Consider the following 57,671-nt stretch of genomic DNA (forward strand, 5'->3'; position numbering starts at 1 on the left):
TGGAGGAAAAGCTAATTGAACTCTATGCTTTAGATCAAGAGGTAGCAGAAATTTTGAGAAGAGAATCGGATGCTTGTCGCAAAAGTTTCACTATAAAGCCTTCTGATACTTTCAGATGTGAAGCTGTTGGTATGTTTTCTAGACTGATAAACATTATTTCAGAAGAAGATTTAGGACTATTAAAAAAATTATTAGAGAAAGCTGGAAAAAAGAATGCGCTTTGTAAAGGAAAGTGTGAAAATCCTATTCCCGAACCTAATTATACGGTCCCTAACCTTGAAAAAATATAAATAAAATCAATAGTTTATTGCAATTAAATTTAAGATTCGAATTCAGGTACCCCAGCCAATTCTGGTGAAATTAGTTATCAAATTTCAGCTTGAGAGAGTGGATTAAATCTCTTAAGCATTTGTTGCTATTCATAGCAAGTCTGGTAAGCTGAAAAAACCCATTTGTAGCGGGTTAGCTCTAAATATGGTAAGGTTTTCTTTTACTATAACTATCGCTTAAAGAGCTCTTTTAAAAGATTCTTTATCTATAAGACGAGGGGTAAATGATTTATGCGCACTTGCTTTAGAAAAACTATTTAGCTGGATTTTGTGCTCTGTAGCAACACCAGCGCGCAATTTTTCGTATTCCACCATCTTCATTACGTCGAACAGCGTAGCAATAATGCTGATCAGGAAATATATTTCGTTGCATATCGCGTACAATATGAGCAGTATGGCCATAAGGTGCTGCACAATCAATAAACCATACGTATTTTCCATTCTGCCAATTGGCATCGGGTAAAAATTCTCCCTTTTCAAGCATAGATTGATGATTTTTTTCATCTAAAAAAGCCCAAGTGATAAAGGCGCAAAATTCTCCACGTTCATTTTTATAGAGTTTATATTGCCCAGTCTGTAAAGCTGGTCCTAAATTTCGTTCGATATCCCAGATTCGCCAGCGGCGGTATAAGGGAGATGTAAGCATTAAAACAACCATAGCTCCTAACGCTGTAAGAGGATCTATGAGTGAAGGTGATGAATTTTCATTTACAGACATTATCTTTCCTTTAGAGATTGTTCTAAAATTTTGGTGATAGGTTCAAAGAAATAAGAAATGAGCCGCCGTTTTGAGGTAATGACATCCGTTGTCACAGTCATGCCAGGGATAAATTTAAGATGTTTGTTATTCAAAGTGATGTGATCTTGGTCAATTTTGATTAAAACAGCATAGACACCATTAATTTCTTTATCATAGCGTGCTGTAGCGCCTACATTAACGACTGTACCGTGGATAACACCGAAACGTTCAGGCGGAAAGGCAGAAAACTTGATGTAAGCACGTTGGCCCTTTTCTAAAAAACCAATATCTCGATTATCAAAAAATGCTTCAATAATGAGACCACCCGCACCAGGGACAATACGCATGAGCGTTTTTCCAGCCTCTACAAAGCCGCCCAAAGTATGGATACTTAAATCATCGATACGTCCATCAACAGGTGCATAAAGTGATAAGTGGTCAAGACGGTATTGAGTGCTATCAAGCTTTGCTTTTAATCCTTGAAGATTCAGTTCTGTTTCACGCGAAAGTTGGCGATAGCGGGCGATTTCATCGGAAATGAGACTTTGCCGTTGTTGGCGGAGGGTGTTTATTTCGGCGGCATTTTCTTCCAAACGTCTTTGATTGGTTAAAATTTCATGCTCAACATTTTTAAAGTCATGTAAACGCTCTAAATAAACCGCTTGGCTAATGACTTTTGTTTCCATTAGGCTTTTTGCAGCTTTTAATTTTCCTTGGCTTAATTGACGATCATCTTCCAACCTATCTAATTGCGCATGTTGTGTTGCACCGCTGCGCTCGACGCGGTCCGCCTGTGCTTTTAGCGCTCTTAATTTATCTTGGAGAGATTGAAGGGTAGCGCTAATGAGTTTTTCCCCTTCTATTCTTGCAGTCGTGTTGCCAGAAGGAGGAGCTGGAAGATAGGCAAGCCCTTTGGTTACAAAATCTTTATCCAAAGGATCACTTTCATGCAAAGCTGTTAAAATAGCTGTTGCAATTTGTGCTTGAAGGGTTTGTTGCGCGATATCTGCTTGAACACGTGCGCACTCATTGAGGGCTTCACGGGGGATCTAATTGAATAAGGAGATCGCCTTGATGAACAAATTGCCCTTCTTTTACAAGGATTTTCTCAATGCGTCCTGTATTTTGCGCTTGGACCAGCTGAACGTAAGCGGTGGGAATAACACTTCCTTGCCCCCGTGCAACAATCTCTGTTTTTGCGATAAAGCTGCCGATCACAATAAAGAGAAATAAAGCAATTAAAACAGCAACCACCATATGAAGCGTTGGTGACAAAGGGCGCAAATAGGGAGCTTTATCTGCCATTTTTTGCCTCCAAATCAGTAAAGTTTAAGACGGTTGCATGCTGAGGAAAGAGGTCGCTTTTGTGGGTAATAACAAGAACAATACGTTCTTGCGAAAGTTTATATAAATGCTCAACAATTTGCGCACTGACAGTGTCATCCAATGCGGAAGTAGGTTCATCCAAAATAAGAAGGCTTGGGTTTATCAGAAAGAAACAAGCTAAAGCCAAGCGTTGACGCTGACCACCTGATAAAAAACCACCTTGCTCTCCTACTTGAGTATTAAGTCCTAGAGGCAACTGAGCAATCAAATCATGGCAAGCACTAACATATAGTGCAGCGTCGATTTCATCTTTAGTGGCATCTGGTTTGGCAAGAAGCATATTCTCAAGAATGGTTCCGGAAAAAAGGCAAGGATTTTGAGGAAAATACGCAATTGTTTCACGCACGCTACGGACATCAAAATTCTGTAAAGGTTGTGCGTTAATCAATATCTTTCCGCTTGTTGGGGGGTAGAGTCCACAAAGAAGCTTCGCCAAGGTTGTTTTTCCGCACCCTGAAGGACCAAGTAACATAATCGGTTGCCCAGGTTGTAAACAGACATCAAGATGATTGATAATGGACTTATCTCCATAAGAAAAACAGAGGTCGTGGGCTTCAAGATGAGGAGGAGCGCTGAGTTGAAGAGGCGGTTTTTCCTTTTCCCATTCTGAAGGGGAGTTAAGAATATCGCCCAAACGAAGACGAGAGATTTTCAAATGCTGCCATTCTTCCCATAGGGATGCAAGGCTTAAGATAGGACCAGAAACATTTCCAGCGAGGAGATGAAAAGCAATAAGTTGCCCTAGTGTAATCTGGTTTTGAAGAACTGCCTGAGCACCAAAAAAGATAATAAAAATAGTGAAAAGATCACCAAAAATATGGCTCATGGCTCCATTGAGAAGATGCAATTTACTGGTTGTAAGGCTTTGATCTAAACTACGTGCTAGAGTTTCTTGCATGCGTATTGTATGAGCAGATTCTTTTACGTGTGCTTTAATGGCTTCAAGATTGGTAAAACTTTCAATAAGGCGCGATTTATGGACAGCTTGCAGAGTGAAAGCACGGCGTAATTGGCGGCGCAAGAAGGGACCGACCAACGCTAAAGAACCCATTTGTAAAGGTAAAATGATAAGGACAATAAAGGTCAGTTTTGGACTAATGGAAAAGAGTGCAGCAATATAAATAATGGCAAAGAGAACATTTAGCACAGTTGTGGCGATGGTTCCTGTTAAAAAACCGCGAATTGTATCAACCTCTCCAATACGTGAAAACAATTCTCCCACTTGCCAACGGCGTAAAGTGGGCAAAGAGAGACTTAAAAGATGGGTGTAAATGCGCCGTCCAAATTCTAGCGTAAGCCGATTGGCTAAATAAGCACCTAAGTAGCCTGATAGAGTGCTAAGAGCTGTGCTAAACAGCATGATAGCAACCATCAAGACAACGATAGCATAGAGACTTTCAATACGCTGAAAAGGGAGAATACGGTCGATAATCGCTTGAAAAATAAAAGGATTCACCAAGCCCAGCAAACGCAAAACAACAGCAACGCAACTGAGTTCGATGACATAATAGATATATTTCTTTGTTGTTCTTGTAAACCAAGAGAATGATACTGGTTTTCTTGTGAATGACTCATTTGAATTTATGATTTTATTTAAGAAAAAGAGCGATTGATGTCGCATATTTAAACAGTATTGTAAATAGTATTATATTTATAAAAAATATACATTTTGTGTGAATATAATATAAAAATAATGTATTTATTATTTATACAGTATTTTTATTGTTATTTATACAAATTATATTTGACTTCTTATAAAATGAATAATAATGAAATTCCATCTGCATCATTATGATACAGTTATTTTTAATAATAAAAGGAGGATTTAAATGGGTAGTTCAAGCTCATCAAATGATTCAAGTAGTAACTCACATCCAAAAAGTTGGCTTTTTCCAGAAGATGATTATAATACAGACGCTTATGCCCAAGCAGCAGGTACAGGTGGCATCATAGGAGACGTAATAGGAGGTATTGCTGGTGCAGTTGGAGGTCTTTTTTTTGGACCGGGAGGTGTCGGTTCTGGTTTTGTCAATGGAGCAATAGGAGGTGGACTAGCAGGAGCTGGTGATTCAATTAGTAACTCACATCCAAAAAGTTGGCTTTTTCCAGAAGATGATCATAATACAGACGCTTATGCTCAAGAAGCAGGTAAAGGCGGCATTGTAGGATTAGTATTAGGAGGTGGTGCTGGTGCAGCGGGAGGTTCTATTGCTGGACCAGGAGGTGTGCAGGTACTGGCTTTCTCGGTGGAGCAGTAAGCGGCGGAATAGGAGGAGCTGGTGATGCCTTGGTAGATAAGTACAATCAATTTCATCCGAATCCGAGCTGTGAAGTAGGCGATTACGTTGAAGCATCGGCCATAAAGGGAGGGATAGGAGCACTAGGAGGAGCATTAGGTGGTTCAGTGGCAGAGGTCCCTGTTGGTGCGTTCACTGGAGCAGTAGGCGGCGGACTAACAGGAGCAGCTAACGGTTTTGTAGATAAGTATAATCAATGTCATCCAAATCCAAGTTGTCAAGTAGGCGATTACGTTGAATCATCGGCCATAAAGGGAGGGATAGGAGCAATAGGAGGTGGATAGCAGGAGCTTCTGGAGGTCCTGTTGGTGCGCTCGGTGGAGCAGTAGGCGGCGGACTAACAGGAGCAGCTAACGGTTTTATAGATAAATACAATCAATGCCATCCGTAAAGTGGAGGGATACTGTTTTTAATTTATTTAGAAAATAGCTATAAAGATATTTCTGAGATCAGTTAATATTGTAAACATACTTTAAAGCTATGGCTAAACTGATTTCAGGGATATTTTTGTTTATGATAATAGATATTTTATTTTGGATTCTTTGTTATGTATACTTTTATTAGTTCCTTAGTGACAGCAATTGCATTTGGATTTTTCATGTTTTTTTTCAATAGCTTTAAAGGTGAGAACTGGAGTATAAAAAGAACAATATTATCAACAATTATATTTTTTATAATATATTATTCTGGAAGTTTATTAGTTAAATATATGGGAATTTTATAAAAATTATTTATATATAAAATTATACTTATTTGAGTTAAGTTTATTATTTGAATTATACTCTATTGCTCTCTCTCTCTATTAAATCATTCATAAAGTAGATGAAATTTCAGTCTGGATTTTTTGTTATGCATACTTTTACTGGTTCCTTATTGGCAACGTTTATATATGGATTTTTAATGTTTTCTTACAATAGATTTAAAGGTAAGAACTGGAGTATAAAAATGACAACGTTATCAACAATTAGGTTTTTTATATTATATTATGCTGTAAATTTATTAATTGAATATATGGGAATTTTAAAATAACATAAAATAAAGTTATTATCAGTATTTTATTATTTATTATAATTTATATATTTTTACAGATTATAGTTATTTTTTGCTAAATAGCATGCTCATCACATGATTCAATTATTAACTCACATCTAAAAATTTTGCTTTTTTCAGAAGAAGATAATTGTAGCGCAGGCGCTCATTCCCAAGCAGAAGGTGCAGGCGGACTCATAGGAGAAGTAATAGGAGGTGCACTAGCAGGAGCTGGTGACGCCTTGGCAGATAAGTACAATGAATGCCATCCGAATCCAAGTTGTGAAGTAAGCGATTATGTTGAATCAGCAGCCATAAAGGGAGGCGCAGGAGCATTAATTGGTTTATTAGGTGGTCCGGAAGCAGTAGTAGCAGGCGGATTAGGAGGAGTTATTAGCGGTTTTAAAGATAAGTACAAGCAATGTCATCCGTAAAGTGGAGAGATGCTGTTTCTAATTTATTTAGAAAATAGCTATAAAGATATTTCTGAGATCAGTAATACTGTAAACATACTTTAAAGCTATGGCTAAACTGATTTCAGGGATATTTTTGTGTATGATAATAGATATTTTAATTTGGATTTTTTATGAGTGATATTATTCGTATTATTGCAGAATTATTATCTTCTACATGTGCTTTCTTTATATTTTTCTATGCCATGTTTTTACAGTATAAATTTAAAGGTTATAGTAACAAAGAAATTGTGAAAAAAATTTTTTTAAGAACATTTTTTTCATTATATTTGTTATATTACTTTCTATAACAGTTTTTATTTGTATACGTTATTTATATGAAAAACGATTATTTATTATATTTATATAATAATGTTTTTGATATTTTATTTTCAATATTTGTTTTTATATTTTCATTTTTATTAATTTATAGATACAGTGGTGACAGTTGGAAAAATAGTATAAAGGAAGCGATTAAGACATTTGGGTGGTTCTTTTTGTTATTTTTGACGTTTTGTTTTATTTATGTTGCGTTTAAATATATTAGATATTAGCATTTATATTTAAATTATGTTTTATAAAAAATTATTTTCATTTAAATAAGTTTCTATTATTTGTAATTATAAATTTTTATGAAATTGCAATAATAATTTATTTTAAAATATAGATGAATTTATGTGTATTTTATTGTTTATTTTTTTCTGTAACTATATTACATATGCATCATATTTTATGATAAATGTATTTCATCTTTCTTGATGAAGATATATTTTTCTATTTTCATTTGAAAAATAAGCCTGTAAGAAATGATTAATTTCCTTATTAGAGAAGTCTTCTTGAATACTCTTATGATGAGATTTCTGAGTATAAAAAATATATGTAAAATCAATTATAGTATTTAAGTTTAGAATTTGAATTCAAATATTTTATCTATATGTCACGCGCTAAAAAGAGGCTATCAGTTGTCTTGGGGTGGTCAAAGAACTTGTCAGTAATGCTTATAGCCGTCGAGAGTCGATAACTGATTTGTTCGTTTCCGCACGTCTCAAAATTTATTTTTGAAATAAGCTAATTTAGTAAATGTAACTTACTATACTTCTAGCCTCTACTCATCATCTTGAGAAAGAGGGAGAGAAGCGATTTCTGTATCAAGTGCATCCATAAAATCGATAATAAAAGCAGCATTCGTTCCCAAATCTCTTGGTAAATAGCGAGAAGCAGAGCGCATATCAACAAAAGTAGTATCCCCTTCATCAGTTAAACGAATGATAATGTCTGAAATAAAACCAAGGTAAAAAGTTTTAGCTCTCGTTTCAATATACAATTCATTCTCTTCACCTTTAAACTTTCTTTGAGCCACAACAGGCCAATCATAGGCTGCTAAAACATTGAGAACAGATTCGCGAATACGATCAGGTGAACCATCATAACGGCGCCCCGACATTTCTGGCCATTGTGACATCTGTAATGTTGCTTGTTCAGTCAAAACACTTTTGAGGGGTAAAGCATCGCTGGGACGTATTGTGCGAAAAAAAACCGGTGGTCTTTGTGTATCGGTAGAAATATCGTAAAGAGCAGGTAAGGTAAACCAAAGTCCAAAAAATAACATCAATGGTGTAGCAGTTATGAGTGAATAAATGATCCCTTTTAAAGCTTTCATTCCCCCTAGGGCTCCATAGACCCATAAGCTATGAAGTGCTTTTAAAGCAAGAAAAAGAGAAATAATCACACAGCCAGTAGATATTCCGATCAAAATTATGAAGTCGGTTACGTTAATGACAGAAAAACGTTGTAAAATGACTGAAAATAATAAAATAAAGAATGCTAATCCACCAAATCGAGGGGACCATACTGCTGCTCTTGAAACGAACCGAATATATCTCTTCTTCATGAAGTTTTTTCCCCTCAATTGTAAATTATAAGACAAGTTTTTTTAGAGTGCCTATCTTACAAAAAGCTTCTGCTTATAAGAGAAAAATAAAGCACTTATTTTTGAGGTCAAGGATGCGTAATGTCTTATAAGTTTCCAGCGATTATTTTCGTACTTTATTGAAGGTAATCAGTATTTCTTCTATAGTTTATCATGTCATTGATGCGAATTTTATGGGAATGTTTGTAAATAAAAAGAAATAAACTCAAATAACAAGTTTTACGGTTGTTAGTAGCATATTTATTTAGAATTTTGATTTTTCTCTTCTGATTGCGGGGAGTATTTTCTGTCAGATGATGCGTATCAAATAGGATATGATGATGTGCAATAGAGATTTCATACTACTTCAATAAAAAATTTAGGGATCTACAATCAGACAAACCTGAATTCGAATATTCGATTAATAGAAGAAAAAGGTAATCATTTTTATAGGTTTTGTTTATTTTGTATAGAAAGTAAGGTGTTGTACAAATGAGAGGTTAGTCCGTTTTTATTCATAAAATATGCGGCAGGTTGCAGATGAAAGGAAAGATTCACTTTCCTTTTTTGCAAGTGAAGAAGGGGCAAAAATACGTAAAATGACAAAACCTTCATTCAAATTTTTAGCAACCAAAACTGAATTAGCATTTATTTTAGGTTTTGATTTTTTGAGTTCTATTATTTGTATTGGTTTTCCAATAATAAGATCGAGTGTATTATCAGGGGCTGTTTGGTCATTAAGGCTGTAAAAAATAATTCCGTTGTGCGTGTAGGCTGCCAGTGACCAAAATTGTCGTGTTTTCAAAGCTTTTAAATGAACAGGTCCATTTTCAAGATTAAATCTGCAGACTTTAAGAAGAAAGAGTGGATCAGCAGATTGTTGAATAGGATTATCGGGAGTAAAAGCAACAAATTGATAAGGGGCGCCGGATTTTTTAAGTGCTGTCCATATATTATTTTGTGCCCAAGTGGGGATGAGAAAGAGAACGCAAATATGAACGATAATAGCGCCAATGATTGCAAGAAGTGCGATATAAATGAATCTAGTCACAATTTATTTGTCCTGATGGAATTTGTTCTATTGATGGCATTGTAAGCTTTTGTAATGCCGTTGCAGAGATGATTGAGGTATCGTATAAGGTAAGAATAAGCCCGAATTCTTTTTGACTAACTGTTGCAAGCCAATTGCCGGCTTGCGGTGTAGGTGAAATATTGATGCGCAATGAGCCATCATGCTTGTAAGTAATAGCGTTCGTGTGGAGTTCAAAAGGTATTTCTTTGGATGAAGTATAGGGTTTTAGGGATTTGTCAGCTGTATAAAGGGTAAAAAGACGAGTTTCAGGGATGGTTCCTTTGAGCAAATAATGACAGTGAGGGTGGAGTGGGCGCCCTTGGTTATCTTGCCAAATCTGGAATTGAATACCTTCAGTGCGTCCGAGTGAAACAATGCCTTGTTTAGCGGTGAGAGCGCGGGTATAGGGATCCATATTGGCGGTTCCCATTTGTGGATAAGCACTCCATTTTCCAATTCTAAAGAGTCCAAAATGATGAAAGGAATTGAGCACATAATCGACACTCAATTTTCCACATAAAATGGAAAAAGAGAAGATAAAAAAGAAAATGGTGATATTAAAAAACATCAGTGAATATCTTGAATTCAAAATGTAGAATCTCCAGTTGTTTTTATCTTCAAAGAAATTGCAGATGGTTTTTTCAGATCTTTGTTAATCAATCGCACAATATTCAATGTTTCAGGAGAAAGCGTAGAGGGTGTTGGGGGAAAAAATTCAGAATCTACATGGGAGGAAAGTATTGGGGGATGATAAGGAAGAAGAGAATCTTTAACACCATAGAGTTGTTTGAGCATAATATTTTGGTGTGCAGCAAGCATGATGCGTTGCCATATCATGGCAGGGACTCCACCCCCAAAAGCACGATTCATCGGTGAAAAGTTATCATTTCCCATCCATACCGCTCCAGTATAATTGCCTGTAAAGCCAACAAACCAAGCATCACGATAGGATTGTGATGTTCCAGTTTTCCCAGCGACAAGAGTCATGGGCAGAGCAGCACGCTTACCAGACCCTCGTGTTGTGACACCCACCATCATTTGGTTCATATAGGCAGCTGATTGTCTGCTGAGAACTCGGTGTAACTTATTTCCGTTATGCTCGAAATCCCATACCACATGCCCATCGATTGTTCTGATTTGCATGAACCCATGCCGATTACCGGCTATCCCGCCATTCGCAAAGACATTAAAGCCAGTTGCTTGATCCATGGGGGTCATGTTAGAAGTGCCAAGAACCATCGTTTTGTGTGATAAAATATGCGCGTTAATCCCCATATTCTTGATGAGATCTATAATGGGTTGGGTATCGCGGTGAAGATATTGATAGGTGAGATACACAGGGACTGTATTAATGGAAAAAGCTAAAGCTGTTGCTAAATCAATTTTCCCCAAATAACGACCAGAATTATTTTTTGGTGTCCAACCTCCCCAATTAATAGGAGCATCTAAAACGATTGTTGAGGGAGAAAGTCCGTGTTCCAGTGCGGTTGCGTAAACATAAGGTTTGAATGAAGAACCAGTTTGCCGTCCGCCTTGTGTCGCTCTGTTAAATTGGCTCTTTTTATAATCTAGTCCTCCAACAATTGCGCATACGGCACCGTTATTATCGAGTATAACAGTGGCAGCTTGTGTTACGCGATATTGTTGACCATATTGATGTAAATGATATGCAATTGATTCTTCTGCTGCTTTTTGAATATTCGGATCAAGAGTCGTTTGAATAATTAAACTATGGCTTGGAAGTTGATTACGCATTTTTTTGACTTCCTCGAATGCCCAATCAAGAAAATAATCAGCCTGATTATTTTCTATTTGGGGAAGTGCCCTAGCAGGGTGGCGATGCGCATTGATAATCTGGCTCTTCGTCATAAAGCCACTATTAACAAGATTAGAAAGGACTACATTGGCACGTGTTTGAGCTGCAAAGAGATGACTATGAGGAGCATATTTTGTTGGAGCTTTAAAGAGTCCTGCTAACATAGCAGATTCACTTAAAGATACATGACGTATGTTTTTTCCGAAATAAAATTTTGCAGCTGCTGCAATACCAAAATTGTTTCCTCCCATATAGGCACGGTCAAGATAAAGTTGCAAAATCTGTTTTTTGCTAAAATTTGCTTCTAGCCAAAGAGCAAGATAAGCTTCTTTGATTTTACGTGTTATGGTTCTCTCGTTTGTTAAGAATAAATTTTTAGCCAATTGTTGTGTGAGAGTTGAGCCACCTTGCACCACACCGTTAGCTTGCATGTTTTGTGAAATTGCCCGTGTAAGTCCTTGAAAATCAATACCCCAATGATCAAAAAAACGACGGTCTTCTGTAGCAAGAACCGCTTTAATGACAGTGTCAGGCATTTCTTCAACGGGGACAGAGATTGCCGGCAGTGCACCACGGTGCCCAATGGAATTTCCATAGCGATCTAGAAAAAGAATGGAAAAGTTTTTAGGAGAAGACCAATCTGTTTTGGTCAGTTCAAAAACAGAAATGCCCAAAATAGTGAAAAGAGTAAATCCCATCAACCCTAATGTCAGTATTTCATCGAGAACTTCAACGATAAAACGTTTCCATCCTTGAAGATGAAAATTTTGTGAGATGATTTTTGCCTTTTTCCAGAAAAAACTGTTAGCAGAACGAATGTGATAAAGCGCTGTATCTAATCGTGCGTCTAATTCAATGAGAGCAGGACTGTGAAATGGCTTACGGTGTTGCCTTTTCTTTTTTTTAAAAAAATCAAACATTTAAAGAGAGCCTATGGCAAAGAAATACAACCAAACAAATCTACAATAATTATATGGTGTAGAAGTATTTTTTTGCTATAGTGTTAACAGAGAAAGAGTTTATTTTAGAATTATTCATTTTTCGTAAGATAGTGTATTAAGATTTTATTATTTTATCTAATAAACTTTATTATCATTATTAAAAATATTTTATTTTGAGTTTTTTTAAATTTAAAGTAATGTTAATGCATTCTTCTGTAAGATAGAGGATAAATTATTTCCATTTGTGATTTTTAAATCGACCCAAAAAAGCCATTATTTCTTTTATCCTTTATCAAGGAAGAGAAGAGGTGGGTTAGTGAAATATTTATGATGAAAAAAAATTTCTTATTCGTAATAATAGCAGCTTTTTTAGGAGCAGATTCTGTTCTAGCTTCTGGGTGTGCTGAAGTAGGTAAGAAGGTTGCTGCGCAAGAGAGCGGGGTTCTCGTCCGTTCAAACCCAGTTGTTCAGGATGGAAAGGGCATGTGTGCAATTGTGATTGTTGTACCAGCCCGTAATGGGGAAAAGTTACGTCGTGTTGAGTTTTTTGTTCCTGCTGATTAGTCTTTGGCAGATGGTGTTGTGATGCGTATCTTAATCGTTGAAGATGATCGGAATCTTCATCATCAATTAGCAGAAGCTGTAAGACGTGCAGGATATGTTTCCGATAGTGCTTTCGATGGTGAAGAGGCTTATTTTTTAGGGAGCACAGAGTCTTACGACGCGGTGATACTTGATATAGGTTTACCGTATATTGATGGTATTCGTGTTGTTGAAAAATGGCGTCAAGAAGGGCACTCCATGCCTGTTTTAATGCTAACGGCGCGAGACCGTTGGTCTGATAAGGTGCACGGTATTGATGCTGGGGCTGACGATTATGTTGTGAAGCCATTTCATTTGGAGGAAGTGATGGCGCGTTTACGAGCATTAATTCGTCGCGCTACGGGACATGCGACAAGTGCATTATGTTGCGGAAATGTTTTGTTGGATACGAAGACGTCCCGTGTTTTTGTGGATGGTCAGTTGATTAAACTAACATCTTATGAATTCAGACTGCTTTCGTATCTCATGCATCATTGTGACAGGGTCATTTCAAGAACAGAACTTACTGAACATCTTTATGATCAGGATTTTGATAAGGACTCGAATACGGTGGAAGTCTTTGTAGGTCGGTTACGGAAAAAGCTTGGAGTGGATTTGATTGAAACTATTCGAGGAATGGGGTATCGCGTGAGAACGCTAGGTGATTAATGAATACTTTCGAAAAGAATAATTGGTGTAGGAGGTTCTTTTTTGTAATTACTCGATCTCTCAGTTTACGTGTTATGGTCTTATCAACATTATGGGTTGTTATTTCTCTTTTATCGATTTCTGCAGTAAGTATTTTATTTTATAAACGTTCAACTGAACAAAGCCTAGAGCGTATTCTTTCTGCTCAACTCTACAGTCTTATTGCAACAGTGACGGTGTCATCGGAAGGTACTTTGAGAGGAGGGGCTGGGATTGATGATATTCGTTATTCTGATCCAACAACAGGATGGTATTGGGAAGTTGTTGCGATATCCCATAATTTAAAAGGAAGATTGACATCCCCCTCATTGGGAACAGGCGAGATATTTACACCAAGTGATGTTGATATACCTTTTGACAATAAGTTCTTTCGCTCTTATCGGATAAAGGGGAACAATGGTCAAAAGCTACAAGTGATTGAGAGTGATGTTGTTCTTGATAATGAAAATCATATTGCACGTTTTCGGCTTGTTGGGAATATCGATGAAGCTCATGCCCAGGTAAAGGAATTTAAGCGAACTTTGCAAATTTTTCTTTGGAGTTTTGGTATCGGGAGTGTCCTTATTAATATTGCTATTATTTTCTTTAGTTTTCAACCGTTGAAGCTTATTCGACGCGCATTGAATGATATTCGCGAAGGAAAAGTTCACTATGTGAATACGGATTTAGTAAGCGAAGTAATGCCGCTTGTACAAGAGATGAATGCTCTCATTAATAATAATCAGCGTATTATTGAGCGATTTCGCACACAGGTTGGTAATCTTGCGCATTCATTGAAAACGCCTCTATCCGTGATTATGAATGAGACAGATAAGATGCGCGGAGAAAAGGCTTGTTTGTTGAGAGAGCAAACGCAAATAATGCAAGCTCAAATCAATCATTATCTTCAGCGTGCGCGGATTGCAGCACAATGCGATAGTATTGTCTATCATACGTCTGTTCGCAGTGTGCTTGAACGTTTAGTGCGGGTTATGAAAAAGCTTAATCCTGAAAAACAAATTCAATTTATTATGGATGTTGATGATATTGTTTTTTCTGGAGAGAAGGAAGATTTAGAAGAAATTATAGGGAATTTGATTGAAAATGCTACTCAGTGGTCTCGAGCAAAGGTTTTGATCTCTTGTTGTTTAGAAGAAAATGTTGAAGAAACAGAATATTTTAGTATCTTTGTAGAAGATGATGGACCTGGTTTAACAGAAGACAAAATGGAGGAAGCATTAAAAAGAGGGCGGCGGTTTAATGAAAGTAAACTAGGGGCAGGCTTAGGGCTAGCAATTGTTTCAGATATGGTCAGTGAATATGGTGGCAAGCTCTTTTTATCACGTTCTGATTTGGGTGGGTTGTATGCAAAAGTTTTATTACCTAAGATGGGAGAATAACATATTTTCTCCTTAAGCAAGAAATGTCTATAAAGTTTGTAAAGCAGTATTTTCAATAATACATAAAGAGTAGGGAAACATTGTTTTTAGTTTCTTTGTTTAGTTGATATATATAAGAAAAATGGACAATAGATTTTATAATATTTTCCATGAAAAAATGAATTTTTATCAATTCACATCACTCTCCTCATGAAGATGGTAAAATGTAAGCGAGTCATTCTCTGTGCGTATTGGAAAAAAATGATATGCTCTTATTAATTTTTGCAGCATTTTTTCTGACTTTTCTGGCAAGTATTCTTTTTCTTTCACTACGTTTTGACGATGAGATAAAGAAAGAATGGAAAGTTCAAACCGTTGATGGTTATAGAAGTCATAAGCATACGACTGAGTTTAACAAGCTTTATATGCATTATAAAAAAAGAAATATTCTTAAGGCTTTAAGTATTTTATTTGTTCTTCTTATGACATGGAATATTTATGGTCTGACAGGTAATCCAGAAGTGAAAAGTTATTTTTTTAGCGAATTAATGGATAAGGATCCTAAAACTCTTAGTAAGCAAGAAAAGCTTATTCGTTTACAAGTGCTTTTTTTCCGTGCACCTCATGATGGCAAGCTAGCAGATGCGTTAGCGGTAGGGTATCTCGAAGAAAGCCTTTTTCAAGAGGCTGTGAATACTTATTTAGACGCACTTCGTTTGAATGGAGAAACAGCTCCAAGGCTTGTAGGATATGGTTTAGCATTGGTTGGTTATGAAGGGGGAGTGATAACACAAGAAGCACAAAATGCTTTTCAAAAAGCAGCAGATTTAGCGCCAACAGATTTTTATCCACGTTTATTGTTGGCCGATGCACTGCATCAAGCAGGAAAAACTGCGCAGGCAGTGCAATTTTTACAAAGCTTTCTTGATACAATGCCTGAAAATTTTTCAGGACAATCACGTGTTAAAAAAATGATGATTCAGTTACGTGATTTATCGAGTGAGCATACAAAGAAAAGCAATCGTCGCCAATTGAGATGATGAAATATAAAGAGAAATGTTGTTTAGAAAGACAAGAGAAGTAATCTCTTAGAAGTAGGTGCTTGTGAAGAAGATTGAGGAATAGAAATGAAGAATGTAAAGAGCGCGATATAAGTGGTTATAGGTTAAATAAAAATTGGTGGAAAAACTAAAAAAAGAAAAAAGGTATTGATAAGCTTGTTATCAAAGGTGAGGTATTGGATAAAAAGTTGCACCTATGTAGAAGATGTGCAAAGCTCTTAAAAAATAAAATATCGATACTTATTATAACATATTTAATTTTTTTCGTAGAGTGTCTATGAAAAGCCAATCTTTAAAGAATTCTTCTTCGTTGAAGGTTATTTTAGAGCAGCGAAAAAAAAAGCGCTTGCTGATCATATTATTATGTTGTTTGGTTATGACAGTTGCAGTAAGTCTTATAGTGTATGCAATGCGTCATGCGGTCAGTTTTTTTAGAATGCCCTCTGAAATTACAAGAGAAGATATTTTAACGGGGCGCCCTTTGCGTTTGGGTGGCTTTGTTGAAAAGAAGACTGTTCAATATGTTGGAGAGAGAGGCGTTATTTTTTTTGTAACGGATAACAAAAAACATGAAAAAGTGGTTTTCAACGGTGCCTTACCGGATCTTTTTCGTGAAGGTCAGGGGGTGATTGTAGAAGGGCATTTCGATAAACAGGGTTTTTTTGTAGGGACGCGTATTTTAGCAAAACATGATGAAACTTATATGCCTAAAGAAACAGCTGATCGTTTAAAAAAACATTACATTATGGAGAAATAATTCGAGTGTGCTTGTCGAACTGGGTCATATTTTTTTAGCTGCAGCATTTTCAGTAAGCTTATTAGGGGCGTTCTTACCTGCTTTAGGTTTTTGGTGGAGAGAGCGTTTGTTAATGCAAACAGCTGTTCCTCTAACATATATCACTTTTACATTACTGCTTTTATCTTTTTTAGTGATAATTTATGCTTATGTTGTATCTGATTTTTCTGTTTTGAACGTTGTTGAGAATTCTCATTCAGAAAAACCGATGCTCTATAAAATTACCGGTGTTTGGGGCAACCACGAAGGCTCTATGTTGTTATGGGTTTTAAGTCTTGCTTTTTTTAGTGCATTGATGGCCTTTTTTAGCCAACATTTGCCAGAAGATTTTAAGACGCTTGTTTTAATTTGCCAAAGTTGGATTACAAGTGCTTTTCTTTTATTTATTCTTTTTGTATCCAATCCATTTTTACGTGTGAATCCACCAGCATTGCAGGGAAATGGTCTCAATCCTCTTTTACAAGATATCGCATTAGCAATTCATCCACCGCTACTTTATTTAGGTTATGTTGGTTTTTCACTCTGTTTTTCTTTTGCCGTTGCGGCATTGATTATGGGACATGTTGATAGAATTTGGGCGCGTGGGATTCGTCCGTGGCTTTTACTTTCTTGGTGTTTTTTAACATTGGGTATTATGGTTGGCTCCTATTGGGCTTATTATGAGCTAGGATGGGGGGGCTATTGGTTTTGGGATCCTGTTGAAAATGTTTCGTTTATGCCTTGGCTTTCAGGAACGGCTCTTTTACATTCTGCTCTTGTTCTCGAAAAACGAGAAATATTGAAAAGTTGGACTTTGTTTTTAGCGCTGCTTACTTTTTCCCTTTCTCTGATGGGAACTTTTCTTGTGCGTTCGGGGCTTTTAGTTTCTGTTCATAGTTTTGCTGTTGATCCAGCACGGGGGCAAGCAATTCTTGCGCTTTTATTTTTTTTTACGGGAGCGGCTTTTCTTCTTTTTGCTTTGCGCACCCCTATTTTAAAAACAGAAAGATTTTTTCAACCAATTTCACGTGAAGGGTTTATTGTTTTAAATAACTTGTTACTTACAACAATAACAGCAACAGTATTGATTGGTACGCTTTATCCTTATTTTATTGAGATATTAACAGGACAAAAAATTTCTGTAGGGGCTGCTTTTTTTAACCTTACCTGTGGACCGCTAATGGTTTTTCTGTTGTTGTTTGTTCCGTTTGGGACAATGATGGCATGGAAACGCGGTGATTTGCTGGCAGTTTTTGAACGGTTGTGGTTGGTTTTTGTATTGGTTGGTATCGTCTGTTTTATAATATTTTATGAGACATCTTTGCGTGATATTTTCGCAGTTTTAGGGATTGGGCTTTCAGCGTTTGTTTTTTTAGGAAGTTTAGCGGATCTATGGGGAAAGAGTGGATATGGCAAGAGAGCTTTTTCAGTACGCGTTAAGAGATTTCTTGGATTGCCATGGTCTACTTTTGGTGCAGCAATAGCACATATGGGATTAGGTGTTACATTACTTGGTATTGTTTGTGTGGCAAGTTTTGGGCAAGAACGTATTTTAATCATGAACGTAGGGGATAGGGTGACGATAGCGGATAAAACGCTTCATTTTGATGCAGTGTATGAAGGTGTTGGTTCGAATTATTCGGCAATGGAGTTTTATTTTAAAATATATGAAAATAAAAACATTGTGGGTCATGTAACAGCCTCAAAGCGATTTTATTCAAGCCAAAATACATCAACAACAGAAGTTGGTCTTCAAAATCATGGCTTATCGCAGCTATATATTGTACCAGGACATACCGATAATCGGGGTCTTGTTGTACACATATGGTGGAAGCCTTATGTAATATGTATTTGGTTAGGGGCATTCATGATGGCTGTAGGCGGATGTCTTTCTCTTCTGGGGTATTGGTTTCGCATTGGCATGTACAATAGGGTACTGCTTGCTTTAAATTTTTGGAAAAGACATTGAGATGAAAAAAAATCTTTGGATTTTATTTTTTTTAATTGCAACGTTTCCTTTTCGATTAGCAATAGCAGTAGAGCCGGATGAGATTTTAAAGGATAAAGTTCTTGAAGCGCGAGCACGCCATATTTCATCACATTTACGTTGTCCGGTTTGTCAAAATCAATCAATTGATGATTCAGATGCTGCTCTAGCACGTGATTTACGGCTTTTAATTCGGGAAAGGCTAAAAATGGGCTATAGTAATCAGCAAGTCACTGACTTTCTTGTTGAACGATATGGTGAATTTATTCTCTTGAAACCACCATTGAATAAAATAACTTGGTTTTTATGGTTTTCGCCTTTGATCACCATCATCATTGGCACAAATATCATATTTTTCCACTTCAAACGGAATAATCATGAGAAAATAATGAGTTATCTGAATGAAAAAGAACAGTCAAAAATGCCATTGCATTAAAAAAGATGTTACATAAAAGAAAAAATCGGCTCATCTGCAATGAGCATACAGTCTTATTATAATTATATTAGGGGATACTGAAACCTTACAAAACTTTAATAATTTAGACAGAAAACGGTAAGGTCTAGTATTTTATAAGTGATCGCAATTGGAATAAAGGTATAATTGAATAGGAGCATAGAGTAAATGGTTAAAAAGGCTTTCTTTAAAACGTTTGTCGCAGTGAGTTTTTCTGCGATATTGGAAAGTGCACTGTTTTTTAGTGGATGTACATCAAGCTTGTTGATAACAAAGGCTCATGCAAGTTCTGTATTTACTTCGTTAATGCAACAACAGGGATTTGCCGATATTGTTGCTCAAGTGAAACCAGCAGTTGTAGCAGTACAAGTAAAGAGCAATAAAAAGAAAGAAGATAGGTTCTTTAGCAACTTTTTTAGTGGTCCAGGATTTGATCAATTACCAGACCAGCATCCTTTGAAAAGATTTTTTAAAGAGTTTTATGATTTTGATAAACCTAAAAATAAATTTCCCCACCAATCACGGAGACTCCGTCCTATTGCTTTTGGATCGGGTTTTTTTATTTCGTCTGATGGTTACATTGTAACCAATGATCATGTGATTTCTGACGGAACAAGTTATACTGTTGTTCTTGATGATGGTACAGAATTGAACGCAAAGCTTATTGGGAAAGACCCCAAAACCGACCTTGCCGTATTAAAAGTAAGTGATAAAAGAAAATTTTCCTATGTTGATTTTGGTGATGATTCAAAGCTTCGTGTTGGGGATTGGGTTGTTGCCATTGGGAATCCATTTGGCCTTGGTGGAACTGTGACAGCAGGTATTGTTTCTGCACGTGGACGTGATATTGGCACTGGTGTGTATGATGATTTTATTCAGATTGATGCTGCTGTTAATAGAGGAAACTCTGGTGGCCCAACATTTGATCTTAATGGAAAGGTTGTTGGGGTTAATACAGCAATTTTTTCTCCTTCTGGAGGAAATGTTGGGATTGCTTTTGCTATTCCGGCAGCGACTGTAAAACAGGTTGTACAACAACTTATTGAAAAAGGTTCAGTTCAACGTGGTTGGTTAGGTGTTCAGATTCAGCCGGTAACAAAGGAGATTTCCGATTCAATAGGTTTGAAAGAAGCCAAAGGTGCTTTGGTCACTGATCCGTTAAAAGGGCCGGCAGAAAAGGCTGGTATTAAAGCGGGTGATGTAATTATTTCCGTGAATAATGAAAAGGTTGCTGATGCACGTGATCTGGCGAAACGTATTGCAAATATTAAACCAGGAGAAACGGTAACCATAGGGATTTGGAGATCAGGTAAGGAGGAAAGTATCAAGGTTAAACTCGCTTCAATGTCTGAAGATGAAAGTAAGAAAGAGGCTTCAAAACATTCAAATGAACGGGGTGATTTAGATGAAACATTGGAAGATTATGGTCTGATTGTTATACCTTCTGATGATGGTGTAGGGGTTGTGGTAACGGATGTCGATACCGATTCAGATGCTGCAGACAAAGGGATACGCCCTGGTGATATCATTGTGACAGTAAATAATAAACCGGTTAAAAAAGTCTCTGATATTGTTAGCACAATCAAAAATGCTCAGCAGTTAGGACGAAAGGCTATACTCTTACAAGTGCGAACAAATGATCAAAATCGTTTTGTTGCTCTTCCAATTTTGAAAAAATAAGGCTTTAGTTGTAGGACAAATGTTTATTAAATGTTTGTCCTACAACATAATAAAATAATGGAGATACGTTTTATGAAGATACTCGTTATTGAAGATGATCATGAGACGGGGCATTATCTCGAAAAGGCTTTTTTAGAAGTAGGGCATTCTGTTGATGTTGCTTATGATGGGGATACGGGGTACGCTTTAGCGACCACGGAAAATTATGACGTTATGGTTGTTGACCGAATGCTTTTGCATCGTGATGGTCTTTCTATTATTGCTGAATTGCGCGCTAAAGGCAATGAAACACCGGTTCTTATCCTTTCGGCTTTAGGGCAAGTTAATGATCGTGTAACGGGGTTGCGTGCAGGGGGAGATGATTATTTGACAAAGCCTTATGCTTTTTCTGAACTTCTTGCGCGTGTTGAAGTTTTACAACGGCGGAAAAATCCTAAAGAAGCAGAAACTGTGTATTGTGTAGGTAATCTTGAACTTGATCGGTTAGCACATACGGTAAAACGGGGTGATAGAAACATCTTATTGCAACCACGAGAGTTTCGTTTACTCGAATATTTGATGCGCTATGCGGGGCAGGTTGTTACACGCACTATGCTTTTGGAAAATGTTTGGGATTACCACTTTGATCCACAAACGAATGTCATTGATGTCCATATCTCCCGTTTGAGAGCCAAAATTGAAAAAGATTTTGATGTTCCCCTTCTCCATACTGTGCGTGGAGCTGGATATATGCTGAAAGCACCAGATAACAAAGCATGAATCGTTTGATTAATATAATGCGCACGACGGCGCTAAGGCTTTCAGCACTTTACATTTTATTGTTTGGATTGGTGGCAACAGGGCTTTCTATTTATATGACGGCATTTTCTGCTTCATTGTTAACAGAGCAAACTGAACAGGCTTTACATGAAGAATTAAAGTATATTGAAAATGCTTATAATTATGGGGGATTATCCTTATTAATGCGCACTATTGATTATCGTTCAAGACAACCAGGAGCATTTCTTTATCTTGTCACGGATTCTATGGGGCGTATTTTAGCAGGAAATGTAGCACGTATTGAATTAGGTCTTTTGAATCAGAGTGGTTTTATTTCTACCTCTTTTTTGTATTCCCGTTTTGGAGAACATGGCAAAACAAGTGAACATCGCGCTTTGGCGGTTATTGTTGATTTACCTAATGCTATGAAGATTCTTATAGGACGCGATTTGGATGAGCCAGAACGTTTTGCAGTGGTTATTCGTAAAGCTGTGATCATTGCACTTGCTGCAATGGTTGGAGGCGCTTTACTTATATGGTTTTTTGTTGGAAGGAGAGCTTTACAAAGGATTGATCATGTAACAGCTGCATCACAACGCCTGATGGATGGTGATTTTAGTGGGCGTTTACCTGTTTCTGGAGTAGGGGATGAGTTTGATCGATTGTCAACTAATCTTAATGTTATGTTAGACCGCATTGAAGAGTTAAATATTGGTTTACGTCAAGTATCAGATAATATTGCTCATGATCTGAAAACGCCGTTAACGCGTCTTAGAAATCGCGCTGAAGAGGCGCTTTCAGGAAATAAGACAAAGCTTGAATATCGTCAGGTCCTTGATAGGGTTATTGCAGAATCAGATCAACTTATTTGTACGTTCAATGCGATTTTAATGATTTCACGTATTGAGGCCAGCAGTGCAATTGAGCATCTTGAAATGATGAACATGAAACTGATCCTTGAAGATGCTGTTGAGATTTACGAACCTTTTGCTGAAGAGTCAGGTGTTTTACTTCGGTTGGGGAATATATTTGATAAAGAGCTTAAGTTGAATCGTGAGCTTGTTGCACAATCAATTTTTAACCTTATAGATAATGCCATTAAATATGCGTCTAAAGGTGAAAGGAAAGCGGAGGTTTGCTTATCAATGGAATATCGTGATGAACATTTATTAGTTGTTGTGAGCGATAATGGACCAGGAATAGCAGAGGATAAACTTGAAAAAGTGACAGAACGATTTGTTCGTCTTGAAGAAAGCCGCACACAACCTGGGTTTGGGATTGGTTTAAGCATAGCAAAAGCAGTTATGAAGCTTCACGGGGGTGAATTGTTACTTGAAAATGCAAATCCAGGGCTTAGGGCTGTTTTGTTATTTCCTTAAAGATATTTTTCTTCACTTTTCTCTTTTCATACGTAACAACTATTTTAAAAGTATAAAGCAATAGAAAGGAAGGCAAAATGCTTTTCAAGGGAGCGCAGACGAAACAAGCTTTTTTAAAAACACAGCTTCTCCCTTTATACCCTCTCGATAAAAGTGGTTCCCAATGGTTAAAAGACATGGAAGAACAAGCAAGGAAAGAAGGTTTAGAATCGCTTGTTTCCCTTATTTCAGAGAGTGGAACGCAGATTGATTTTATCAGTTCAGTTATGACCTTATCTCCTTTTTTGCGTGAGGTTTTAATTGCCAATCCATCATATCTTAGTGCTTTATTGAATGTTGATATAGAAACAAGGCTGAGCGAAATTATAGATGATATTACGGCTATTGATAAGGATGAAACTATAAATGAAACTTCATTGATGGCTGCTTTAAGGCGCAAAAAACGAGAAGCGCATGTTCTCATTGCTTTAGCTGATTTGAGTGGTGTTTTTACTTACGAAGTTTCATGTGCTTGGTTGACACGTTTGGGTGAAGCCGCATTAAGTGTAGCGCTGCGTTTTCTATTAAGAGAAGCGCATGATCATGGTAAGATCAATTTATTAAGCCGTGAGAATCCAGAAAAAGACTGTGGTTTAATTATTTTAGGGATGGGAAAATTAGGAGCAGGGGAACTTAATTATTCTTCTGATATTGATCTTATTGTTTTCATTGATGAAACATCACCTCATATTGGTAATCTTTCTGAAAGTGTTGACGTATTTTCTAAAATGGTACGCCGATTAATCCGTATCATTCAAGAACGCACTGCGGAAGGATATGTTTTTCGTCTTGATTTTCGTCTTCGTCCAGATCCAGGATCAACCCCTTTGGCCTTACCAGTAAGGACTGCCTTGCGGTATTACGAAGGGCGTGGGCAAAATTGGGAACGAGCAGCCATGATTAAAGCACGTCCAGTTGCTGGCGATAAGAGGGCAGGTTTTAACTTTCTTAAAGAGCTTTTTCCCTATGTGTGGCGGAAATATTTAGATTACGCTGCTATTGCTGATATTCATTCGATCAAACGTCAAATTCATGCGCATAAAAATTACGGTCAAATTGCAGCTTATGGGCATAATATAAAGTTAGGTCGTGGCGGTATTCGTGAGATTGAGTTTTTTGTTCAGACACAACAGCTCATTGCCGGTGGGCGTTTTCCTCAATTACGTGGACGTCAGACAGTGGCAATGTTAGCAGAACTTCACACGCTTGGTTGGATCAGTGAGAAAACCAGAAATAGCCTTATAAAAAGTTATGCTTTTCTTCGAAATGTGGAACATCGTATTCAGATGCTTTTCGATGAACAAACACACCTTCTTCCAAATGATATTGCTCAATTCACAAGTGTTGCCTATTTAATGGGTTATCAAGACAGCAGCAGTTTTATCCGTGATTTATTAAAAACACTTCAGGTTGTTGAAAAACATTATGCAGCACTGTTTGAGAATGAGCAAGAACTTGGTTTAGAAATTGGTAATTTAGTTTTTACAGGTGAAGAAGATGATCCGGAGACATTAATAACGTTAAGCCGTTTAGGCTTTGAAAGAGCAAGTGATATTTGTCGTATTATGCGTACTCTCCATTGTGGTCGTTATAAAGCAACGCAATCAGCCGAAGCACGCGAGAGATTAACGGAATTAACACCAGCTCTTTTGAAAGCTTTTGGTGGGACAAAACGAGCTGATGAGGCGATGTTGCGTTTTGATAGTTTTTTACAGGGCTTACCTTCAGGAATTCAGCTTTTTAGTCTTTTGCAGTCTAATCCCTCTCTTTTGGATATGCTTGTCCTTATTATGGGCGCTGCTCCACGTCTTGCAGAAATTATTACACGCAGATCCCATGTTTTTGATGGAATGTTAGATCCGAATATTCTTTCAGAATTACCAACAAAAACGTATTTAGAAAAACGGCTTGAATATTTTCTTGAAAATATCTTTCCTTATGAGGAAATTCTCGATCATTTAAGAATTTTTGCAGATGAACAACGTTTTTTAATTGGTATTCGAATTTTGAATGGTGCAATTACAGGAGAAAGAGCGGGTTTTGCTTTTACTGCGCTTGCTGATCTTATGATTACAAAAACATTTGCTGCCGTTCAAGAGGAATTTTCTCGTCTTCATGGTAGTGTTAAAGGGGGGCGTGTTGGCATATTGGGTATGGGGAAGCTTGGAAGTCGCGAATTGACGGCAGATTCCGATGTTGACCTCGTTTTGCTTTATGAACACGATGATGATGCAGAAATATCTGATGGAGAAAAGCCTCTTTATATCTCTCAATATTATACGCGTTTAGCACAGCGCCTCATTTCTGCTTTATCCACTCTTACAAGCCAAGGTGTTCTTTATGTCGTTGATTTAAGGTTACGGCCGTTAGGCAATAAAGGACCTGTTGCTGTTTCTTTTCCATTTTTTAAAAAATATTATCGCCAAGAAGCATGGATATGGGAATATCTTGCTTTAACAAGGGCTCGAGGCATTGCAGGAGATCCTGATTTTTTGCAAAAGCTAGAAAATGAAGTGTGTGCAATTATTGCTATTTCTCGTGATAAGAAGGAAGTTGCAAAAGAAGTATGTGAAATGCGTTCCTTGATTGCAAAAGAAAAGCCGCCAAAAAATCAATGGGATTTAAAAACGATGTCTGGTGGCATTATGGATTTGGAGTTTATTGCTCAATTTTCTCTTATTACGCATGTCATTGAGTTTCAAATTGGAGCAACAACAGCTGATATTTTAGATCACTTACCAAACAGTTTTCTTAATCAGTCATGTATTGCTGATTTACATTATGCCTATCGTCTTTATACAAATTTGAGTCAAATTATACGGCTTTGCTTAAATGATTCTCTTGATCCCAATAATATGCCACCTGGATTAAGTGACCTTTTGTTAAATAGTGTTGGGGAACCTGATTTGCTTCGTGTTGAAAAGTTAATTGCAGAAACTGGGCAATTGGTCTGTTCAGTTTTTACAAAAATCATGAAGCATTAAAATAATTCTATAAGAATAATAAAAATTATTAATTCCATTTTTATATATTAATTTTTGTCTTTTATTTCATTACACACTTGAGAGGATTAGAGTGAAGTTCTCTACTGATTTCTCAAGTGTGATGAAAAAAATTCTCTGTTAAATGTGCCATTCTAGGTGTCATTCTTTATACAAAAAGCGGTGAGTGACGAGTTTAGTGAATGATATTCTTTATGAATCTTATCTCCTGTATATGATAAAAGCATATGGGTCATTTATTAAGCAGTGATATATCAGATACATTTATGAATTAAGGGATATTCAACACAAGAATATATGCGAGAGTGTTTTTATCGTACAGATTTATATAAAAACTTATAGAGATTATGTCTCATTACACTAATAATACCAAAATATTAAAATCAATATGATAAAAATCTTTATTGATTACATATCTCATTTTTTCAAAAAATTGACATTATAATTATTTGTATAATTATGGATAATCATGATTAATATGAAGCTATAAAAGATAATATGTAATAATTAATAGAAATATAAATCATATTTAAATTTTTTTATAATATTATTTATTAAAACTAATTTTATTTTTTTATAACTGTGTCATTTTTGCTATAGATTTTTAAGAAAAAATGTGAAACGATTTATTATTATTTATGTATCACATTAGCTTTTAGGGGAGCAATTATGATTACAAAGTATTTAGTCTCAACATCTATCTTTTCTTTAATTTCAATTTCTGTAGTACAGGCGGCGGATGTCATTACTCCTGAGCAGCCTGTTCCTGTTATTGCAGTTCCTGCTTTTTCTTGGACAGGGTTTTATCTTGGAGGACAGATTGGTAGCTTTTCAGGTAAAACAACTGCAAGTTATTTAAAAGATGAGACGGGGATATGGAATCCAATTGGAAAGGAGGATTTACCTAAACTTTCTGGTTTTATAGGGGGAGTTTATGCAGGTTCCAATATTGATATCGATAATGGTTTTATTATAGGTATTGATACGGATATTATGTGGTCTGATAAAAAGAGTACAAAAGATATTAATCGACCAAAAAAAAGTCAAACTGAAGAAGCTTCTTCAGAAGAAACAAATCTAACAAGAGATTCTCATGAGGAGGATTCGGCAATACCTATTGAAGCTGTACGCCATACTTTAAAACAAAAATGGACTGGTGCTACGCGGGTGAAAGTTGGTTTTGCGATTGAGCGTGTGATGCCTTATGTTTCTGGAGGGATTGCTTATACGCAGCTTCAGAATATTTTTGGGCTAGTTGCTGATAGCAACAACAGAGCAGTTAATTTTTCTGATTGGTTGCATGATGAAAAAAAGACCATGATTGGTTATACCCTCGGGGGTGGTGTTGATTTTGCAATGACTGATAATGTTATTGTGCGTGCAGAATACCGTTATTCAGATTTTGGTAAAAAGAAGTTCGTGCATGATAAATTTGAAATGGGCTACAAGACAAACGATTTCCGCGTGGGTGTAGCTTATAAATTTTAATTTTTTGCAGAATTAAAAATTCAAAAGTCTCATTTTCGAATGAGGCTTTTATTGTTTAGATATGTTCTGGAAAAAATCCTTCACTCAAAAGAGCTACTATTTTATTCGAACAATACTTTGATTTGTAAATATAATTTACTTTTTTCATGTTAAGTGAGAGCCCCAAGTATCATAAGATTTTCTCATTTTAAACCTATACCATGTTGAACCAATCAAAACCATGTTTTTTGTACGTCAAAGAAGGGAGAGCTGTGAGATAAAAAACATTAAAGAAAGAATAAAAATGCCTCTTATGAACCATCTCAAGTGCCAAAGGCTGTCGCTAGATTGGGGGGGAAGTGTGAGACTTGATACTAGTTTGTTTTTTCATAAATGTAAAGATGGTGCTACTAAATGGACTTATCATTACATCATTCATAGGTGCCGTGGGGAAATGGATTTGGGTGCTTTAAAAGATGCTTTTTTCACAAACCATGAATTGGCAACTTAATGGCGTTTTGTTTTATTTGAAATACCTTTCATACAATCGACTTTTCTGTTTTTCGTTATCGTAAAATATTTTATTTAATAACAAAAAAATCGCAAAAAATTTCTAAAGTACGTAAAATTACATCCTCAATATAACTCAATAATAATGAAAATTCATATTATAATTTTTATTATTACTAGATATTTTATGTGATGTTATAAATAATAATTTATAGTAATAAAATAATTATAAAGAGTATTATAAAGTAAATTATAGGAAAAATAGATAGAAAATTAGAAATTTATCGAGGCATAAAAAACATTCTTACCTATGCCTGTTATCGAAATAGAATCTATTATTTTTTATAAATCTTGTAAATGTACAATAATAAATGTCGAGTGAAATAGGAGGGAATAATTTCAAATCTATTTACGATAAATCAATCAGCATCGTTTGTTTGTGAATTACAAGTAGGTTGGGTTATTGAAATTATATATTTTAGTTACTATTATGATTTTTTAGTCATTGATTTTCAGGTATAGAAGCTGAATGAACTTCTCTATTATTCTATAAAATACCATCACTGTAGTGATATAAGGATTTTACGCATTAGATGCTTTTGGAGGAGTGTATGATAAAATTCAAGGCATGATTTGTGTGTAGAGCTTTGTGAAGTAAATCACATGCACAATTAGCAGGTGGAATTCGTGCGACAAGAATCTGGATTATTTATAGATCAGGTGTGGTAGAAATTTTCGTCCTTTAGGACGGGAAGGAAGTAGGCCAATGAGTTTGTAAAGCCAGTTATATAAGAGGAGTAGCAGATGGAATTCTCTGAGAGAAATTGGTTTATCGACAGAGAAAGTGAAACTTTGTCTTTTAAGGAGAAAAAGGGAAATAAGGATTATGATTTCCAAAGGGATATGAAATAAAAATATTTTCGTTTTTGGTTGTTTTGGCAACTATGAAGGTGTTTAAAGATTAATTGTTTCAGTACATGCAATCTCGTTTTGGGGGTTGATAATGCTATAACGTTGCAATTGGCAGTGCCATTGATTTTGTAAGCGTTCAATGGAAAATAAATTAAAGCCTGCGGGTGGTTTTTTATCACCAAAAGCTTGTGATGCGGAAGGAACACCAACAATAGGAATTTTTTTAATTGGTCCTTCAATGTAATTCAATGTGGGTAAATGAGTATGTCCGTGAAGAATAAGTTCGCAACCGTGATATTTGATAACGTCTAGAAAACGTTTTATATCTCGTAGTTTTTTATGCCAAGATGTTGCCTTGGGAAAGGGGGGATGGTGAATCATGACGACACGAAAAAGGTTACGCTGTGCTGCTTCCTTTAAAAAGAGCGGTAAAGTTTGCGCTTGCATTTTACCAAAATAACCAGAAGCTTGAAAAGGTGGTGTCGCGATGGCTGAAGAAGTTGCTATGATGGCGACATTTTTGCGAATGCGCATATAAGGAAAAAGAAAGGCGCTTTTTTGAGGGACATCACCTGTGATCCAAGGTTTAAAAAGAGTACATGCTTTTTGGAAAGCACCGCGGACATAGGCGTCATGATTTCCAAATGTCAAGGAAATATCTTGAGGTTGTCCTAAGTTAAGTAGCCAACGATGTGCTTGTTCAAATTCCTTATCTAGAGCAAGATTCACAAGATCACCAGAGATCACAAGATGATCAGGTTTTTTTTTGTTTAAGGCATCTATTAAAGTTTCTAGGACATTTGTTACCATTTGACTCTTACGTTTTCTTTGCCAATTCAGATAACCGGTAAGACGCTTTCCAGAAAGTTCAAAAAGGGAAGGTTGCGGGAGAGGGGAAAGATGTACATCCGATATATGGGCAAGATAAAACATAAAAGCTCGTAGAGTATTAAAAATGATTTAGAGAATAAGCATAAGATAAGTTGATACTTAAAGGCAAGAAGGATTGTAAAATGAAAAATAGCTTGTTGAAAATATGAGAAAATTCTTTGAAGAATTAACGCTGTATTGTATTTTTTATGAAAAGAACAACATAATACAACATATCATTCTTGGCAATCGATATGTCTTTTGTATGATGGGATAGACTTTAAAATGATGGTCATAAAGTTTTAAGACTTTTAAATAGCTTTTATACGACTACACATTATCATAAAAAATCTAATTATTCAGTATAAAATGCAAAAGAATGTATTGTATTTATCAGGAATTTTTACGGTTTTGGGCTGCCATGTATTGCTTTTAATGGGAGATTTTTTCATGCAAAACAGAACGATTCAAGAAGAATATCCCAAATAAAATATCATTGTGTTGTACATTCATATATTTGTTTTGAAGAGATATTTCCCAGTGCGCTTGATTCCATTTCACGAAAGTTCTCAATACTATGAAAAGCCCCGTTTATAAGGCTTATTATGCGCCACCATTTTACATTTATACAAGGTGCAAAGTAAAACCATCATACTATTCTCCTCCCAATTTTGTGAAAATCCTTGCTTTAAGAGGATTCATAAGAGGTACTTTACTCTTTTCTTCAATGGTTTTTATTCATACAGACCTCTTTTAATAATGTGCAAGCGAGTGATTTTAATTAATTTAATATAGAAAGTATTACAAAAAAGAAAAATCCTACAGGGAATAATGACTCAATATGACTATAATGATAAATTATCATTATAGATCAATGTTTTTATCTAATTGTAAAAGACAAGAAAATACACAAAAAATAAGCTAAATTTTAAAATTATCATACGAAATTTCAGATTTTTCAACGGCTTTCACGATACCACATGCTGCTCAACAGTAAAAGGCAAGAAAGCAGCGCCAAGAAACCAGAAAATATCGAAAAATAAAAGGTATTAATTAAACGGGTTTCTGTCGCTTCTTTCAGAACAATTGAATGCGCTGGGGAAGAAGACGGGTTTATTTTTGATTGAATCAGCTTGAATGGAGGAAGATGAATGTTTTCTTTTCCCTCAGGATGTAACCGTCCGATATAACCACCGGTGTGTTTAATAATGGGGGCTAGTTTTTCTTGTGTTGAAATTAAGTCAAACAATTCAAGATTATCGAGCATCCCTACAGAAGAAAGTATTGTTAAATCGCCATTTTTAATGGTAAAAATTCCTGTTTCATCAGTGGTCCCAGTTGCGCTGAAGAGACCTTCTTGCTCTTTGGTGAGAGTGATATGTTCTTTTTTTCCAGAGGGAAAGGTTATTTCAGCGGGTTCTGGATGGTCTTTTAAAGTTTGGCGGCGAATTGTTAAATGATGACGGCTGCTAGTTGCACTTAATTTTTCTTCCTCAAGCTCTGGTTCTTTCATGAGCCAATGGGCAATACGACGATAAAGAGCTGCATAAGGACCGCCGCCTTCGAAACCTCGTGCCCAAAGCCAACTTTCATCGGAGAGCAACATGCCTACACGTCCTTTATCAACATGCGCGAGAAGTAAAAGTGGTTGTTCATCGGCTCCTTTCATGAGGGCGATTCCGTTATTTATGTTTTGAATAGCAATTTGTCGCAACCATTGCCCCCATTGAGAAGCTGGAAGGTTAAGTGTTGCAAGGCCCCTTGTGACAGGATGGCGTTCACCTTCTTTGGTTAATGTGGGGCGAAAAGGCTTTTCAATAATAGTTCCATTGGGCAATGCCGGTAGAATGCTTATTAAAGGTGTTTTCGCAAGTGAGTTGTTTTTTGTAAATTCAGGTCCTGTTACCATCAGCAATGCACCCCCCTTTTGTACATATTGGGCGATATAATCATAATAGATTAAGGGTAGAGCAGCAGAGTGCTGGTAGCCATCAAGGATGATGAGATCAAAGTTATTAATCTCTTCAACAAAGAGTTTTCTTGTCGGAAAGACCACTAAGGATAATTGGCTTAAGGGCGTATTATCTGCTTTGGTGGGAGGACGTAAAATAGTAAAGTGAACAAGATCAATATTGGAGTCACCTTTCAAAAGGTCTCGCCATGTCCGTTCTCCATTATAAGGAGCACCTGAAATAAGAAGAACGCGTAAATTTTCTCTGATTCCTTCAATGATTGTTATGGCGCGGTTGTTTTCAAAGCTTAGTTCACCTTTGTGTGGATCGGTTATCACTTGGATAATATTTTTTTCAGCATGAGGAAGGGTAATTTCAGTTTGAAAAATCACGCCCGGAGTTACAGAATAATGGCCAATGTCTTGTCCATTGACGCTTAGTGTAATATTTGCTTTCTGTGGTATTGTTTTTTTGGCGGGGCCTTTATCTTCTACCAAAATGGAGAGCGTTTGTGGTTTGTTGACAAGGGCAAAGCGTGGAGGAGAAATAAACTTGATTTGGCGATCAAATTCATCTGAGTGTCCTGTAATCAGAGCATTGAGAGGTGCTTTATGATGAAGGTCTGATAGGTCAGGGATGTCATGTACTTGTCCATCGGTGATAAAAATGGTTCCTGCATAACGAGAGGGCGGCACATCAGATACTGCTTGTGTTAAAGCATCAAACAAATTCGTTGAGGGCGCATACTGATTATCAGCAAGTTTTCCAGCTTCAATAAAGCGTGGTTCAAATTGTGGATAATGCGCCAATGCTTGCGTTAATTGCGCGCGCGCTTCATCACTATCGTTTGTACGTGTTCCAAATGTTTGGCTTTTGCTACGGTCAATGACAATACCTACTGTGCTTTTCAGTGGTTCGCGCTGTTCTTTTATGATCATTGGATTGAGCAAAGCAAGGATGAGGGCGCTTAATGCCATCAGACGAAATAAAGAACCTTGACGTTGCGTAACAAGACCAACAACGACAAAAAGCATCGATATTCCACTTAAGAACAGAATCCAAATGAGTGGTAAAAAAGGCTGAAAAGTGAAAAATGATATCATTGCCTTCTTTCTCTTTTAAAGCGTTCCAAGAGTGCTGGAACATGAACTTGGTCCGCTTTATAGTTTCCTGTAAGAACATAAAGGACAATATTTAAACCTGCACGAAATGCCCATAGACGTTGCATTGGATCATTGGGAACAAGGGGATATTTCCATGTCCCTTTTTCATCGAGTGCCCAAGCACCGGCAAAGTTATTGGCGGTGATGAGAAGAGAACTTACATTATCACCGCTAGCAAGAGAATTTTTATTTTTTTTGTTTGTTGATGAGGATTCAATCCATAAAGGTGAACCACGGTAGAGACCAGGAAAATCTGGCATAATATAAAAAGAACGTGCAACAACATGATCCGTTGATGCTGGCTCAATGGATGGAATATTTAACTCTTTTAAGATATCTCGTAATCGTTGCGTTTCTGGAGTGGCATCTCCTTCAAGATTAAGATTACTCTTTATCTGATCGCGTGTGTCAAATAAAATTGTTCCCCCATGTTTCATAAAGTTATTTATTTTTTCAAGACTTTTGGGGGTAGGTATAGGACTCTTAACATCAATTGGCCAGTAAATAAGAGGATAAAAAGAGAGTTCATCTTTATCGAGATCAAGTGCTGTAACAGAGCCTGGGGTAAGCATTGTGCGCTCTGCAATAAATTGACTTAACGCTTCTAGACCACGTTTACTCGTTGTATCAATCTCATGATTATTGGTTATAACATAAGCAAGATGTGTTGCACCAGCAGCTTGTACACTATCATGATGATTTTCTTTCGTTTGTGCATAAAGAGTTGGATCATATGAAAACAAGGCAATAAGACTTATAAAAGGGAGGAGAAACATATTACGCCGTTTCATGAAAGAAAAAATATCTCCCATCCATAAAATGAGAAAATTGTCAAAGGCGAATAATAAGATGGCTAATCCTAAAAGTGGACCGATAAGATTTTTTTCTTTTGTATCGTAAGATAAAGGGCTTTTATTAAGAGAAGTTGGCAATGATGATTGTTTCATCAAGTGCGACGAATGAGTTAAGAGATTGAGTGCATAAAAATCGCTTTTGACACCATAAAGTCCTGGGGGAGTATTATAGGAAGGATGGGGTGGATTTTGAGAGTCAAAGACCAGTGGAACAACATGAGAGGGCGGTACTTGTAATTGTCCGTCAGCGGTTATGGTTCGCCACGGGTTTTGTACCATTGTTCTTTTTTCTCTGTGTGTTAGGTTTGTGTTTTCGTTAGACCCTAATGTGATTAGTTTTTGCAACATTTGTGCAAAAAAGCCAGAAAGAGGAAGATTAGACCATGTGGGGTCAGGAGCAACATGAATGAGAATGAGGGTTCCTTTACCACGTTTTGCTGCGGTAATAAGAGGGGTTCCATCCGAAAGGCTAAGCCACGTTTTTTCAAAAAGATCTGGGGTTGGTTCTGCGAGGATTTGGCGCGAGACAGTGACATCTTCTGGAAAAGGAAGATCAAAGAAAAAGCTATTTTTTGCAAAAGGGGCAAGCTTTTGTGGTTTCGTCCAAGACATAATACTTCCAAGGAAACGTTGCCCCTGACGTAGCGGTATCGGAAGGAGATTATCATAATGTTCTGCACTACTGAGTTTTTCTCCTGCAAAGCGGATGAGTGTTCCCCCTTTATTCACAAAATCAGAAAGTTTTTCTTCTGCTTTTTCAGGCATGTTAACCATGTCGCTCATAATGAAAACAGATGGATTTTGTTTAAGCAAATAATCAATATCCGTTGAAAGCTCTCTTCCACCGGCGGTTATAAGCTGTGTATATTCCTGTAATGCTTTGATAATGTAATAAAATGGAGAAAGTAAAGGCTGTGCCATTTCATTGGTATCGGGTGATAGAAGAGCAACACGGCTTATCTTGTTATGGCTGTCTACCAAGAAAGTTGCAGCAGCATGGTTTTGATTATTCATTTTTATCCAAGCGATATCATTGCGTAGTTCAAGTGGTACATCAAAAGGAACAAGAGCTGTTGTTTCTCCTTCAGAGAAATTTTTCGTAAATTGACCGAGAAGTTGATTGTTTGAATCGTAGAGGTTGAGTGTAGCGGAAGTTTTGCCGTGTGTTGTTGAGCGGATAATACGCGCGACCATGCTTCCATCGTTATTTTCTACGGATGTTATGCCGATTAAATCGGAGATATCATCCAAATACCATAAGAGTTTTTCAGGTTTTAATTCTTCAAGCAAAGCAAAAGCCTGCTCATCTTCATTTGTTTGTAATCCATCACTTAAATAAGCAACATCAAGAGGTTTTCCTTTGGTTATTTTTCTGAGTTTTTTCAGTGCGTGCACACGGTTGACAGGCCAAGGACGCGGTTGCAAATGCATTAAATGCTGTTTTATAATCTTGGCGGGTTGCGGCTCTATATTGGAGATATCATTTTCAGCCGTTGCAATAAGATAAATATTTTTTTGCTGTTTTTCTGCCTGAGCAAGGAGCATTTCAGCGATAGAGATGCGCTTTTTCCATTCTTTTACAGAAGCCCAACCATTATCAATAATGAGTGCAAGGGGTTGAGATCCGAAAAAGCTGATTGGTTTTTGATCCCACGTGGGGCGTGCTAACGCTATGATAACAAGTGCCGCTATGGTTAAACGCAACAAGAGCAACCACCAAGGTGTATGTTTTGCTGTTTCCTGCTGATGAGTTGGTTTGGGTAAGAAGCGTAACGGAGGAAAAAGCTCTTTACGCGGAGATGGAGGAGTTATCCGCAACAGCCACCAAATGACCGGTAGGAACAAAAGCCCTAGTAACAGAAAGGGAGCAGCAAAACTCAAAGGGTCCTCCTTTTTTGCAATGGAGAGTCGCCCATTGTATTTGCAAGATGAAAAATGGTCTCTGTTAAAGGTTGATCCGTTTTACTAACGTGATAAGACCATCCTTGACGTGCGCAAAAATTTGCCAACTCTTGTCGCCTTGCGTGATATAGTTTACAATAGCTCTTACGAAGATCTTCTGCTTTTGTGGAAACATGTTTCTCTTTCGTTTCAGGATCAAAAAATTCTGTGTGACCTGCGTAGGGAAAGCTTTCTTCTGCGGGATCAGAAATTTCAATTAAATGAGCTGTCACCTGTTTTGTAGTTAAAACGGTTAAATGTTGGATGATTTTTTCAGGATAGTCGAGAAAATCACTCATTATAACGACATGTGAAAAGCGTGTAATCGTTGAAAAATCCGGAAATGAATTTTCATCTGAATGATTTTCTAAAGCAAAGGCTATTCGCTCTACGACATTGGATGTCATTGTGGGGGACATTAAGTTTGGAATAGCAATATGTTCGCCACTGCGAGCAAGAAGTGATGCTAGGGTAAGGGTAAGAATAATGGCATGATTACCTTTAGAGATTTTAGAAAAGCGCGAACAGTAATGCATTGATGCGCTCTGATCAGGACAGAGCCAAACGGTTTGTGTCATTTGCCATTCGTGTTCGCGGAGATATGTATTTTCATCACGCGCTGAGCGCCGCCAATCAATGCGGGTAATAGATTCTCCTTCAACATAGGGACGAAATTGCCAAAAGTTTCCCCCATTACCGCGTTTGCGTTGTCCATGCCATCCGGTTATCAGTGTATTAGCGATATGACGTGCTTGTAAAAGGAAATATGGCATTTTGCCAGTATCCTTATGCAGTTCATTTGCCAGCGACAATGGAGGCTTTTGTAAAACTTTTTTGCCAATAGCCATTCAAAGAGCATCTTTCACAAGGTTATTGATAATATCTTTTACAGTTACATCTTCAGCACGGGCAGAAAAATTAAGAGCCATGCGGTGTTGTAATACGGGATAGGCCAATGATTCAACATCATCAAGTGAGGGGGCTAAGCGTCCATAATAAAGAGCACGGGCGCGAACACAAAGTGAAAGGGCTTGTGATGCCCGTGGACCAGGTCCCCAAGAAACATAAGTATTAGCAAGGCTATTGTCTTTATGAGGGCGAGTTGAGCGGACAATTTTTAAAATAGCTTCGATCACATTTTCTGAAAGAGGCATTTTGCGAACGATATTTTGAATTTTTTGCAATTTTTTGGCGGACAAAATTGGTTTTGCATTTGATTTCTTTTCTTTTGTTGTTTCTAAAATGATCCGTCGCTCTGTTGTGAGGTCAGGATAGTCAATATCGATTTGCATCAAAAAGCGATCCAGTTGTGCTTCAGGAAGTGGATAGGTCCCTTCTTGTTCGAGAGGATTTTGCGTTGCAAGAACATGAAAAGGTTGTGGCAAATCATAACGGTTACCTGCAACAGTAACATGATATTCTTGCATAGCTTGTAAAAGGGCTGACTGTGTCCGTGGAGAAGCACGATTGATTTCATCGGCCATGAGAAGTTGCGTGAAAATAGGACCTTGAATGTATCGAAAAGAACGTTTACCGTCTTTATCGGAATCCATAATTTCAGAACCAATAATATCCGATGGCATTAAGTCAGGAGTAAATTGGATGCGTTTTTCATCAAGTCCTAAGACTGTTCCCAATGTTTCAACAAGACGTGTTTTTGCAAGTCCTGGAGCACCGACAAGAAGGGCGTGACCACCAGCAAAAATAGCGATTAAAGCATATTCGATTACCTGACTTTGCCCAAAAATAACTTTGTCAATTTCTTGTTGTAAAATATCCAATTCTTTGTGTGCCGTATCAATATCATCAATAATGACTTGAGCATCATGATTGATATTGACCTTTTTTACAGAATTGGATGATGGATCATGTTGACTCATATTTCTTCCTTAAGGCGTTTGTCGCAAAAATGGTAATTTTCTCTGCATGATAATGGATATCTTATTGTTTGTAACAGAAAATGAGAAGAAATGAAGTATCATATGCCATTTTTTTCATATTCGTATACAAGAAGAGAAAAGTTTTTTTGGAAGGAATAGACGTGTTTTATAAGGGATGTCTTAAAAATTTTGTTGTATGAAGAGAGATCTTTAAAGCAATGAAGACAACTTTTTTGAAAGGTTAAAGGGTGAATATAAGACAGGATTTCAAACAGGTTGCGTGGTTACAACAAAAGGATATCCAAACACTTCTTCGTGTTTTGTCTTTGGAGGGAGAAGAGGCGCGTATCGTAGGGGGAGCAGTGCGCAATCAACTGCTAGGGCAGCCTATTAGTGATATTGATATTGCAACAACCTGTTTGCCGCAACAGGTTATTGCACGTGTAGAAGAAGCAGGATTTAAAGCTATTCCTACAGGGATTGCTTTTGGTACAATAACAGTAGTTGCTCATTCATGTTCTTATGAGGTTACAACGCTTCGCTGCGATATTGAAACAGATGGTCGTCATGCAAAAGTGGCATTTGGTCGTGATTGGAAAAAAGATGCTGAACGGCGGGATTTTACGATAAATGCGCTTTATTGTGATGCTGCTGGCAATCTTTATGATGATGTGGGAGGTTTGAGTGATATTGCTAGCCGAACAGTTCGTTTTATTGGGATTGCAGAAGATCGTATTTGCGAAGATTATTTGCGTATTTTACGTTTTTTTCGCTTTTTTGCATGGTATGGAGCAGGGCGACCTGATGTACAAGGATTGAAGGCATGTGTTAGTTTAAAACACGGTTTAAAAAAACTTTCTTCTGAACGTATTTGGGCAGAAATGAAAAAGCTTCTTGCGGCGTTTGATCCAACGCGTGCTCTTTTATGGATGCGACAAAGCAGAATTTTGGCACTCATTTTTCCTGAAACAGAACGATGGGGTATTGATGCAATTCACGCATTGGTGAAGACAGAACAGGCTCTTGGTTGGAAAGTTGATCCATTGTTACGGCTAGAAAGCCTTCTTCCTCCTGACCCCATACGTCTTCATGAAATGGCACAGCGCTTGCATTTTTCCCATAAAGAAACAACACGATTAAAAGAATGGGCAGAGTTAGAAATAATAAACCAAAACTGTTCTGATCATTTTGTGCAAAAACTGATTTATTTTCATGGACGACAGCCAGTTTTAGATCAATTATCGTTGTCTGTCGCTGCATCACATCTCGATAACCTGGAAAAAAGTGATGCTTTGCAAAAAGCAGAGGATTATGTCAAGCTTTATCAGCTTGCCAAAAAATGGCAGATTCCAACTTTTCCCATTAATGGTAACGATTTAATAAAGAAAGGTTTTGCTAAAGGTGTGCTTTTAGGAAAAAAGCTTAAAGAGTTAGAAATGATATGGGTCGAAAGCGGATTTTTAATGGATCGTCATGCATTATTAGAAAAAATTGAATTATTATAATAATAATTCATTATTCGTCATGTGAAACAAGAGCTCCGAATATTGTAAGGTTATTTCAAACCTGTTCATATTACATAAATCCAAATTATAGCCTTACACGTTACAAGTGGGGAAGCCGTGTGAGGAAAAATGATTATAGAGAGAAAAAATGTCTTTTATGAACCATCTCCAAGATAAGGATTCTCGAAAGTGAAAACGAATAAAGAGAATAATGATAGCGGTTTGCACTTTGTATGAGCATAAAGAGGGGGATGTCCAATGGATTTTTACTATGAGGAGTACTTAATTATTCATAGGTGGTGATGTGAAATGGATGTGATGGGCATTAAGAAATGTTTATTTTATCAGCACCTGATTGTTGGAAAATGATAAGTGTTATACGCTCTAACTATTCTTTATATGTTGTATATTGTTTTTCGTGATAATTTATGAGTTTTTATAGGCATTCTGTAAGTTATTCCAAAAGTATTATTGAACTTTATGCGCTTTTAATTACTCATTATATTCTATAAAAAAGATTTTTTTAATTATTTAAAACCATATTTCATGCATTTTTATTGTTTTATTAATTATTTTAATGGAATTGTTGTGTTTTTATAGATTACAGTTTCTTTCATGATAACCAATTTGGCGTAATGCTTCTCCCGTTGTTATGGCTACGCACATGGCGAGATTTAGAGAGCGTGCCTGTGGTTGCATGGGAATTTTCAATGTGTAATCGGCAGCTTCATGAACATAATCGGGAACCCCAGCTGTTTCACGACCAAAAAGTAAAACATCATTTTTTTGATAGCATATCTGCGTATAGCATGTTTTTGCTTTTGTACTTAAAAGCAACAGACGGCGGTTAAAGTGTTTCATGGAGCTTATAAAATGTTGCCAATCAATGTGTCGTTCTAAGGAAGCATATTCGAGATAATCCAATCCTGCGCGTTTGAGATTACGATCCGACAGATTAAAGCCTGCGGGTTCAATAATGTGCACATGTAAACCAAAACAAGCGCTAAGACGTAAAATCGTTCCAGTATTACCAGCAATATCAGGTTGGAAAAGAGCTATATGAAGTGTCATGTTCTCTGTAATATGATTTTTCTTTCGACTTTGTAAAGAAGCGTTACAATTTATTCGAAAAATATGCTTTGAGAAATACATGTTTTTTTACGTTTAATTTTTATTCACTTCAAATTTCAGGGAAAAATTTATGTACACAGGTTTGTTTGGGATAAGAGAGAATCTCCCTATTAGGAACTTCCTTTATATTGAGCGATACATAAAATGGATTGGCTCATTATGTTGAAAAGTGGGATATTTAATGAGGTTAGATCATCCATTTTAATGAAAATCAACAAAATATGCTTTTTATGCAAAAGCAGAAGCGGAAAAAATACTCATTCAACCAGTTGGAATTGAGGGAGGGAGAGATGCTGTAAATGTGTTAAAGAAATAACCGATAAGCTCAACTTATTTACTGAGATCTGGTCATAATAAGACTATGTTTCTTTCTTTAGGAGTGTTTATTTACACGCTATTTCCGTTTTTTACAGGCGGGGGAGTAATTTTGATTGATTAATATGAATAGGTTTGAAATGAAAGAAACTTACGGTGTTTCAGGATTTCATTCACTCTGTAAAACGATGAATTATCATTATAAAACAGTTTTTTGTATAGACCATACAAATGGCAGAAGTTTTTTTACGGGGATGTTTTTATGGTTGATGCAACTGAGTGATCAAGCATTGTACAATGGGAGAGGGTATGGTAGAAGAATGTTTTAGCAAATAGTCTCTTTAAGTTAAGGCCATGGGTGAGCAAACGAGGCGGGATTTTCTGTTTTTGGTAACAGCTGTTGCAGGAGCAGTTGGAATGGGAGCGGTTGCGTGGCCTTTTATCCGTCAGTTGCGTCCAGATGAAGCTGTTTTGGCATCTTCCTCTGTTGAGGTTGATCTTTCTGGTATTGAAGAGGGGATGTCGGTGACGGTAAAGTGGCGAGGACAGCCTGTTGTTATTCGAAATCGTACGACAAAAGAAATTGCTGATGCGCGCGCTACTGAATTGAGTCTTCTAAAAGATCGTCAAGCGCGCAATCCTAATCTTGAAGGTGAAAAAGAAGCAACAGATTTTGCGCGTTCAGCAGGTAAAGGACGTGAAAATTGGCTTATTGTTATTAATCTTTGTACTCATCTAGGCTGTGTAACACTTGGGAAGTCGGGTAAATTTGGAGGCTGGTTGTGTCCCTGTCATGGGTCTGTTTATGATACCGCTGGAAGAGTGCGGTCAGGTCCAGCTAACTATAATTTGGCTATTCCACCTTACCAATTTCTTTCTGATACTTTGCTCAAAATAGGATAAGGTTATGACAAGGTTTCCTCCTTATTATCCTAAAAATGCTCTTGCTCGTTGGTTTGATAAGCGTTTTCCTCTTCCTCGTTTTTTTTATAATACATTTGTGATTTTTCCTGTTCCGCGTAATCTTAATTACTTTTACACATTTGGCGGTATTTTGACCATTATGCTTTTATCACAGCTCTTGACTGGTATTGTCTTGGCTATGCATTATGTTCCAGATATTCATTTGGCTTTTGAAACTAGTGAACGATTTCGGCGTGAAGGGCAGTTTGGTTGGCTTTTTCGTCCATGGCATTCTGTAGGCTCTTCGTTTTTTTTTATTGCTGTTTATATCCATTTGGCACGTGGACTTTATTATGGTTCTTATAAAAATATGCGAGAAATGGTGTGGGTTACAGGTATTTTTATTTATATCATCATGATGGCAATAGCATTTTTTGGTTATGTGCTTGTTTGGGGGATGATGTCTATTTCAGCGGCTTCAGTGATTGCAGGGCTTTTAAAAACAATACCTTTGGTGGGGACATGGTTACATGAGACACTTCTGGGTGATTATGGCGTAGGACAACCAACGTTGAATCGTTTTTATGTTTTCCATTATGTTTTATCATTTGTTTTGCTTCTTTTTGTGGGGCTGCATATTTGGGCAATCCATTGTGTCGGGCAAGGTAATCCAACGGGTCTTGCTATACAATCAGATAAGGAAACGGTTCCATTTGCACCTTATGCGCTTATCAAAGATATTTTTGCTATTACTGTTTTTCTGATCTTCTTTGCCTGGTTTTTGTTTTATATGCCCGATTATATGGGGCAGGCTGAAAATTATAATGTGGCAGATCCTTTAAAAGCACCTCTTCGTGTGGTTCCAGAATGGTATTTTTTGCCTTTTTATGCGATACTTCGCGTTATAACTTTTGATATTGGTATTTTCCCTTCAACTTTTGTGGGCTTTGTTTTATTCGTCAGTTCGATTTGCATTTTAATTTTTGTGCCATGGTTAGACCGCTCTAAAATATGTTCAGCAAGATATCGACCTGTTTATAAAATTTTCTTTTGGGCGTTGGTTATTGATGTCGTTTTCCTTGGTTGGTTGGGGTCAAGAGAAATAAATGACAAAATCCTTTTATGGACGCAATTGGCTACGGTTTATTATTTTATATTCTTTTTGGTTATTTTGCCGACTTTGCCAGCCTTTGAAAAAAAATGTTCTCTTCCTTCTTCAATTATGCAAGATTTGAAACAGAAAAAAAAGAGACTATGGTAAATGTTTTTGTCGGATTGATTGTTATCGTTGCTATGAGCTTTTCTGCTCAGAGTTTAGCGAGAGATACCTCTGATCAGGAGGAGGAATTTACTTCTTTTCCTTTAAGGATTCCTAAAAAACAAGAATGGAGTTTTTCAGGTCCATTTGGGCTTTATGATAAGGCGCAATTGAAGCGTGGATTAAAGGTTTATAAACAAGTTTGTTCCAGCTGCCATGGGCTAAAATATGTGGCTTTTCGCAATTTAAAAGCTCTTGGGTATGATCAAGAACAGATTAAAGCTTTGGCGGGGCAATATGAAGTGCGCGATGGTCCTAATCGAGAAGGAAAATTTTTTAAACGTGCTGGGGTTGCAACGGATTATTTCCCTTCTCCCTTTGCACATGAAGAAGAAGCAAGATTTATTTTGAATAGTGCTTATCCTCCAGATTTGTCATTGATGGCACGTGCACGTGGTGTATCTTTGCCGTTTCCTGCTTTAATTACTGATGTATTATCTCATTATGATACAGCGGGTCCAGATTATATTACAGCTCTTTTAACAGGATATCAGAAGGCGCCAGAAAATATGAAAATTGCTGAGGGTTATTGGTATAATCCTTATTTTATTGCCGGTAATTCTTTAACTATGGCTCCTCCTTTGAGTGATGGTATGGTTGCTTATGAAGATGGAACCCCAGAAATCATTGAACATTACGCGCGCGATGTTTCTGCTTTTTTGATGTGGGCTGCCGATCCTCATATGGAAATTCGTAAAAAAACTGGTTTTCGTGTTATTTTATTTTTAATCGTTTTTGCAGGGCTTGTTTATATTTTAAAAAATCGTATTTGGTGTGGTTTAGAAGAAGAGTTAGAGAAAGAAACAAAAGACGAAATAAAGAGAAAATGATAAAGCGACAAGGCTTGAAAGAGCATAGAGTATAAAGAGCATAAGGAACAAATCTGTTTATGATGCATTGAGGTTTTATAAAGTAAAAGCAAAGTAAAAACGGAGATGTTAAAATGAAAAAAATTGCATGTACTACTCTTATGTCAATTTTGATGGTTTCTAGTACTTACGCCCAGTCTTTTGAAGTGCCTTCAAAACCTGAAATGATCTCTTCGACGGGTATTGTACAGGTGGGGGTAGATAAGTCTGTGCGTTATGTGACACCTTTAGCAACGGATTTTGTTGCTTCCAGCCTTATAGGCGCCAATGTATATAATATAGAAGATGAAAATATTGGTGAAGTGAAAGATATTATTTTACGTGAAAATAATATTGCAGGGTTTGTTGTTGCTGTTGGTGGTTTTCTTGGCATAGGTGAGAGTTATGTGGTCGTTTCTCCAGAAACAATCCAGATGACAAATGATTATGGTAAATGGAAACTCATTACAAATGCGACAAAGGATTCTTTAAAGGACGCTCCAACATTTAAATACGAAGGGCGTTGGACGCGCTAATTTTATATTCCCATTCTTTAATGGATAAAACTGTTGCTATCATAATAATATGCTAGCAACATTTTTTTGTTCAAAAAATTCTTGGGAGCTTTTGCGACAAGATTCCAAGGCCTATTACAAAGTTTTCAAGATAAACTATTAAGACAGAGTGAAGATTTAAGTATTATGTTTAAATAACATGACATCGCCATCTTGCACAATGTATTCTTTTCCTTCATCGCGGGCTTTTCCTGCTTCTTTTGCACCGCTTTCTCCACCCAGAGCAATATAGTCATTGTAGCTGATGGTTTGGGCACGAATGAAACCGCGCTCAAAATCTGAGTGAATAACGCCAGCTGCTTGGGGAGCTTTTGTACCACGCGTAATTGTCCATGCTCGTGTTTCCTTAGGCCCACAGGTGAAGTAAGTAATGAGATCAAGTAAATGGTAACCAGCACGAATAAGGCGATTTAAACTTGGTTCAAAGAGTCCTAGAGCATTGAGATATTCTGATGCTTCAGCATCACTCAGTTGTGTGATTTCCGCTTCGATAGAAGCAGAAATGATAATGCTTTGCGCATTTTGCTCTGTTGCCATTTTTTCAACTGTTTGGGTAAAGCTATTTCCATGAGCGGCGTCATTTTCGCTTACGTTACAAACATAAAGTACAGGCTTGGAGGTTAAAAGATTTAAACTCTTAAGAATGTGGTGTTCATCGGAAGAGATATCTTTGAGTAATAACCGGACAGGGTTTCCCTGTTGCAGTATGTTTAATGCTTTTTCCATAATGGGTAAAATTGTGAGAGCTTTTTTGTCTTTTCCGGTTGCACGTTTACGGATTTGTACGATTCGTCGCTCAAGGCTCTCAAGATCGGCAAGCATGAGTTCTGTTTCAACGGTTGTGGCATCAGAAACAGGATCAATACGTCCTTCTACATGGGTAATATCTTCATTTTGAAAACAGCGTAAAACGTGAACAATGGCATCGACTTCGCGAATATTGGCTAAAAATTTGTTTCCTAAACCTTCGCCTTTTGAAGCTCCTCGTACAAGCCCCGCAATATCGACGAAGTTAATGCGTGTAGGAATTATTTCTTTTGAACCAGCGATTGATGCAATTTTTTCCATTCGTAAATCTGGAACGGCAACTTCACCGGTATTGGGTTCAATGGTACAAAAAGGATAATTGGCAGCCTGTGCAGTGGCTGTTTTTGTTAATGCATTAAAAAGAGTTGATTTCCCAACATTAGGTAATCCGACAATACCGCATTTAAAGCCCATGAGAGTCTTTCTTTTCTTTTGATTTTATAGTCAAGATAGCTTCTTTTTTATAGCATATTTTCAGAAGAGTTATAGTCTTTGTGTTGCGATAAGTGAGAAAAAAGTCTAAAGTAACAGATAATCTGCTTTTTTACCTTAGTTCTTCTTATCTTAATGCTCTCCTTAGTCTCAAGGATAAGAAAACTTCGAATTAATGTTAATAATGTGCTAAGTTTTTCATGGTATGCAAATCTGCATAAATAATTAATCGGAGAAAATAGAAGAGTGTTATCTCGTTGTGCCTTTTTAATTGCAGCACTTTTGGCTTTAGCTGGATGTGCTACACATCAGTCAGATATGTCATCGGTTCCTTTTCAACAAGTTCGATACATTCCACCAGAAATACAGGCTTTGTATGGTCCTGTAACGAATGAAACCTATTTGTTACCTGCTGTTGATCTTGCGACAATTGATCCAAAGTTTTGGCGACAAGAAGTGATTTATTATACATCTTATCCACCTGGAACATTGGTTGTAGATACGCAAGAGTGTTTTCTTTACCTTATTGGTGAAAATGGAAAGGCTTTACGTTATGGGATTGGGGTCGGTAAGGAAGGTTTAGCATTTGAAGGTGAAGGGGTTGTACAGCGCAAGCGTCGGTGGCCAAATTGGGCTCCTACTGCAGCTATGATGGCTCGAGAACCAGAACGTTATGGTCATCTTGGGAAAGGAATGCCACCAGGACCCGATAATCCATTAGGTGCGCGGGCACTTTATTTGTTCAAAAATGGGAAAGATACACTTTTCCGTATTCATGGCTCACACGAATCGTGGTCAATTGGGCGTGCTATTTCAAGTGGGTGTATTCGTTTGCTTAATCAAGATATTATTGATCTTTATGATCGTGTTCCCGTTGGTTCGCGTGTTGTGGTCTTACAAAACAATAGGAGTATTCCTACAGTTTATAGTCAACAATCAAATGGCTATGATCCGCTACAGTCGACCATTCAGCCAAATGAATTTTTTTAATTTGGGGGAGAATATTGGAGAGAGCCGTTTGAGTATTTTGGTTTGCTGTTCAATCTTCTCTTTCTCTCAAAAGAGAATATAAGCCTTTCTTTTTCAAAAGTGTCTACAAGCTTGTATTCTTATTTTTTTCTATCTTCTCAGGTTGCCAACAGATTTTGCCTTTGAGAAAGTGTATAAGAGGCATTTTTTTCTTTTTTCAAGAGTTCTTATTCATATGCTTCACGCGACTGTGATACGCAAGTCAATGGTTTTGATTGTTTTTTATCGTTTGTGAAATTTCATTCATAAAGAGGGATTTATCATCTTTTATAAGGAGAGCGATATTTTTTGCAATTGTCTCTAAGAGAGGGGATAACCACTCTTGATCAGATTTGGCAAAATTTCCCAGAACATGTTGATGAACAAGTTCTTTGCTTCCAGGATGACCAATTCCTATGCGTATACGACAATAGTTAGTACCACAATGGGCATCAATAGACTTAATACCATTATGCCCATTATTTCCTCCACCAATTTTTATACGAACTTTTCCTGGTGACAGGTCTAACTCATCATAAATGATGATCAAATTCTTCAGATCTAATTTATAAAATCGCAAAGCTTCACCGATAGCTTGACCAGAGAGATTCATGAAAGTTTGCGGTTTTATAAGAAAAATTTTCTCATTATTTATGAAACCATTAGAGATTTCTGCTTGAAACTTCTTCGACCATGGAGAAAAAGAGAAGGACTGATAGATGGCATCAACAGCCATAAAACCGATATTATGGCGGTTATTTTGATATTGTAAACCAGGATTGCCAAGACCAGCAATAAGCCACATGTGTATCTTCAGTCAAAGTATGAGTAAGGGTAATGTCTCATAAATTAAGGCGGAAAAAATTCCCGCCTTTTGAGTTTTATGAAGTTTGCGTGTCTTCTTCTTCATCTTCTTGTTCAGAAGTTTCATCACTGACATCCATGCCAGCAGGAGCTGCAATGGTTGCAATGGTAAAATCTCGATCTTGGATGATGGGAGTCACATCTTTTGGCAGTTGCACTGCTGAAATGTGAATAGAGTCACCAATAGAGTAGCTGGCGAGATCAATTTCAATAGCTTCAGGAATAGCACTTGCTGGAGCCGTACATTCAATTTCGTGCCGAACAATATTGAGGACACCACCCTTTTTAAGTCCAGGTGCTGTATCTTCATTGAGGAAGTGGACAGGAATATTCACTTCTACAACGGATTTTGCTGAAATGCGTAAGAAATCTACATGGAGGGGAAAGTCACGCACGGGATCTAATTGATAATCTTTTGGCAAAACCATAATTTTTTGCTTGTCAAGAATAATCGTTGCAATGGTGGTACGAAAGCCACCGGCATGAATTTTGTAGAAAATTTCTTTATAGGGAACTGTTATTGCCAAAGGAGGTTGTTTTTCACCATAAATGACAGCAGGAATAAGACCGTTGCGGCGAAGTTCACGGGAGGACCCCTTACCAACCCGCTCGCGTTTTTCGGCCTTAAGAGTGTAGCTTTTGCTCATAATTTAAGTCCTTTTTACATGATTGGAGATCCTTCAAAAACAGTAATAGTTTTTGCATGGATATGAAGATATGCGCTAATCAACAGCGATCGCTCCATTCTGCGTTGCCTCCAAGGGTGTCTACACAGAAGTTTGTTCTATAATTCAAACTATTCATAGATGCAAGAGTTGTGGGAAAAATCGATGATTTCTACCGTTAAAAAGGAGGAAATGTTACAAATTACGGTGTGGATGGAGAATCAGCCAATATGCGCTGGCACTGATATGTTCAAAATCAAACACTGGAGATGTTATGAAGGTTGAGATTGCCTTGGGTGAGATGTCAGAGAGTCGTGCTTTGCATAAATCGATGCCAGCACTTCTTGATCTGGAAGAGTTATTGGCGACACGTCTTCTTGTACAAGGTAATTCCGGTTCAGGGAAATCACATCTTTTACGCCGTCTTTTGGAGCAAAGTGCTAAGTGGGTTCAGCATTGTGTAATTGATCCAGAAGGCGATTTTGTAACTTTGGCAGATAAATTTGGTCATGTTATTGTAGAGGCTCAACGTAGTGAATTAGAATTGACACGTATTGCTCATCGGATTCGCCAACATCGCGTTTCGGTGGTGTTCAACCTTGAAGGTTTAGACACCGAACAACAGATGCGCGCTGTGGGGGCTTTTCTTGGTGCACTGTTTGATGTGGAACGTAATTATTGGTATCCTATGCTTGTTGTTGTTGATGAAGCACAATTGTTTGCTCCAACTGCGGCAGGAGAGGTTTCTGATGAAGCACGTAAAATTTCGTTGAGTGCTATGACCAATCTTATGTGTCGAGGGCGCAAACGTGGTCTTGCTGGTGTCATTGCGACACAACGTCTGGCTAAGCTTGCCAAAAACGTAGCTGCTGAAGCTTCAAATTTTTTAATAGGGCGTACTTTTTTAGATATTGATATGGTGCGCGCTGCTGATCTTTTGGGAATGGAGCGCCGCCAAGCGGAAATGTTTAGAGATCTTGAGCGGGGGAATTTTATAGCTTTAGGCCCCGCTTTATCACGACGTCCCTTACCAATCATTATCGGTTCTGTTGAAACTTTGGCACGCTCTTCTAGCCCTAAATTAATGCCACTTCCAACAGAGCGGGATGATGTGCAAGAGCTCGTTTTTACTGCTTCACCAGAGGAAATTTTAAAGCCATTTAAACAAATACGAGAGCCGATGAGGGAAAAATCAATGCACGAGATGTTAGAGGAGGTAGTGCATAAAAAACAAGAGTTGTTGGAGGAAACCCCGAGTTTATTTCCTGAACTTTCTGATGTTGAGCGTGACGGCCAAGCAGAACATATTATTCGGGAAATTCTTGAGGATTCTGAGGCTTTTTATCGTTCAACAGCGGTGCTTTATCAAGATTTTTCAGTTCGTTGTCGTATCCATGGTATGTCAAAGGTTCCTTTTAATCTTTCACAATTTCGGCGTAAATTGGCTATTGCTCAGGCTTTTGTTGATGAACAAACGGCTGTCAGTGAACATTGGAAACATATTTTGCAGATATCGGAGAGTTTAGAAGAAGATGTCCAAGGAGTCTTCTTGAATGTAGCACAGGCTGCATTAGGGGGAAAGCCATGTCCATCCGATGCATTTTTAGCACGTCTTTATGGGACTCATTCTTTAAGCCGTGCACGCCGACTTTTAACCTACTTTGAAGAGCGTGGTCTTATTGTTATTCATATGCATTTTAGTGGCCAACGTATTGTTGCATTTCCTGATCTTGGTGTTGAAACAGCACCAGGAGACCCCAAGGAACCCCTTTAACCAAATAAGCTGGAAACCGATTGTTCTGCTGCTGTCCTTGCAATTGCTTCCCCAATAAGGTCGGCAATGGGCAAAACACGAATATTATGGGCTTTCTCAATAGCTTGTGTTGGCATAATTGAATCTGTAATAACCAATTCTTTCATCTCTGAATTGGTAATTCGTTCGATTGCATTACCAGAAAGAACACCGTGCGTGATATAAGCCGTGACACTATTGGCACCATGTTTAAGCAGAGCACTTGCTGCATTGCATAAAGTTCCACCTGAATCAACAATATCATCAAGCAAAAGGCAATCTTTTCCCGATACATCTCCAATGATATTCATAACCTCTGATTCACCGGGACGTTCACGACGTTTATCTACAATAGCAAGCAAACTGTTCAAACGCTTGGCGAGCGAGCGTGCGCGTACAACACCACCCACATCAGGTGAAACAACAATAACATTTTCAAGAGAATAATGCACTTTGACATCGCGAGAAATAACAGGAACAGCATAGAGATTATCCGTAGGGATATCAAAAAAACCTTGAATTTGTCCTGCATGAAGGTCCAATGTTAAAACACGATGGGCCCCTGCTTCAGTAATCAGGTTGGCAACAAGTTTTGCGGAAATGGGAGTACGCGGACCAGGTTTACGGTCTTGACGGGCATAGCCAAAATAAGGGATCACAGCTGTGATGCGACGTGCCGAAGAACGACGAAGCGCATCAATCATGATGAGTAATTCCATCAAGTGATCATTGGCTGGATAGGATGTAGATTGCAAAACAAACACGTCCTGTCCACGCACATTTTCATGTAATTCTACGAAAATCTCTTGATCAGCGAAACGTTTTACGGTGGCTTTTCCTAAGGGGATGTTCAAATAATTTGCAACATCTTCAGCTAGGCGTGGATTAGAATTTCCGCAGAAAAGTTTCATAGTAGAACCTCTGAATTATCATGGTGGGAATGCGACACGGTTTTTAATTTCTTTTTATTAAATTGCAAGAGAACAATTACAAAAGCCTTACAATTTTATCGATTATTGTTAAAGAGCTATGCGATATGTTTTCTCTTTTTCCAAAAGTTTGTTTCTTTTAGAGCAAAGTTTTTTCTCCATGCGGCAAAGAAATACGTATTGATTAAGCTTTTTGGTTATTACTTTATAAAAAAATGCTTTCAATATGGGGAATGTTTCATATTTAGGATGAATGAAGGGGAGTAAAAAAAGAGGAGTATCATCTTGCCTTCAATCATTATAACCAAACATTGAAAATGATTCAGAGCAAAAGCTATCATATTTTATGGGCTGGTAATAATTTTGTAAAAAAGCAAAGCAAAGTACAATAGGATTTATTTTTACATTTGGGTAAAAAGTTTAGTTTTGCAGTTTTGGTATTGTTTTAAAGCATAAAAGAGGATCATCTTTTATTTTTTAGCATAATAGCAGAAATTTGCCGTCCGTAATCAGGTTCGCTGCGGTGTATTGCACGGCGATAGGAGAAAAAACGCTTTTCATCCTTGTAAGTGCAAAGCTCTACACAAGAAGCATTAACGTCTGCTTCGATGAGTTGATTCATAATGAATGCCCACAGATTAAAGTAAAAGTGATTTATTTTGTCTGTTTTTATAAAATATTTTTGGTATTTGCAGTGGCAATCAATAAATTGGTCGTAAAATTCACTTGTTACTTCATAGTGACAAGGACCAATACAAGGTCCAAGGACTGCTGTTATTGATTGTCTTTTTGCTCCTTGTTTTTCCATAACAGCAATTGTTTTCTCGATAATTCCATTTAAGCTTCCGCGCCAGCCAGCATGAGTTGCAGCGATGACACCTGCTTGTGGATCAGCAAACAGAATGGGTCCGCAATCTGCTGTAAGAATGCCGATTACGAGTTCTTGTGTGGTGGTAACGAGAGCATCGGCTTTAGGAGGGGAGCCGATAAAAGCTTTATCAACGACAACGACTTCACAAGAGTGTATTTGATTGACAGTGACTAAATTTTGTATCTCAACATCAAAATAATGAGCGACTAAAGTGCGGTTTTGTGTAATATGTTCAGGGTAATCATTTGAGCTTTGGCCAACATTAAGGCTTTGGTAAAGGCTTTTTGAAACACCACCTTGACGAGTAAAAAAACCATGTTCTATCCCATGGGTTTGTAAAGTAGAAAGATTTTTTGCAAGAATGGGATGAGGGATAGATTTCATAAAAGTTCCTTATGGAGATTATTTGAAGTGAGGGTGGAAATGTTCATATTTGTCAATGAATATTTCAGATAATGATGTGCTTATTGACAAAAGCGCCGATCATCAAAATTGGGGAGGTATGGAGATGTTTTTATCACTGAAATGTAAAACTTTAAATAATTTTCCCATTTGATCTTGACCAGCGAGCCGTTCGATGTCCTGGCGGATTTTGTCTTGCAAAGGAGCACTTTTGCCAACTCCAAGCTGTTTTGCGCGCTCCAGTAGCCCCATTTTTAAAAGAAAATCTCCTTGCTCGAAGATTTCAGCAAAACAACCTTGTTCAAGGGCTATGTTTTTTAAAAAAGAAAAACCAACATGGGATGTTAAATCATGTTCACCAGGGGCATCAAAAATATCACGAAATCTATGTTTTGACAGTGCTTGCAAGGTATCGCCAAATGCAAGATCAGCAGCACCATAATCAATGAGCAAAGCAGAACCTGTCACTTGCACTAAATGGTGGCTGATTTGTTGCATGAATTGATGCCGTAAGGGGGCATATTCAAAAATTGTTCCGTCAGGCACTTTAGAACAATAGGTTTGTAGATAAGAAGAGGGAAGTTTATGCAGGGCAGCAATAAATGTGAAATCTCCATTTTGATCGATTGTAATGCGGCGTTCTCTCCATTCTCCCTTAATTTTAATATATTGGTTGATGGGGAGTGTATCGAGAAATTCATTAGCTATTAAGAAGAGTGGTTTTGAGGGGATTTGATCAAAACTTTCAATGCTATGGATTTGTTTTTGATAGGAGGAAAGGCGCTTTTTTTGTTCTTCTGCGAGCTTTTTACTTATTTCAAGGAGAAAAACTTCAGAAGATTCAAATGCTGTCGTGGATAATTTTTGAATGGTACGCAAAACATCATCCATGAGAGTTCCACGTCCTGGACCTATTTCAGCGAGGATAAAAGGGCGAGGACAACCATGAGCGTTCCAGCTTGCGAGAACCCAAATCCCAATCATTTCTCCAAATAATTGGCTTATTTCAGGTGCTGTAATGAAATCACCGGTACGTCCAAAAGGTGTTTGTGTTTGATAATAACCAAATTGAGGATCGGTAAGTGCCAACGTCATATATTGGCTAACAGTGATTGGTCCATTAAGGGCAATAATTTCTTTAATTTTTTCTTTTAGATTGGCCATTTTCTGTCGATTTATATTTAAAGGCATGGAGAAGAAGATAAAACCCTAAAAGAAGCATGGGAAGAGATAAAGCCATGCCATAGGTAAAACCAGTAGAATGGAAAAGAGTTGAAAACCATTCTGGATCTTCTTGAGGCGCACGGTAAACTTCAGAAATGCTGCGCGCTACTGCGTAGCCTATAATAAATGTTCCTGCAACAGCTCCAGGGCGCTTTAATGCTTTAAAGGCAAAAATGATAAGGCATAAGATGATGAAGAGAAGAAATCCTTCCATGAAAGCTTCGTAAAGTTGGCTTGGATGGCGCGGTAGATAGTGAGGATCGAGAGGAAAACAAACAGCCCAAGGACGTGTAGTAATATTGCCCCATAACTCTTGGTTAATGAAGTTGCAAATTCGTACAATGCCGATACCAATAGGAGCACCTGCAGCAATGATATCAAACATGGCTCGTATGTTAATATGATTTTTACGGGCAAACCAGATCATAGCAATGATGATGGCAACAAGCCCGCCATGAAAGGACATTCCCCCATCCCACACGGCAATGATAGCACTTGGATGGTTAAAATAGTAAATGGGATCCCATACAAGAACTTGTCCTAAACGCCCTCCGACAACAACACTTATGGCAGACCAGACAACAAAATCTCCGATCTTTTCTTTATCCATAGGAGGGTGGTCTCTATACCATAGAGATGTTTTTTTTAATAATTTTTGCGCATACCACCAAGCAAAAAGAATACCCACCACGTAACCAAGTCCATACCAATGAAGTGCTATGGGACCTAGCTGGATAATGACAGGATCAAGAAAAGACGGAAAAGCAATGGCTGGACAAGACAGATTATTCATGAATTAAGCATCTTACATTATACGAGATGAATATGAAGTGACTCTAATGGTCAGAAATGACAGATGAATGCGCAATGGTCAAGTCAGTAGGGAGGCTAGTCAGAAAGGGGGATAGATTTCCACTGGTTTATCGCGGTAAAAAAATATGGTGATAAAAGAAATATTAAAAAATCTTTAAAAAATCGTCATGAAAAATCTGCACAGTATGTAAAATATAGGGTAAAAGGAACAAATTACAGTATCTAAATGTTATGAGAATACGCTATAATGCGTGCGTCAATAATTAAAATTTAAGGAAAAATGTTATGCGTAATGGATCAAATCGTATTCTTGATGAATTAGCAAAATTAGCAACAGATGCTGCTGACGTCGCGCAAGGTATACGACGTGAAGCTGGAACAGCTTTTCGTGTGCAGGCTGAAAAGATAGCAAACAAACTTGATCTTGTTTCTCGCGAAGAGTTTGAGACTTTTAAGGAGATGGTGCTGAAAATCCATGCTGATAATGCTGATTTGAAAAGGCGCTTTGATGATTTAAAAAAAGATGATTTAAAAAACGCAGACACAAAAAAGTAAGATAGTTTCTTAAAAAAAGAATCTTCAAAAAAATATCCCCAATTTTTCAATATGATGCGTGAAACTAAAAAATGCTTAATCTTGAGTCTGTTAGAGCGGAGCATTTGTTTATTTTTGATTTTTTTTTGGGTAAAATACATTTTTTTGAATCAGGGGGGCTGGCGCTATGAAATTGTATCAATACACTGAAAAGACTTGATGATTCGTTTTATGACTATCAGGTTGCCCTAAACAGCGCGATTGTGTTCTGGGTGTTTGTGTACTGTCGATGTTTTTATGTGTATTTGTTTGTTGTAAAGGTTCTGATTGTAGCAAAATATTGTTACAGTTTAGGCGGTTTATATTCTGTTGACAATGTTTTTAAGATGATTGAGGATTGTGATGAGGCTTGCATTTTGCGCCACAGAGAGAAAAGAGCACCCTGTTGACTTTATCGAACAGATTGCCTGTGAATATGATTGGTCGTTTGAGCGGGATGCGCAAGATGAAATTAGCGTTTGTGTGGAAGGAAAGCGCGCAAATTATCGTCTTGCTTTTTCATGGATGGAAGAGCATGAAGCACTTCATTTGGCTTGTTCGTTTGATCTCTCTATTAAAAATGCTCGAACAGCTGAAATACAGCGCTTATTGCTAGCAATTAATGAAAAGTTGTTGTTGGGACATTTTGATTACTGGCAAAGGAATAATTCAGTTATTTATCGGCAAGGTCTTCTTTTGGCTGGTGGGATGCATCCATCTCATATACAGGTTGAAACATTGTTGATACATGCACTTAAAGTCTGTGAAAGCCATTATGTTGCATTTCAGATGGTTGCTTTGTCGGGAGAAAGTGCTTACAAGGCACTGCAGTACACTTTGTTTGAAACTGTAGGGAATGCCTAAAATACACAGTCTGTTATTTTTACAGATGGTTTGCTGAAATATTGCTCATAGGGGGATATCAAGAATAGCGCGTAATCCCCCAAGTGGGCTTTCATCTAATTGTATATTGCCACCATGGCTGCGTGCTATGTCTTGAGCAATAGAAAGACCAAGTCCTGTTCCACTTGCATCTTGATTTCGCGCTTTATCAAGTCGAAAGAATGGCTTAAAAACTTCTGTACGCATATTTTCATGAATTCCAGGTCCATTATCATCGATTATCAATATAAAAGATTCTTGTTGAGAGTTAGCTGTTAGTTTAACGGTTGTGCCGTAACAAAATGCATTTGATACAAGATTGCTGACCAAGCGTGTGAAAGCACGGGGACGTACTTGTATTTCTGTAGGACCTTCAATGGTGTAAGAAAATTGACGTTTGTGAAGATGAGCATCGGCAGAGAATTTTTGCATAAGAGCATTTAAGTCAAAAGTCTTGACACTTTCACTTCCTTCACCACGAGCAAAAGCAAGATAATCTTCTAACATATTTTGCATGTCACTTACATCTTGCTCAAGCGGTTTAATATCAAAGTCAGTATTTACTAATGCTAGCTGAAGTTTAAAGCGTGTAAGAATGGTTCTTAAATCATGACTTACTCCTGAGAGCATCATGGTGCGTTGTTCGATTTGGCGTTCAATACGTTCTCGCATACGTAAAAAAGCAATGCCAGCACGACGGACTTCATCAGCTCCTTGTGGTTGAAATCCTTTTGGTAAAGGACGACCGCGTCCAAAGCTTTCTGCTGCTTCAGCCAATTGTTGAATAGGTTTAATTTGATTGCGCAAAAAGTATATTGCTATCAGCAATAAAACAAGAGCTGTTCCTACCATCCAGCTTAAAAAAATAGCAGTATTGGAAGCGTAGGCTTGGCTGCGTGGAGCAAAGACGCGTAAGATGTTGTGACCAAGGTGGATACGGATTTCAACAAGATCAGAATCTCCTACGGTATCGATCCAGAAGGGACGGTTAATTTGGCGGGTGATTTCTTCATTTAAAAAATAGTCAAGAATTGCAAAAAATGGCTTAGGTCCTGGAGGGGGAAGAGGGGAAGGGGGTAGGATAGAAATGTTTAATCCCATGCGTTGTTGTGCAATACGCTTGATATCTTCATAGTTATCTTGTTGTGGATATGTTTCAAGAATATCAATAATGGCTGAAATGTCATGCACGACAGCCATTGAAAGACGCTCGGTTACCATTTGCCAATGGCGTTCCATAAAGACATAAGCAATGACTGTTTGCAGAAGTACCATGGGAGCGATAATAATGATCAAAGAGCGAGCATAAAGCCGTTTAGGCATTTTTTTCGTTAACCATCGAAGAAAAAATCTTAAAGGCTTGATCATTCTTGTGCCTATTCAATAGAGAGTTTGTACCCTATTCCTCGCACGGTTTGGAGCCATATAGGCAGTGCTGGGTTTTTTTCGATTTTACGACGAAGGCGGTTGATCTGTACATCAATGGCACGTTCATTTATATTGCTGTCATCAGCCGCGAATTTATGGCGCGGAATTGTATCGCCTGCATTTTCGGCAAAAATGACCATCATTTCTTGTTCTTTATCTGTTAATTTAATAATTTTTCCCCCTTTTTTGAGTTCGCGCCGTGAAATTGAAAATATATAAGGTCCAAAAACGATTTGCTCGATTTTGGGTTGGTGAGGGGGAAAACCACGCCGTAAAATGGCATTGATACGAAGGAGAAGCTCACGAGGATCAAACGGCTTAGCAAGATAATCATCTGCACCTGCTTCTAAGCCATGGATACGATTGTCTATTTCTGATAAAGCTGTTAGCATGAAGATAGGAACATCCTTTGTTTGGCGGAGTGAATGAGTAAGATCAATACCGTTTTCACCAGGCATCATGACATCAACAATAAGAAGATCAAAATCTAAACTTGCCAACAGTCGTTTTGCTTCATTAGCATTGGCTGAAACTGAAACACGAAATCCATTTTTAATGAGAAACTGAAATAAAAGACTGCGGATACGAGTGTCGTCATCAATCACAAGAAGGTGAGGTGCGTCATCACACAAAACTTGAACATGATCGGACATTCTTAAAAACCTTGACAAAAATTTAGTTTACACAAAATGCAAGTTTACATAAGTTGTATAAAGCTGTCGAGCAGCACCTTTACCTTAAAGGAGAGAAAGTTTTATTTATAAATTTAAAAAATTTACTTTTGAAAAGGATATTATGGGTAGTCTTAATATACATATTATTCCAGTTACGACATTCCAACAAAATTGCACTTTGCTTTTTGATAGTGAATGTAAAACGGGGGTTCTCGTTGATCCTGGTGGTGATTGGCCGCGGATTCAAGACGTAATCGAAAAGAATGGCGTTATCGTTGAGGCTATTTGGATAACACATGGTCATTTTGATCATGTGGGAGCAGCAATGCAAGCGAAAGAGGCGCTTAATGTAAAAATTATCGGTTCACATCGCGATGATAAGCCTGTGATGGATGCCGTGAGCGAAAGC

General features: G+C 37.4%; 48 protein-coding genes and 1 pseudogene (1 of these 49 running past the window's edge). 26 read left to right on the forward strand and 23 right to left on the reverse strand.

Going from position 1 to position 57,671, the window contains the following annotated elements; translation table 11 throughout:
- A pseudogene (locus U736_RS12385) lies at nt 1–290 on the forward strand (hypothetical protein); the annotation flags it as partial.
- Between the two features lie 292 nt (nt 291–582).
- Here U736_RS12385 and U736_RS0103400 read toward each other — a convergent pair.
- From U736_RS0103400 to U736_RS0103410, 4 genes are all read right to left on the reverse strand, one after another.
- Entirely contained in the window at nt 583–1,047 is a 465-nt protein-coding gene (locus U736_RS0103400; RefSeq protein WP_026500301.1) for a toxin-activating lysine-acyltransferase, read from the reverse strand.
- Entirely contained in the window at nt 1,047–2,021 is a 975-nt protein-coding gene (locus U736_RS10880; RefSeq protein WP_244395839.1) for an HlyD family type I secretion periplasmic adaptor subunit, read from the reverse strand. The genes U736_RS0103400 and U736_RS10880 overlap by 1 nt, the downstream gene beginning before the upstream one ends.
- A gap of 85 nt (nt 2,022–2,106) precedes the next feature.
- On the reverse strand, nt 2,107–2,373 hold the full coding sequence (locus tag U736_RS12730) for a biotin/lipoyl-containing protein (protein ID WP_244395840.1): 267 nt from the start codon (nt 2,371–2,373) through the stop codon (nt 2,107–2,109).
- Nucleotides 2,363–3,910, reverse strand: coding sequence for a peptidase domain-containing ABC transporter (locus tag U736_RS0103410; protein WP_244395841.1), 1,548 nt, complete (start codon nt 3,908–3,910; stop codon nt 2,363–2,365). Before U736_RS0103410 ends, U736_RS12730 begins: the two co-directional genes overlap by 11 nt.
- Before the next feature lie 373 nt (nt 3,911–4,283).
- Between U736_RS0103410 and U736_RS11540 the strand changes: the two genes are divergently transcribed.
- The 3 genes from U736_RS11540 to U736_RS10890 all read left to right on the forward strand — a co-directional run bounded on the left by U736_RS11540 (nt 4,284) and on the right by U736_RS10890 (nt 6,214).
- Nucleotides 4,284–4,712, forward strand: a complete 429-nt coding sequence (locus U736_RS11540; protein ID WP_012754853.1) for a hypothetical protein — start codon at nt 4,284–4,286, stop codon at nt 4,710–4,712.
- A 29-nt stretch (nt 4,713–4,741) separates the two neighbouring features.
- On the forward strand, nt 4,742–5,035 hold the full coding sequence (locus tag U736_RS10885; RefSeq protein WP_012754854.1) for a hypothetical protein: 294 nt from the start codon (nt 4,742–4,744) through the stop codon (nt 5,033–5,035).
- 873 nt (nt 5,036–5,908) lie between these two features.
- Nucleotides 5,909–6,214 (forward strand): hypothetical protein, encoded by a 306-nt coding sequence (locus tag U736_RS10890; protein WP_012754855.1) that lies wholly within the window; start codon nt 5,909–5,911, stop codon nt 6,212–6,214.
- Nucleotides 6,215–7,337: 1,123 nt separating this feature from the next.
- Here U736_RS10890 and U736_RS0103430 read toward each other — a convergent pair.
- The 4 genes from U736_RS0103430 to U736_RS10895 all read right to left on the reverse strand — a co-directional run bounded on the left by U736_RS0103430 (nt 7,338) and on the right by U736_RS10895 (nt 11,949).
- Entirely contained in the window at nt 7,338–8,123 is a 786-nt protein-coding gene (locus U736_RS0103430) for a DUF1499 domain-containing protein (protein WP_012754856.1), read from the reverse strand.
- A gap of 529 nt (nt 8,124–8,652) precedes the next feature.
- Nucleotides 8,653–9,192: a DUF1254 domain-containing protein gene (locus U736_RS0103435; protein WP_012754857.1), complete on the reverse strand. Its 540-nt coding sequence runs from the start codon at nt 9,190–9,192 to the stop codon at nt 8,653–8,655.
- Entirely contained in the window at nt 9,185–9,781 is a 597-nt protein-coding gene (locus U736_RS0103440; RefSeq protein WP_026500303.1) for a DUF1214 domain-containing protein, read from the reverse strand. Before U736_RS0103440 ends, U736_RS0103435 begins: the two co-directional genes overlap by 8 nt.
- A 17-nt stretch (nt 9,782–9,798) precedes the next feature.
- Nucleotides 9,799–11,949, reverse strand: coding sequence for a transglycosylase domain-containing protein (locus tag U736_RS10895; protein ID WP_012754859.1), 2,151 nt, complete (start codon nt 11,947–11,949; stop codon nt 9,799–9,801).
- 348 nt (nt 11,950–12,297) lie between these two features.
- On the opposite strand from U736_RS10895, the gene U736_RS0103450 reads away from it, so the two are divergent.
- The 12 genes from U736_RS0103450 (at nt 12,298) to U736_RS0103505 (ending at nt 27,242) form a co-directional block, all read left to right on the forward strand.
- Complete coding sequence (locus U736_RS0103450; protein WP_012754860.1) at nt 12,298–12,534, forward strand: hypothetical protein; 237 nt, start codon at nt 12,298–12,300, stop codon at nt 12,532–12,534.
- Nucleotides 12,535–12,555: 21 nt separating this feature from the next.
- Entirely contained in the window at nt 12,556–13,221 is a 666-nt protein-coding gene (locus U736_RS0103455; RefSeq protein WP_012754861.1) for a response regulator transcription factor, read from the forward strand.
- The gene (locus U736_RS0103460; RefSeq protein WP_012754862.1) at nt 13,221–14,639 is read left to right on the forward strand and encodes an ATP-binding protein; all 1,419 of its coding nucleotides are present in this window, start codon (nt 13,221–13,223) and stop codon (nt 14,637–14,639) included. Before U736_RS0103455 ends, U736_RS0103460 begins: the two co-directional genes overlap by 1 nt.
- Nucleotides 14,640–14,884: 245 nt before the next feature.
- Nucleotides 14,885–15,658 (forward strand): tetratricopeptide repeat protein, encoded by a 774-nt coding sequence (locus tag U736_RS0103465; RefSeq protein WP_012754863.1) that lies wholly within the window; start codon nt 14,885–14,887, stop codon nt 15,656–15,658.
- 298 nt (nt 15,659–15,956) lie between these two features.
- On the forward strand, nt 15,957–16,436 hold the full coding sequence (gene ccmE, locus U736_RS0103470) for a cytochrome c maturation protein CcmE (protein ID WP_012754864.1): 480 nt from the start codon (nt 15,957–15,959) through the stop codon (nt 16,434–16,436).
- Between the two features lie 7 nt (nt 16,437–16,443).
- Nucleotides 16,444–18,423 carry a heme lyase CcmF/NrfE family subunit gene (locus U736_RS0103475; protein WP_012754865.1) on the forward strand — a complete coding sequence of 660 codons (1,980 nt, stop codon included), beginning with the start codon at nt 16,444–16,446 and terminating at the stop codon, nt 18,421–18,423.
- Between the two features lies 1 nt (nt 18,424).
- Nucleotides 18,425–18,877: a cytochrome c-type biogenesis protein gene (locus tag U736_RS0103480; RefSeq protein WP_012754866.1), complete on the forward strand. Its 453-nt coding sequence runs from the start codon at nt 18,425–18,427 to the stop codon at nt 18,875–18,877.
- Between the two features lie 186 nt (nt 18,878–19,063).
- Nucleotides 19,064–20,575 carry a Do family serine endopeptidase gene (locus U736_RS0103485; RefSeq protein ID WP_012754867.1) on the forward strand — a complete coding sequence of 504 codons (1,512 nt, stop codon included), beginning with the start codon at nt 19,064–19,066 and terminating at the stop codon, nt 20,573–20,575.
- Between the two features lie 72 nt (nt 20,576–20,647).
- Nucleotides 20,648–21,334, forward strand: a complete 687-nt coding sequence (locus U736_RS0103490; RefSeq protein ID WP_012754868.1) for a response regulator transcription factor — start codon at nt 20,648–20,650, stop codon at nt 21,332–21,334.
- Complete coding sequence (locus tag U736_RS0103495; protein ID WP_012754869.1) at nt 21,331–22,713, forward strand: sensor histidine kinase; 1,383 nt, start codon at nt 21,331–21,333, stop codon at nt 22,711–22,713. The genes U736_RS0103490 and U736_RS0103495 overlap by 4 nt, the downstream gene beginning before the upstream one ends.
- A gap of 77 nt (nt 22,714–22,790) precedes the next feature.
- Nucleotides 22,791–25,736, forward strand: coding sequence for a bifunctional [glutamine synthetase] adenylyltransferase/[glutamine synthetase]-adenylyl-L-tyrosine phosphorylase (locus U736_RS0103500; protein WP_012754870.1), 2,946 nt, complete (start codon nt 22,791–22,793; stop codon nt 25,734–25,736).
- A gap of 687 nt (nt 25,737–26,423) precedes the next feature.
- The gene (locus U736_RS0103505) at nt 26,424–27,242 is read left to right on the forward strand and encodes an outer membrane protein (protein WP_026500304.1); all 819 of its coding nucleotides are present in this window, start codon (nt 26,424–26,426) and stop codon (nt 27,240–27,242) included.
- A 1,443-nt stretch (nt 27,243–28,685) separates the two neighbouring features.
- On the opposite strand, the gene U736_RS0103520 is transcribed toward U736_RS0103505, so the two are convergent.
- The 5 genes from U736_RS0103520 to U736_RS0103540 all read right to left on the reverse strand — a co-directional run bounded on the left by U736_RS0103520 (nt 28,686) and on the right by U736_RS0103540 (nt 37,303).
- Entirely contained in the window at nt 28,686–29,576 is an 891-nt protein-coding gene (locus U736_RS0103520) for a metallophosphoesterase family protein (protein WP_012754872.1), read from the reverse strand.
- Between the two features lie 895 nt (nt 29,577–30,471).
- A complete protein-coding gene (locus U736_RS0103525) occupies nt 30,472–32,568 on the reverse strand; it encodes a glutamine amidotransferase (RefSeq protein ID WP_012754873.1) in 2,097 nt (698 codons plus the stop codon).
- Nucleotides 32,565–35,363, reverse strand: a complete 2,799-nt coding sequence (locus U736_RS0103530) for a DUF4159 domain-containing protein (RefSeq protein ID WP_012754874.1) — start codon at nt 35,361–35,363, stop codon at nt 32,565–32,567. The genes U736_RS0103525 and U736_RS0103530 overlap by 4 nt, the downstream gene beginning before the upstream one ends.
- Nucleotides 35,360–36,271, reverse strand: a complete 912-nt coding sequence (locus U736_RS0103535; RefSeq protein WP_026500305.1) for a DUF58 domain-containing protein — start codon at nt 36,269–36,271, stop codon at nt 35,360–35,362. Before U736_RS0103535 ends, U736_RS0103530 begins: the two co-directional genes overlap by 4 nt.
- The gene (locus U736_RS0103540) at nt 36,272–37,303 is read right to left on the reverse strand and encodes an AAA family ATPase (RefSeq protein WP_012754876.1); all 1,032 of its coding nucleotides are present in this window, start codon (nt 37,301–37,303) and stop codon (nt 36,272–36,274) included.
- 248 nt (nt 37,304–37,551) lie between these two features.
- Between U736_RS0103540 and U736_RS0103545 the strand changes: the two genes are divergently transcribed.
- Nucleotides 37,552–38,808 carry a CCA tRNA nucleotidyltransferase gene (locus U736_RS0103545; protein WP_012754877.1) on the forward strand — a complete coding sequence of 419 codons (1,257 nt, stop codon included), beginning with the start codon at nt 37,552–37,554 and terminating at the stop codon, nt 38,806–38,808.
- A gap of 594 nt (nt 38,809–39,402) precedes the next feature.
- Here U736_RS0103545 and U736_RS0103550 read toward each other — a convergent pair.
- Nucleotides 39,403–39,879, reverse strand: coding sequence for a tRNA (cytidine(34)-2'-O)-methyltransferase (locus tag U736_RS0103550; RefSeq protein WP_012754878.1), 477 nt, complete (start codon nt 39,877–39,879; stop codon nt 39,403–39,405).
- Between the two features lie 729 nt (nt 39,880–40,608).
- On the opposite strand from U736_RS0103550, the gene petA reads away from it, so the two are divergent.
- The 4 genes from petA to U736_RS0103570 all read left to right on the forward strand — a co-directional run bounded on the left by petA (nt 40,609) and on the right by U736_RS0103570 (nt 43,859).
- Complete coding sequence (petA, locus tag U736_RS0103555; protein WP_012754879.1) at nt 40,609–41,157, forward strand: ubiquinol-cytochrome c reductase iron-sulfur subunit; 549 nt, start codon at nt 40,609–40,611, stop codon at nt 41,155–41,157.
- Between the two features lie 4 nt (nt 41,158–41,161).
- A complete protein-coding gene (locus U736_RS0103560; protein WP_012754880.1) occupies nt 41,162–42,418 on the forward strand; it encodes a cytochrome b in 1,257 nt (418 codons plus the stop codon).
- Nucleotides 42,412–43,305 carry a cytochrome c1 gene (locus U736_RS0103565; protein WP_026500306.1) on the forward strand — a complete coding sequence of 298 codons (894 nt, stop codon included), beginning with the start codon at nt 42,412–42,414 and terminating at the stop codon, nt 43,303–43,305. The genes U736_RS0103560 and U736_RS0103565 overlap by 7 nt, the downstream gene beginning before the upstream one ends.
- A gap of 113 nt (nt 43,306–43,418) precedes the next feature.
- Nucleotides 43,419–43,859, forward strand: coding sequence for a PRC-barrel domain-containing protein (locus U736_RS0103570; protein ID WP_012754882.1), 441 nt, complete (start codon nt 43,419–43,421; stop codon nt 43,857–43,859).
- Nucleotides 43,860–44,015: 156 nt separating this feature from the next.
- Here U736_RS0103570 and ychF read toward each other — a convergent pair whose 3' ends face one another.
- The gene (gene ychF / locus U736_RS0103575; protein WP_026500307.1) at nt 44,016–45,119 is read right to left on the reverse strand and encodes a redox-regulated ATPase YchF; all 1,104 of its coding nucleotides are present in this window, start codon (nt 45,117–45,119) and stop codon (nt 44,016–44,018) included.
- 264 nt (nt 45,120–45,383) lie between these two features.
- Here ychF and U736_RS0103580 point away from each other — a divergent pair, with 264 nt between their 5' ends.
- The gene (locus tag U736_RS0103580; RefSeq protein WP_012754884.1) at nt 45,384–46,127 is read left to right on the forward strand and encodes a L,D-transpeptidase; all 744 of its coding nucleotides are present in this window, start codon (nt 45,384–45,386) and stop codon (nt 46,125–46,127) included.
- Between the two features lie 241 nt (nt 46,128–46,368).
- Here U736_RS0103580 and pth read toward each other — a convergent pair whose 3' ends face one another.
- Both pth and U736_RS0103590 read right to left on the reverse strand, forming a co-directional pair.
- Nucleotides 46,369–46,950, reverse strand: coding sequence for an aminoacyl-tRNA hydrolase (gene pth / locus U736_RS0103585; protein ID WP_012754885.1), 582 nt, complete (start codon nt 46,948–46,950; stop codon nt 46,369–46,371).
- 76 nt (nt 46,951–47,026) lie between these two features.
- Nucleotides 47,027–47,656: a 50S ribosomal protein L25/general stress protein Ctc gene (locus U736_RS0103590; RefSeq protein ID WP_012754886.1), complete on the reverse strand. Its 630-nt coding sequence runs from the start codon at nt 47,654–47,656 to the stop codon at nt 47,027–47,029.
- Between the two features lie 292 nt (nt 47,657–47,948).
- Here U736_RS0103590 and U736_RS0103600 point away from each other — a divergent pair, with 292 nt between their 5' ends.
- On the forward strand, nt 47,949–49,448 hold the full coding sequence (locus U736_RS0103600) for an ATP-binding protein (protein WP_026500308.1): 1,500 nt from the start codon (nt 47,949–47,951) through the stop codon (nt 49,446–49,448).
- On the opposite strand, the gene U736_RS0103605 is transcribed toward U736_RS0103600, so the two are convergent.
- The 4 genes from U736_RS0103605 to lgt all read right to left on the reverse strand — a co-directional run bounded on the left by U736_RS0103605 (nt 49,445) and on the right by lgt (nt 53,685).
- Entirely contained in the window at nt 49,445–50,377 is a 933-nt protein-coding gene (locus tag U736_RS0103605; protein WP_012754888.1) for a ribose-phosphate pyrophosphokinase, read from the reverse strand. The two genes, U736_RS0103600 and U736_RS0103605, sit on opposite strands and share 4 nt — an antisense overlap.
- Before the next feature lie 481 nt (nt 50,378–50,858).
- Complete coding sequence (gene pgeF, locus U736_RS0103610; RefSeq protein WP_026500309.1) at nt 50,859–51,650, reverse strand: peptidoglycan editing factor PgeF; 792 nt, start codon at nt 51,648–51,650, stop codon at nt 50,859–50,861.
- Nucleotides 51,651–51,752: 102 nt separating this feature from the next.
- Nucleotides 51,753–52,832 carry a class I SAM-dependent methyltransferase gene (locus tag U736_RS0103615; protein WP_012754890.1) on the reverse strand — a complete coding sequence of 360 codons (1,080 nt, stop codon included), beginning with the start codon at nt 52,830–52,832 and terminating at the stop codon, nt 51,753–51,755.
- The gene (gene lgt, locus U736_RS0103620) at nt 52,807–53,685 is read right to left on the reverse strand and encodes a prolipoprotein diacylglyceryl transferase (protein ID WP_012754891.1); all 879 of its coding nucleotides are present in this window, start codon (nt 53,683–53,685) and stop codon (nt 52,807–52,809) included. Before lgt ends, U736_RS0103615 begins: the two co-directional genes overlap by 26 nt.
- Nucleotides 53,686–53,990: 305 nt before the next feature.
- Here lgt and U736_RS0103625 point away from each other — a divergent pair, with 305 nt between their 5' ends.
- Nucleotides 53,991–54,260 (forward strand): accessory factor UbiK family protein, encoded by a 270-nt coding sequence (locus U736_RS0103625; protein WP_026500310.1) that lies wholly within the window; start codon nt 53,991–53,993, stop codon nt 54,258–54,260.
- Between the two features lie 381 nt (nt 54,261–54,641).
- Nucleotides 54,642–55,142: a type III secretion system chaperone family protein gene (locus U736_RS0103630; protein ID WP_012754893.1), complete on the forward strand. Its 501-nt coding sequence runs from the start codon at nt 54,642–54,644 to the stop codon at nt 55,140–55,142.
- 45 nt (nt 55,143–55,187) lie between these two features.
- Here the strand turns inward: U736_RS0103630 and U736_RS0103635 are convergent, their stop codons facing one another.
- Nucleotides 55,188–56,528 carry an ATP-binding protein gene (locus U736_RS0103635; protein WP_012754894.1) on the reverse strand — a complete coding sequence of 447 codons (1,341 nt, stop codon included), beginning with the start codon at nt 56,526–56,528 and terminating at the stop codon, nt 55,188–55,190.
- A gap of 8 nt (nt 56,529–56,536) precedes the next feature.
- On the reverse strand, nt 56,537–57,241 hold the full coding sequence (locus tag U736_RS0103640; protein ID WP_026500311.1) for a response regulator: 705 nt from the start codon (nt 57,239–57,241) through the stop codon (nt 56,537–56,539).
- Between the two features lie 142 nt (nt 57,242–57,383).
- On the opposite strand from U736_RS0103640, the gene U736_RS0103645 reads away from it, so the two are divergent.
- Nucleotides 57,384–57,671, forward strand: the beginning of a protein-coding gene (locus U736_RS0103645; protein WP_012754896.1) for an MBL fold metallo-hydrolase. 363 nt of this gene lie beyond the right edge of the window; the window shows 288 of its 651 coding nt (coding positions 1–288); it begins with the start codon at nt 57,384–57,386; the stop codon falls past the right edge of the window.

The organism is Bartonella grahamii ATCC 700132 (genome assembly GCF_000518085.1).
Taxonomy (GTDB): Bacteria; Pseudomonadota; Alphaproteobacteria; order Rhizobiales; family Rhizobiaceae; genus Bartonella; species Bartonella grahamii.

What these genes read in the sequence shown, in the direction of transcription:
- U736_RS0103400 (WP_026500301.1), bottom strand. Translation starts at nt 1,047, where the DNA reads ATGTCTGTAAATGAAAATTCATCACCTTCACTCATAGATCCTCTTACA.
- U736_RS12730 (WP_244395840.1), bottom strand. Translation starts at nt 2,373, where the DNA reads ATGGCAGATAAAGCTCCCTATTTGCGCCCTTTGTCACCAACGCTTCAT.
- U736_RS11540 (WP_012754853.1), top strand. Translation starts at nt 4,284, where the DNA reads ATGGGTAGTTCAAGCTCATCAAATGATTCAAGTAGTAACTCACATCCA.
- U736_RS0103430 (WP_012754856.1), bottom strand. Translation starts at nt 8,123, where the DNA reads ATGAAGAAGAGATATATTCGGTTCGTTTCAAGAGCAGCAGTATGGTCC.
- U736_RS0103440 (WP_026500303.1), bottom strand. Translation starts at nt 9,781, where the DNA reads ATGTTTTTTAATATCACCATTTTCTTTTTTATCTTCTCTTTTTCCATT.
- U736_RS10895 (WP_012754859.1), bottom strand. Translation starts at nt 11,949, where the DNA reads ATGTTTGATTTTTTTAAAAAAAAGAAAAGGCAACACCGTAAGCCATTT.
- U736_RS0103450 (WP_012754860.1), top strand. Translation starts at nt 12,298, where the DNA reads ATGATGAAAAAAAATTTCTTATTCGTAATAATAGCAGCTTTTTTAGGA.
- U736_RS0103455 (WP_012754861.1), top strand. Translation starts at nt 12,556, where the DNA reads ATGCGTATCTTAATCGTTGAAGATGATCGGAATCTTCATCATCAATTA.
- U736_RS0103460 (WP_012754862.1), top strand. Translation starts at nt 13,221, where the DNA reads ATGAATACTTTCGAAAAGAATAATTGGTGTAGGAGGTTCTTTTTTGTA.
- U736_RS0103465 (WP_012754863.1), top strand. Translation starts at nt 14,885, where the DNA reads ATGCTCTTATTAATTTTTGCAGCATTTTTTCTGACTTTTCTGGCAAGT.
- ccmE (WP_012754864.1), top strand. Translation starts at nt 15,957, where the DNA reads ATGAAAAGCCAATCTTTAAAGAATTCTTCTTCGTTGAAGGTTATTTTA.
- U736_RS0103480 (WP_012754866.1), top strand. Translation starts at nt 18,425, where the DNA reads ATGAAAAAAAATCTTTGGATTTTATTTTTTTTAATTGCAACGTTTCCT.
- U736_RS0103485 (WP_012754867.1), top strand. Translation starts at nt 19,064, where the DNA reads ATGGTTAAAAAGGCTTTCTTTAAAACGTTTGTCGCAGTGAGTTTTTCT.
- U736_RS0103490 (WP_012754868.1), top strand. Translation starts at nt 20,648, where the DNA reads ATGAAGATACTCGTTATTGAAGATGATCATGAGACGGGGCATTATCTC.
- U736_RS0103495 (WP_012754869.1), top strand. Translation starts at nt 21,331, where the DNA reads ATGAATCGTTTGATTAATATAATGCGCACGACGGCGCTAAGGCTTTCA.
- U736_RS0103500 (WP_012754870.1), top strand. Translation starts at nt 22,791, where the DNA reads ATGCTTTTCAAGGGAGCGCAGACGAAACAAGCTTTTTTAAAAACACAG.
- U736_RS0103505 (WP_026500304.1), top strand. Translation starts at nt 26,424, where the DNA reads ATGATTACAAAGTATTTAGTCTCAACATCTATCTTTTCTTTAATTTCA.
- U736_RS0103520 (WP_012754872.1), bottom strand. Translation starts at nt 29,576, where the DNA reads ATGTTTTATCTTGCCCATATATCGGATGTACATCTTTCCCCTCTCCCG.
- U736_RS0103525 (WP_012754873.1), bottom strand. Translation starts at nt 32,568, where the DNA reads ATGATATCATTTTTCACTTTTCAGCCTTTTTTACCACTCATTTGGATT.
- U736_RS0103535 (WP_026500305.1), bottom strand. Translation starts at nt 36,271, where the DNA reads ATGGCTATTGGCAAAAAAGTTTTACAAAAGCCTCCATTGTCGCTGGCA.
- U736_RS0103540 (WP_012754876.1), bottom strand. Translation starts at nt 37,303, where the DNA reads ATGAGTCAACATGATCCATCATCCAATTCTGTAAAAAAGGTCAATATC.
- U736_RS0103550 (WP_012754878.1), bottom strand. Translation starts at nt 39,879, where the DNA reads ATGACACTTCATATAGCTCTTTTCCAACCTGATATTGCTGGTAATACT.
- petA (WP_012754879.1), top strand. Translation starts at nt 40,609, where the DNA reads ATGGGTGAGCAAACGAGGCGGGATTTTCTGTTTTTGGTAACAGCTGTT.
- U736_RS0103560 (WP_012754880.1), top strand. Translation starts at nt 41,162, where the DNA reads ATGACAAGGTTTCCTCCTTATTATCCTAAAAATGCTCTTGCTCGTTGG.
- U736_RS0103565 (WP_026500306.1), top strand. Translation starts at nt 42,412, where the DNA reads ATGGTAAATGTTTTTGTCGGATTGATTGTTATCGTTGCTATGAGCTTT.
- U736_RS0103570 (WP_012754882.1), top strand. Translation starts at nt 43,419, where the DNA reads ATGAAAAAAATTGCATGTACTACTCTTATGTCAATTTTGATGGTTTCT.
- ychF (WP_026500307.1), bottom strand. Translation starts at nt 45,119, where the DNA reads ATGGGCTTTAAATGCGGTATTGTCGGATTACCTAATGTTGGGAAATCA.
- pth (WP_012754885.1), bottom strand. Translation starts at nt 46,950, where the DNA reads ATGTGGCTTATTGCTGGTCTTGGCAATCCTGGTTTACAATATCAAAAT.
- U736_RS0103590 (WP_012754886.1), bottom strand. Translation starts at nt 47,656, where the DNA reads ATGAGCAAAAGCTACACTCTTAAGGCCGAAAAACGCGAGCGGGTTGGT.
- U736_RS0103600 (WP_026500308.1), top strand. Translation starts at nt 47,949, where the DNA reads ATGAAGGTTGAGATTGCCTTGGGTGAGATGTCAGAGAGTCGTGCTTTG.
- U736_RS0103605 (WP_012754888.1), bottom strand. Translation starts at nt 50,377, where the DNA reads ATGAAACTTTTCTGCGGAAATTCTAATCCACGCCTAGCTGAAGATGTT.
- pgeF (WP_026500309.1), bottom strand. Translation starts at nt 51,650, where the DNA reads ATGAAATCTATCCCTCATCCCATTCTTGCAAAAAATCTTTCTACTTTA.
- U736_RS0103615 (WP_012754890.1), bottom strand. Translation starts at nt 52,832, where the DNA reads ATGGCCAATCTAAAAGAAAAAATTAAAGAAATTATTGCCCTTAATGGA.
- lgt (WP_012754891.1), bottom strand. Translation starts at nt 53,685, where the DNA reads ATGAATAATCTGTCTTGTCCAGCCATTGCTTTTCCGTCTTTTCTTGAT.
- U736_RS0103625 (WP_026500310.1), top strand. Translation starts at nt 53,991, where the DNA reads ATGCGTAATGGATCAAATCGTATTCTTGATGAATTAGCAAAATTAGCA.
- U736_RS0103630 (WP_012754893.1), top strand. Translation starts at nt 54,642, where the DNA reads ATGAGGCTTGCATTTTGCGCCACAGAGAGAAAAGAGCACCCTGTTGAC.
- U736_RS0103635 (WP_012754894.1), bottom strand. Translation starts at nt 56,528, where the DNA reads ATGATCAAGCCTTTAAGATTTTTTCTTCGATGGTTAACGAAAAAAATG.
- U736_RS0103640 (WP_026500311.1), bottom strand. Translation starts at nt 57,241, where the DNA reads ATGTCCGATCATGTTCAAGTTTTGTGTGATGACGCACCTCACCTTCTT.